This is a genomic window from Streptococcus suis, assembly GCF_016775005.1.
Lineage (GTDB): Bacteria > Bacillota > Bacilli > Lactobacillales > Streptococcaceae > Streptococcus > Streptococcus suivaginalis.
Genome location: NZ_JAEUXI010000005.1, coordinates 57312 through 114982, shown reverse-complemented (window position 1 = coordinate 114982; position 57671 = coordinate 57312). Strand labels below are relative to the sequence as shown.

At 44.7% G+C, this 57671-nt stretch carries 59 protein-coding genes (2 of these 59 cut by a window edge); 11 read left to right on the top strand and 48 right to left on the bottom strand.

What is annotated here, in order from left to right; all coding sequences use genetic code 11:
* The 17 genes from JNG37_RS06935 to JNG37_RS06855 form a co-directional block, all read right to left on the bottom strand.
* Nucleotides 1–444 carry the 5' portion of an ECF transporter S component gene (locus JNG37_RS06935; RefSeq protein WP_158456697.1) on the bottom strand. Its footprint begins 114 nt before the window's first position, so 444 of the gene's 558 nt are visible here — the first part of the coding sequence; its start codon is at nt 442–444; its stop codon lies beyond the left edge, outside the window.
* Between the two features lie 429 nt (nt 445–873).
* Complete coding sequence (locus tag JNG37_RS06930; protein WP_158456698.1) at nt 874–1416, bottom strand: tRNA (cytidine(34)-2'-O)-methyltransferase; 543 nt, start codon at nt 1414–1416, stop codon at nt 874–876.
* Nucleotides 1417–1651: 235 nt separating this feature from the next.
* On the bottom strand, nt 1652–1897 hold the full coding sequence (gene yidD, locus JNG37_RS06925) for a membrane protein insertion efficiency factor YidD (RefSeq protein ID WP_158456700.1): 246 nt from the start codon (nt 1895–1897) through the stop codon (nt 1652–1654).
* Complete coding sequence (locus tag JNG37_RS06920) at nt 1894–2637, bottom strand: pseudouridine synthase (protein WP_158456702.1); 744 nt, start codon at nt 2635–2637, stop codon at nt 1894–1896. Before JNG37_RS06920 ends, yidD begins: the two co-directional genes overlap by 4 nt.
* Nucleotides 2627–3196 carry an SMC-Scp complex subunit ScpB gene (gene scpB, locus JNG37_RS06915; protein ID WP_158456704.1) on the bottom strand — a complete coding sequence of 190 codons (570 nt, stop codon included), beginning with the start codon at nt 3194–3196 and terminating at the stop codon, nt 2627–2629. Before scpB ends, JNG37_RS06920 begins: the two co-directional genes overlap by 11 nt.
* On the bottom strand, nt 3180–3899 hold the full coding sequence (locus JNG37_RS06910) for a segregation/condensation protein A (RefSeq protein WP_158456706.1): 720 nt from the start codon (nt 3897–3899) through the stop codon (nt 3180–3182). Before JNG37_RS06910 ends, scpB begins: the two co-directional genes overlap by 17 nt.
* Nucleotides 3899–4618: a site-specific tyrosine recombinase XerD gene (gene xerD / locus JNG37_RS06905; RefSeq protein WP_158456905.1), complete on the bottom strand. Its 720-nt coding sequence runs from the start codon at nt 4616–4618 to the stop codon at nt 3899–3901. The genes JNG37_RS06910 and xerD overlap by 1 nt, the downstream gene beginning before the upstream one ends.
* Nucleotides 4619–4626: 8 nt before the next feature.
* Nucleotides 4627–5079, bottom strand: a complete 453-nt coding sequence (gene cbpB / locus JNG37_RS06900; RefSeq protein ID WP_158456708.1) for a cyclic-di-AMP-binding protein CbpB — start codon at nt 5077–5079, stop codon at nt 4627–4629.
* The gene (locus JNG37_RS06895; protein ID WP_158456710.1) at nt 5076–5603 is read right to left on the bottom strand and encodes a metallophosphoesterase; all 528 of its coding nucleotides are present in this window, start codon (nt 5601–5603) and stop codon (nt 5076–5078) included. The genes cbpB and JNG37_RS06895 overlap by 4 nt, the downstream gene beginning before the upstream one ends.
* Complete coding sequence (locus tag JNG37_RS06890; RefSeq protein WP_158456712.1) at nt 5579–6586, bottom strand: nucleoside-triphosphate diphosphatase; 1008 nt, start codon at nt 6584–6586, stop codon at nt 5579–5581. Before JNG37_RS06890 ends, JNG37_RS06895 begins: the two co-directional genes overlap by 25 nt.
* A gap of 60 nt (nt 6587–6646) precedes the next feature.
* Nucleotides 6647–7009 (bottom strand): hypothetical protein, encoded by a 363-nt coding sequence (locus JNG37_RS06885; RefSeq protein WP_158456713.1) that lies wholly within the window; start codon nt 7007–7009, stop codon nt 6647–6649.
* Entirely contained in the window at nt 7006–7800 is a 795-nt protein-coding gene (racE, locus tag JNG37_RS06880; RefSeq protein WP_158456715.1) for a glutamate racemase, read from the bottom strand. Before racE ends, JNG37_RS06885 begins: the two co-directional genes overlap by 4 nt.
* Nucleotides 7801–7878: 78 nt before the next feature.
* Complete coding sequence (locus JNG37_RS06875; RefSeq protein ID WP_158456717.1) at nt 7879–8121, bottom strand: YneF family protein; 243 nt, start codon at nt 8119–8121, stop codon at nt 7879–7881.
* Nucleotides 8122–8220: 99 nt separating this feature from the next.
* Nucleotides 8221–9468 carry a diaminopimelate decarboxylase gene (locus JNG37_RS06870; RefSeq protein ID WP_158456720.1) on the bottom strand — a complete coding sequence of 416 codons (1248 nt, stop codon included), beginning with the start codon at nt 9466–9468 and terminating at the stop codon, nt 8221–8223.
* Nucleotides 9469–9548: 80 nt separating this feature from the next.
* A complete protein-coding gene (locus tag JNG37_RS06865; protein WP_158456722.1) occupies nt 9549–10250 on the bottom strand; it encodes a Bax inhibitor-1/YccA family protein in 702 nt (233 codons plus the stop codon).
* A 20-nt stretch (nt 10251–10270) separates the two neighbouring features.
* Nucleotides 10271–10753 carry an HD domain-containing protein gene (locus JNG37_RS06860; protein ID WP_158456724.1) on the bottom strand — a complete coding sequence of 161 codons (483 nt, stop codon included), beginning with the start codon at nt 10751–10753 and terminating at the stop codon, nt 10271–10273.
* A gap of 46 nt (nt 10754–10799) precedes the next feature.
* Nucleotides 10800–11540: a TrmH family RNA methyltransferase gene (locus JNG37_RS06855; protein WP_158456726.1), complete on the bottom strand. Its 741-nt coding sequence runs from the start codon at nt 11538–11540 to the stop codon at nt 10800–10802.
* A 70-nt stretch (nt 11541–11610) separates the two neighbouring features.
* Here JNG37_RS06855 and JNG37_RS06850 point away from each other — a divergent pair, with 70 nt between their 5' ends.
* A complete protein-coding gene (locus JNG37_RS06850) occupies nt 11611–11892 on the top strand; it encodes an acylphosphatase (RefSeq protein ID WP_158456728.1) in 282 nt (93 codons plus the stop codon).
* A gap of 71 nt (nt 11893–11963) precedes the next feature.
* Nucleotides 11964–12866: a membrane protein insertase YidC gene (yidC, locus tag JNG37_RS06845; RefSeq protein ID WP_158456730.1), complete on the top strand. Its 903-nt coding sequence runs from the start codon at nt 11964–11966 to the stop codon at nt 12864–12866.
* Nucleotides 12867–12922: 56 nt separating this feature from the next.
* On the opposite strand, the gene JNG37_RS06840 is transcribed toward yidC, so the two are convergent.
* The 25 genes from JNG37_RS06840 to rsmH form a co-directional block, all read right to left on the bottom strand.
* Nucleotides 12923–19393, bottom strand: coding sequence for a ZmpA/ZmpB/ZmpC family metallo-endopeptidase (locus tag JNG37_RS06840; RefSeq protein ID WP_158456734.1), 6471 nt, complete (start codon nt 19391–19393; stop codon nt 12923–12925).
* A 142-nt stretch (nt 19394–19535) separates the two neighbouring features.
* A complete protein-coding gene (greA, locus tag JNG37_RS06835; protein WP_158456736.1) occupies nt 19536–20018 on the bottom strand; it encodes a transcription elongation factor GreA in 483 nt (160 codons plus the stop codon).
* Nucleotides 20019–20111: 93 nt separating this feature from the next.
* Nucleotides 20112–21893, bottom strand: a complete 1782-nt coding sequence (gene mltG / locus JNG37_RS06830; protein WP_158456738.1) for an endolytic transglycosylase MltG — start codon at nt 21891–21893, stop codon at nt 20112–20114.
* 75 nt (nt 21894–21968) lie between these two features.
* Nucleotides 21969–22448 carry a GNAT family N-acetyltransferase gene (locus tag JNG37_RS06825; protein ID WP_158456740.1) on the bottom strand — a complete coding sequence of 160 codons (480 nt, stop codon included), beginning with the start codon at nt 22446–22448 and terminating at the stop codon, nt 21969–21971.
* Nucleotides 22449–22505: 57 nt separating this feature from the next.
* The gene (gene murC, locus JNG37_RS06820; RefSeq protein WP_158456742.1) at nt 22506–23837 is read right to left on the bottom strand and encodes a UDP-N-acetylmuramate--L-alanine ligase; all 1332 of its coding nucleotides are present in this window, start codon (nt 23835–23837) and stop codon (nt 22506–22508) included.
* Complete coding sequence (locus JNG37_RS06815) at nt 23837–24517, bottom strand: hypothetical protein (RefSeq protein ID WP_158456744.1); 681 nt, start codon at nt 24515–24517, stop codon at nt 23837–23839. Before JNG37_RS06815 ends, murC begins: the two co-directional genes overlap by 1 nt.
* A 117-nt stretch (nt 24518–24634) precedes the next feature.
* Nucleotides 24635–27724 (bottom strand): DEAD/DEAH box helicase, encoded by a 3090-nt coding sequence (locus JNG37_RS06810; protein WP_158456746.1) that lies wholly within the window; start codon nt 27722–27724, stop codon nt 24635–24637.
* Between the two features lie 130 nt (nt 27725–27854).
* Nucleotides 27855–28121, bottom strand: a complete 267-nt coding sequence (locus JNG37_RS06805; RefSeq protein WP_238336283.1) for a hypothetical protein — start codon at nt 28119–28121, stop codon at nt 27855–27857.
* 55 nt (nt 28122–28176) lie between these two features.
* Entirely contained in the window at nt 28177–28527 is a 351-nt protein-coding gene (locus JNG37_RS06800) for an MFS transporter (RefSeq protein WP_238336282.1), read from the bottom strand.
* Nucleotides 28528–28583: 56 nt separating this feature from the next.
* Complete coding sequence (der, locus tag JNG37_RS06795; RefSeq protein WP_158456750.1) at nt 28584–29894, bottom strand: ribosome biogenesis GTPase Der; 1311 nt, start codon at nt 29892–29894, stop codon at nt 28584–28586.
* Between the two features lie 18 nt (nt 29895–29912).
* Nucleotides 29913–30626 carry an NADPH-dependent oxidoreductase gene (locus tag JNG37_RS06790; RefSeq protein WP_158456752.1) on the bottom strand — a complete coding sequence of 238 codons (714 nt, stop codon included), beginning with the start codon at nt 30624–30626 and terminating at the stop codon, nt 29913–29915.
* A complete protein-coding gene (dnaI, locus tag JNG37_RS06785) occupies nt 30623–31522 on the bottom strand; it encodes a primosomal protein DnaI (RefSeq protein WP_158456754.1) in 900 nt (299 codons plus the stop codon). Before dnaI ends, JNG37_RS06790 begins: the two co-directional genes overlap by 4 nt.
* On the bottom strand, nt 31519–32679 hold the full coding sequence (locus JNG37_RS06780) for a replication initiation and membrane attachment family protein (protein ID WP_158456909.1): 1161 nt from the start codon (nt 32677–32679) through the stop codon (nt 31519–31521). The genes dnaI and JNG37_RS06780 overlap by 4 nt, the downstream gene beginning before the upstream one ends.
* Before the next feature lie 6 nt (nt 32680–32685).
* Nucleotides 32686–33156, bottom strand: coding sequence for a transcriptional regulator NrdR (nrdR, locus tag JNG37_RS06775; RefSeq protein ID WP_158456756.1), 471 nt, complete (start codon nt 33154–33156; stop codon nt 32686–32688).
* Nucleotides 33157–33248: 92 nt separating this feature from the next.
* Nucleotides 33249–34373 (bottom strand): AI-2E family transporter, encoded by a 1125-nt coding sequence (locus JNG37_RS06770; RefSeq protein ID WP_158456758.1) that lies wholly within the window; start codon nt 34371–34373, stop codon nt 33249–33251.
* A 101-nt stretch (nt 34374–34474) separates the two neighbouring features.
* Complete coding sequence (locus JNG37_RS06765; RefSeq protein ID WP_158456760.1) at nt 34475–35164, bottom strand: response regulator transcription factor; 690 nt, start codon at nt 35162–35164, stop codon at nt 34475–34477.
* Between the two features lie 80 nt (nt 35165–35244).
* Nucleotides 35245–36672, bottom strand: coding sequence for an NADP-dependent phosphogluconate dehydrogenase (gene gndA / locus JNG37_RS06760; RefSeq protein WP_158456762.1), 1428 nt, complete (start codon nt 36670–36672; stop codon nt 35245–35247).
* An 89-nt stretch (nt 36673–36761) separates the two neighbouring features.
* Nucleotides 36762–37310: a YceD family protein gene (locus tag JNG37_RS06755; RefSeq protein ID WP_158456764.1), complete on the bottom strand. Its 549-nt coding sequence runs from the start codon at nt 37308–37310 to the stop codon at nt 36762–36764.
* 9 nt (nt 37311–37319) lie between these two features.
* A complete protein-coding gene (gene trxB / locus JNG37_RS06750) occupies nt 37320–38237 on the bottom strand; it encodes a thioredoxin-disulfide reductase (RefSeq protein WP_158456766.1) in 918 nt (305 codons plus the stop codon).
* Between the two features lie 12 nt (nt 38238–38249).
* Nucleotides 38250–38474 (bottom strand): DUF4059 family protein, encoded by a 225-nt coding sequence (locus JNG37_RS06745; RefSeq protein WP_449276438.1) that lies wholly within the window; start codon nt 38472–38474, stop codon nt 38250–38252.
* 18 nt (nt 38475–38492) lie between these two features.
* Nucleotides 38493–39836, bottom strand: coding sequence for a DEAD/DEAH box helicase (locus JNG37_RS06740; RefSeq protein WP_158456770.1), 1344 nt, complete (start codon nt 39834–39836; stop codon nt 38493–38495).
* A 67-nt stretch (nt 39837–39903) separates the two neighbouring features.
* The gene (mraY, locus tag JNG37_RS06735) at nt 39904–40905 is read right to left on the bottom strand and encodes a phospho-N-acetylmuramoyl-pentapeptide-transferase (protein WP_158456772.1); all 1002 of its coding nucleotides are present in this window, start codon (nt 40903–40905) and stop codon (nt 39904–39906) included.
* A 1-nt stretch (nt 40906) separates the two neighbouring features.
* Nucleotides 40907–43165, bottom strand: coding sequence for a penicillin-binding protein PBP2X (gene pbp2x, locus JNG37_RS06730; RefSeq protein WP_158456774.1), 2259 nt, complete (start codon nt 43163–43165; stop codon nt 40907–40909).
* Nucleotides 43165–43488, bottom strand: a complete 324-nt coding sequence (gene ftsL / locus JNG37_RS06725) for a cell division protein FtsL (protein ID WP_158456776.1) — start codon at nt 43486–43488, stop codon at nt 43165–43167. Before ftsL ends, pbp2x begins: the two co-directional genes overlap by 1 nt.
* A gap of 15 nt (nt 43489–43503) precedes the next feature.
* Nucleotides 43504–44454, bottom strand: coding sequence for a 16S rRNA (cytosine(1402)-N(4))-methyltransferase RsmH (rsmH, locus tag JNG37_RS06720; RefSeq protein ID WP_158456778.1), 951 nt, complete (start codon nt 44452–44454; stop codon nt 43504–43506).
* A 204-nt stretch (nt 44455–44658) separates the two neighbouring features.
* Here rsmH and JNG37_RS06715 point away from each other — a divergent pair, with 204 nt between their 5' ends.
* From JNG37_RS06715 to JNG37_RS06695, 5 genes are all read left to right on the top strand, one after another.
* On the top strand, nt 44659–44847 hold the full coding sequence (locus tag JNG37_RS06715) for a helix-turn-helix transcriptional regulator (RefSeq protein ID WP_158456780.1): 189 nt from the start codon (nt 44659–44661) through the stop codon (nt 44845–44847).
* A gap of 15 nt (nt 44848–44862) precedes the next feature.
* Nucleotides 44863–45063, top strand: coding sequence for a hypothetical protein (locus JNG37_RS06710; protein WP_158456782.1), 201 nt, complete (start codon nt 44863–44865; stop codon nt 45061–45063).
* 10 nt (nt 45064–45073) lie between these two features.
* Nucleotides 45074–46156 carry a DUF3278 domain-containing protein gene (locus JNG37_RS06705; protein WP_158456784.1) on the top strand — a complete coding sequence of 361 codons (1083 nt, stop codon included), beginning with the start codon at nt 45074–45076 and terminating at the stop codon, nt 46154–46156.
* Between the two features lie 10 nt (nt 46157–46166).
* On the top strand, nt 46167–46496 hold the full coding sequence (locus JNG37_RS06700; protein WP_158456786.1) for an MFS transporter: 330 nt from the start codon (nt 46167–46169) through the stop codon (nt 46494–46496).
* Nucleotides 46497–46887: 391 nt separating this feature from the next.
* Nucleotides 46888–47313 carry a NusG domain II-containing protein gene (locus JNG37_RS06695; RefSeq protein WP_158456788.1) on the top strand — a complete coding sequence of 142 codons (426 nt, stop codon included), beginning with the start codon at nt 46888–46890 and terminating at the stop codon, nt 47311–47313.
* Nucleotides 47314–47522: 209 nt separating this feature from the next.
* Here the strand turns inward: JNG37_RS06695 and menA are convergent, their stop codons facing one another.
* The 5 genes from menA to JNG37_RS06670 all read right to left on the bottom strand — a co-directional run bounded on the left by menA (nt 47523) and on the right by JNG37_RS06670 (nt 53156).
* Nucleotides 47523–48500, bottom strand: coding sequence for a 1,4-dihydroxy-2-naphthoate polyprenyltransferase (gene menA / locus JNG37_RS06690; protein ID WP_158456792.1), 978 nt, complete (start codon nt 48498–48500; stop codon nt 47523–47525).
* Complete coding sequence (locus JNG37_RS06685; RefSeq protein WP_158456794.1) at nt 48466–49533, bottom strand: FAD:protein FMN transferase; 1068 nt, start codon at nt 49531–49533, stop codon at nt 48466–48468. Before JNG37_RS06685 ends, menA begins: the two co-directional genes overlap by 35 nt.
* 108 nt (nt 49534–49641) lie before the next feature.
* Nucleotides 49642–50145 (bottom strand): FMN-binding protein, encoded by a 504-nt coding sequence (locus JNG37_RS06680; protein WP_158456796.1) that lies wholly within the window; start codon nt 50143–50145, stop codon nt 49642–49644.
* Between the two features lie 117 nt (nt 50146–50262).
* Entirely contained in the window at nt 50263–51252 is a 990-nt protein-coding gene (locus JNG37_RS06675; RefSeq protein WP_158456798.1) for a polyprenyl synthetase family protein, read from the bottom strand.
* Between the two features lie 20 nt (nt 51253–51272).
* Nucleotides 51273–53156 carry an NAD(P)/FAD-dependent oxidoreductase gene (locus JNG37_RS06670; protein ID WP_158456800.1) on the bottom strand — a complete coding sequence of 628 codons (1884 nt, stop codon included), beginning with the start codon at nt 53154–53156 and terminating at the stop codon, nt 51273–51275.
* A 201-nt stretch (nt 53157–53357) separates the two neighbouring features.
* Between JNG37_RS06670 and JNG37_RS06665 the strand changes: the two genes are divergently transcribed.
* Complete coding sequence (locus JNG37_RS06665; RefSeq protein ID WP_187321631.1) at nt 53358–53861, top strand: Gx transporter family protein; 504 nt, start codon at nt 53358–53360, stop codon at nt 53859–53861.
* Between the two features lie 28 nt (nt 53862–53889).
* Here JNG37_RS06665 and JNG37_RS06660 read toward each other — a convergent pair whose 3' ends face one another.
* The gene (locus JNG37_RS06660; protein WP_158456804.1) at nt 53890–54756 is read right to left on the bottom strand and encodes a DUF4300 family protein; all 867 of its coding nucleotides are present in this window, start codon (nt 54754–54756) and stop codon (nt 53890–53892) included.
* 165 nt (nt 54757–54921) lie between these two features.
* Between JNG37_RS06660 and JNG37_RS06655 the strand changes: the two genes are divergently transcribed.
* The 3 genes from JNG37_RS06655 to JNG37_RS06645 all read left to right on the top strand — a co-directional run.
* Entirely contained in the window at nt 54922–56271 is a 1350-nt protein-coding gene (locus tag JNG37_RS06655; protein WP_158456806.1) for a TrkH family potassium uptake protein, read from the top strand.
* A gap of 10 nt (nt 56272–56281) precedes the next feature.
* On the top strand, nt 56282–56953 hold the full coding sequence (locus tag JNG37_RS06650; RefSeq protein ID WP_158456808.1) for a potassium channel family protein: 672 nt from the start codon (nt 56282–56284) through the stop codon (nt 56951–56953).
* A 65-nt stretch (nt 56954–57018) separates the two neighbouring features.
* Nucleotides 57019–57671: the start of an MATE family efflux transporter gene (locus JNG37_RS06645; protein ID WP_158456810.1), read on the top strand. The gene runs 685 nt beyond the window's last position; only the first 653 of its 1338 coding nucleotides appear in the window; the start codon lies at nt 57019–57021; its stop codon lies beyond the right edge, outside the window.

Below are 57671 nucleotides of genomic sequence, written 5' to 3'. Positions count from 1 at the left end.
AGTCCCCAAAATAGCCTCGATATCAAAATTTGCAAAGGCTGCATAGACTGGAATGGCATAGAAATAATTCATCACCAACATCCCAAGAGTCAAGCCAACTGTACCAAGAACTGATGCCAAAAGGTAGTGCTTAACTGACGGATTCTTTTTCCAGATCATGGCCATAGCCAGCACAAAAATCCCCACTGCGATGATATTCATTGGCATTCCGATCAAGGTACTAGGTCCTGCATTGTTAAAAATGATTTTAAGGACCGAACGAATCAATAGAATCCCGAATGCTGATTTCAAATCCAAGACCACTAAGCCAAGCAAAATCGGAACAATTGAAAAATCAATTTCCAAGAAGCTAGCTGTTGGAATCAGCGGAAACTTAAGGTACATGAGCAGAAATGAAACTGCTGAAAGAATGGCGATGGTCGCCATTTTGCGTGTGTTTGTCATAGGTTCCTCCAATTTGTAACAAATTAGAGAAGCTTGAGGGACATCCCTCTCGTCTTCTCCCATCCAGACTTTACTGTCGGTTGTGGAATTGCACCACATCAGCTTTCGCTCGCAGACTGTCGCCGTCTTCATTTACTTCTATAGCTTCGTTCAGTCGGCTCGACATACCTCAGTATAGTCTTTGCCTCCTTGCCTAGCTCCAAAAGAAAAGAATAAGGCTTTTTTGGGAGTGTTGTCTTAGATTTTGATCTCGGTCTAGGCGACAAGGCGAAGGCATAACTGGAGTTAGGCAAGCCTGGTCAACTACGAATGAGAGCAACAGAAAGGCAACAATCCAAAAAATTCACTGCCGGTCGGGAATCTCACCCTGCCCTGAAGACTCTTTAATCATAACAAAAAAACCTTGCAATCGCAAGGCTTTGAATCGCTCTACTTTAGTTTGTCGGTTTCGTAGGTGTGGACCAACTCCAAACCAGCGAAATCTTGTTGCCTCAAAGCTTCATAAACAACCATGCAGACAGTATTGGAGACATTGAGGCTACGGACATGCTCATCATTCATAGGGATGCGAATGGCTTTTTCAGCATGGCGACGCATGAATTCTTCTGGCAGTCCAGTATCTTCTCGACCAAAGACAAAATAATGAGTCTGATCTGAGGAATAGGACTTATCCGAGTAGGTTTGGTCCGCAAACTTTGTCACCAAATGCACCTGTCCCTGCTCTGCTTTTTCCATAAACTCATCCAAACTATCGTAAAAACGCACATCCAGCTTGTCCCAGTAGTCCAAGCCCGCCCGCTTCATCTTGCGGTCGTCAATGGGAAATCCCATGGGCTTAATGATATGGAGGGGGCTGTTGGTTGCGACACAGGTTCGAGCAATGTTGCCTGTATTTTGGGGAATTTGGGGTTGGAAAAGAACCACATGGTTGCGGGCTGCTCCTTCTGTGTGAGCCAAGTCTTCGATGTTCATAGCTTCTCCTCATTCTGTTGGCAAAAAAAATGCCACACTGCCCGGAGTCATGCTCAGCAAACAGTATGGTGAATGGTGATTCATTCACTTAACTCACAACAGGTTTGAGGTAAATCAATGAAATCATGTAACCATTATATCACAAGACCATGACAAATCAAGTCAAAGGGCTCATTTTTCGAAATTTTTTGAATCTGATACTATCTCTTCGCCAACAAATCAAAAAACAGCCGTCCTAGGACTGCCGTTTTGAATTTCGCTTGAGACTAAAGGAGTCTGGTACAGGATCTTCCCCACCATCCACAAAGGGGTGACAGCGTCCTATACGGGCCAAGCCCATAAGAACTCCCTTAAGACCATGTTTATTAATTGCTTCAATCATGTAGTTGGAGCAGGTCGGATTGTAGCGACAAGTCGGTGGAAAAAGAGGCGAAATCAGCTTCTGGTAAAGACGGACCAGCCCAATCAACAGCCATTTCATCGTCTTTTCTTAGACGTTTGAGCTTTGGTAACTGCCAAGGTATGCAACTTGCTGATGTCTTTTTTGTTGAGCCTACGGGCTTCGCCAGGATGCAAACCAGTCAGGTCCAGATTTCCAAAACGAGTCCGTGACAGTTTATCTACCTGCAACCCAACCGCTTCAAACATCTTCTTGACCTGATGATTGCGACCTTCGTGGATAGTCAACTCCACCACCGAGCGATTTTTAACTGGATCCACTTTCAGAATCTCATAGACCGCAGGCTTGGTCTTTTTGCCGTCGATGACCACACCTCGTGTTAAAGGTCGTAGGACATCCTTGTTGGCAATCCCCTTGACCCGTGCCACATAAACCTTGTCAATCTCATTACGCGGGTGAATCATCTCATCCGTAAAGTCACCGTCATTGGTCAAAATCAAGACACCCGATGTATCCCAGTCTAGTCGACCCACTGGATAAATCCGTTCCTTGACTTGAGGTAAAAGGTCGATAACCGTTTTTCTTCCCTTATCATCTGACACGCTGGAAATCACACCTCGTGGCTTATGGAGTAAGTAGTAAACCTTTTCCTCGTTATAAATCGGCTGGCCTTCTACTTCCACCTTATCGCCTGACTTGATGGTCGTTCCCAATTCTCGAACAACCTGGCCATTGACTGTTACCAAGCCCTGCTTGATCAATTCTTCTGCCTTACGACGACTGGCTACACCAGCGTGGGCAATGTACTTATTAATTCTCATCTTCTATCTCATTTCTTTCTGTGAAGAGCTCGACCTCTTCTTCTACCAAGTCCAAGTTGGAGACATCTGGCAATTCTTCCAGACTGTTAATTCCCATGTAGTCCAAGAAATACTCGGTCGTCACATAGAGATTTGGACGGCCAATCACCTCTTTTTTCCCATTCTCCCGAATCAAGTCAAAGGCTTGGAGTTTACTAATAGCACCGCTAGAATTCACCCCACGGATGTCATCGACTTCTACACGGGTAATGGGCTGCTTGTAGGCCACAATAGACAGGGTTTCCAAGAGGGCTCGTGACATGGTCTGGTTGATCGGCGTCTTGGCATAAATCCGCAAGAGATCTGCGTATTCTTTTTTGGTCACCAACTTGTAGCGGTTGGAAGATTCCAAGAGCGCCAAGCCTGACTGACTATCAGACTGGTATTTTTCGGCTAATTTTTCCAACTGTTGCAAGACAGCAGAAGGCGTCAAATCTAGCATTTCAGCTAAATTGCGCACAGTCAAACCGTCTTCACCTGCTACAAAAAGCAGAACTTCAATCTCAGCTATTCGACTCATGATCCCTCCTCACTAGATAAATACTACCAAAGGTTTTCTCCTGCTCCACCTCGACCTCATGGACCTTGACCAACTCCAAGGTCGCAAGAAAAATGGTGATGACCTCGTTCATATCCTTGCTTTCTTTGAAAATCTGCCCCAACTCCAAGCGCTTGGTCTTTGATAACTGCGACCGTACATAGTCCATCATGTCTTCAATCTTGTACTCATCGCGGGCAATGGTGGTATGGGACTGGCGTAGGCTAGCTTGCTTTTCAGCCATGACCTTGGAAAAGGCTAGGAAAATATCAATGGTCGTCTTATCCTGTACCAAGGTCACATCTTCATAGACCAATTCCAACTTGGGTTTTGAGAAGAATTGTGCTCGTTCCTCGTGCTGTTCACCCAGTTTTTCACTGAGTAACTTGAACTTGCGGTATTCCTCCAACTGATCCAATAGGACCTGCTCTGGATCCTCTTCCGCCACTTCCTGCTCCACTACCTTGGGCAAGAGCCGGCGGCTTTTGATCAACATGAGCTGGCTGGCCATGACCATGTATTCACCCGCCACTTCCAAGCGCATGGCCTGCAAGGTGGCTATATAGGCCAGATACTGCTCAATAACCTCTGTAATCGGCACCTCGTAAATATCCATTTGATACTTGGAAACCAGATGCAGCAACAAGTCCAGCGGTCCCTGAAAATCCTTTAACTTTATATCCATTACTTGTATTTTTCCAAACTAATTGATGTTTTCAAGCCTAAGTCCTTTGCAACTTGCTCCAAGGACTGACCTGCTGCCAGGCGGCTCAGAATAAATTGCTCCCTCAAAAACTGAGCTGTCCATTCCCTATGACCAAGTGTACCAACATACGCTGACAGACGATTGAAAAACCATTGGCGAGAGTAAGGTTGCCCTTGTTTATCAAAAAGAAAGACCTGATCCCTTCGACTCTCTAAATAAGGTAGCAGAGTTTTGGGGATGCTTAGGATTCTCCGTTGCCCGCCCCTATCCAAATTCAGGATGTGAAATTCGAGGTCTAGCTGTTCCAACTTAAGCCCCATCAACTCACTCGGTGTCAATCCCAACTGGCTCATTAATAGAGCCATCAGTTGACCGTCTAGCAGTTCTGTTTCCAACCACAAGGCATCCAGGTGGACTGGGGCCTGTCGCTTTTTGGTCAGAACCGTACTAGAGACCGCTTCTAACTTATAAAAGCGTTCCACCTGCCCTCTTGTATAGAGAAAATAGATAAATTGGTTGACAGCAGATACCTTGCGTCTCTGGGCAGTCGGTTTGAGACCTTGTAAAAAGGCTTGGTACTGAAGCAATCCTGACTGGTCCAAGCGAGGACAAATCTCCAAAAACTGCCGGAGATCACCCTTGTAAGCTTGTTGCGACTGTACAGACAACTGTTTCTCTTGTAAAAAAGCTACAATCATGGCAGGTGTCATACTTTCTGTTCTCCAAATCCGTTGTGGTGCAAAAGTGCATTGACAGCCTTCAAAATTGATTTTCGTGTGATAATCCCTAAAAATTCACCCTGGTCTCCCACAACTGGAAGGAAGGGTTCGTCGATTAATTTTCGCATCACTTCTTCCAGATGATAATCTGGACCAATCCTTGCCACATCCCGCTTGGCAATAAGTGCTACATCCTGGTTCAATTGATCATCAGTCAATTCATGCTGAGCTTGATACTGAATAATTTCCCTGAGGCCAATGGTCCCAAAAAAGAGATTGTCTTCCGTCACAACAGGAACACGAGAGTAGGTCATATGACTGAGCAAGAGCTTGGCATGGTCCATATTATGACTATCAATAATAACCGCTAGCTTATCTGCTGGAGTTAGAAAGGTCTCTTCTTGTGCCAATAAAAATTCTTCAAATTCTGCTGCAATCATCGGCTAAATTCCTTTGTTAATAGTGGATAAGCTTGATGCTGTCTGGTGAAAAATTCGACACGATAGGAGTCTTCTGAGATGGTCACCATAGCATAAAGGCACTCTTGAACCAAACCACGTGGTTGACGGACTGAGCCTGGATTGATAAAAAGGGGCTTGCCACGTACCTCAGCATCTGGCACATGGAGATGACCATAGAGACAAATATCTGCCTCCACTTCCTGTGCCCAGTAATCCAAGCGTTGCCATCCGTAATTAATCCCATACAGATGACCGTGGGTCTGCGCAATGCGAACACCATCTAAATCGGTCACAAGATTATCTGGAAAGTTACCTCTGTAATCACAGTTGCCATTGACTACATGAACTCCATCCCACAGTTCATCCTGACTGTCGAGTTCGGAATCCCCATTATGAAAGAAGGCATCAACCTTTCCTAGGTAGTGCTGTTTGATTTCTTCAACGATGGCACGGTCTCCGTGCGAATCACTCATGACAATTATGCGTTTGCTTGCTCCTGCCATTTTGGAAATGCCTCCATTAATTTTTCTAGAGCCTTTGCACGATGGGAAATACTGTTTTTCTCATCGAGGGCTAGTTCTGCAGATGTTTTTCCTGTCTCTCCCACCAAGAATAGTGGATCATAACCAAAGCCATTTTCACCGCGCATGTCCATGCCAATATAGCCAGCCCAGTCCGCTTCTACGACCAAACTTTCCCGTTCAGGTGCAGCGATGACAAGTGTACAGTGAAATTGAGCCGAGCGATCCTGGATGTCAAAGACCATAGCTAGTTCATGTAGGAGCTTGGCATTATTTTGCTCATCTGTTGCATCTGCACCAGCAAATCGAGCTGACCATACCCCTGGTAAGCCACCTAGGGCATCTACTTTTAACCCTGAATCATCCGCTAAGACCATTTTCCCAGTCAATGCTGCAATTGTCTCAGCTTTCAAACGAGCATTTTCTTCAAAAGTCATGCCTGTTTCAGCCACATCTGGTAGGTCAGGATAGTGATTGAGGTTTTCTACTTGATAACCAAATCGCTCAAAAAATCGGCGAAATTCCTTTGTCTTCCCTTCGTTTTTTGTCGCAATCAAAATGGTATCACCAATGCCCGCAAATCCCTTTTCTTGTCCAAAAAAGCTTGCTGTTTCAAGTCCTTCACTTGGTAGGTGGGCAAGAAAGAGCTTGCTTCCTTCCGTCACCAGAATAGCCCCCTGATGTTGGAGAACCTTAAACTGGCGCTGGTTTAGTTCATTCAAAATATCACAGGCGAATTGAATGAGGGCAAAGTCGGATTGAATTGCAATGACTTCAATATTTGCACACTTGTTATGGTTTTCATCCGAATAATTGCTGGCAATCAAGCGATCCAGGAGGTAACCAAATAGAAAGAGATCCTGTTCTCTTCCAGTCTCTCCAAAACCAGAGATACAATTGGAAAAGCTAGCTTTCCCGATAAACCAATTGTTCTCGTCTTTGTATTCAAAAATTTTTTCTGTCATAGGCTTATATGCTCCACTTCCACTATACTTGAAGGTCAATCGACACTGAAAAAACGATCTTTACACCTCTGGTTGTTCAAAAAAATCAGCCGCCAAGACTCCTGCCTTGTCCAGATGCACATACAAGAGGCGGTCTTGTTCCATCACCAACTGTCCACCTTTGTGTTGGACCAACTGCAGACAACGATCTTGCTCTTGATTGATGGTCTCTACTAAAAACCGTAGAAAAGTCGCCATGGACTGCAGTTTCACTACATGTACCTGCAAGCCCTCCACTTGGAGGCCAGCAACCAATCGGTGAAAATCATCCTGTACAGTCTCATAGGCCTGGTCATCACCAAAACAAGTCAGGTAGTTAAACCCGTCCCATTTTCCAATAAACCAGTCCTGTTCATCCTTGTATTCGTAAATGCGTTCTGTCATAGGCTTACATGCTCCACTTCGATGGCCATTCCCAGCCAATTTTCTGCGATTTCGCGAAAGGCTAGCGGACTGGCAGTTGTATAGTAACGGTGCTGGGTCTTTTCCAAACTGCGGCTCCGGTTGATCTCAAAATAATTCAGTAGGACTGAAATGTCGCGCGCACATTCTGCTCCCGAATCAATCAGTTTGACATCCTGCCCCATAGCGTTTTGAATAATAGGACGCAAGAGGGGGTAATGGGTACAGCCCAAAACCAAGGTATCTACCTTCCCAACCAGGGGTCTTAGGGTCTCATAAACGACCTTCTTGGCCAGGCTGGACTGGTAGTTATTGGATTCTACCAGGGGAGCAAATTTTGGACAGGCTAGACTTTCTACCTGCATCTCTGGAGACAAGGCTTGGATTTTCGTTCTGTAAATGTCTGACTGAATGGTCATGGCAGTTCCTAACACACCGATTTTTCCAGTCTGACTAGCCTTTATTGCTGCAGATGCACCTGGCAAAATCACTCCCAAGACAGGAATGTCCAAGGCTTCTTTGACTTCCTCCCAAGCAACCGCTGTTGCGGTATTGCAGGCAAACACAATCATTTTGACATCCTTGGTCAATAGAAAACGGACCAATTGCCAGGTGTACTCTTTAATTTGCTCTGCCGGTCTTGGCCCATAAGGCGCTCGAGCAGAATCTCCAATATAGACGATTTCCTCATGTGGTAGCTGACGCATAAGCTCTCTTGCTACCGTCAATCCACCGACACCAGAATCTAAAAATCCAATAGGTCGATTATCCATATATCTCTTCCTTAGTTGCCAATTTCCAACTGGCTCTACTGAAAAGGGACTGGGATGAATCCCTAGTCCCATTTATTCTTATTTTTTCTTGCTTGCAACTTTTTGTTGGCTCTTGATTTGGCGTAGTACTTGTTGTACCTTTGCTTCGCTTGGCTTTTGACCCATTTGACTCATCATCAAACGAAGGGCATTTTCATCCAAAATCGGCTTATCAGCGATGAATTTTTCCACTTGTTTACGTGACAAGTAAATACCGAGGGCTACACCACCAGCAAGTGCTAAGACAACCAATAAAATAACAATTCCAATATGTACTGACATAATGTGTCAATCTCCTGACTTTTCTTTATACATTTCTGCTTAGCGAGAACCTGTCTCAACTGACACTATTATACCAAATTAAGACCGTTTTTCCAAGACTTACCTGTCAAATTCAAATCCATACAAGGTCGCAAAGTAGTCTTCTGGGGTTTCTGCCCGACGAATCATGCGCGCTCCGCCATTTTCCTCAAGAAGAATCTCCGCTGAACGCAGGCGGCCGTTGTAGTTGTAACCCATAGAGAAGCCGTGGGCTCCGCTGTCATGAATAACGAGGGTGTCCCCCACTTCTGCTCGTGGCAATTCACGGTTGACGGCAAACTTGTCGTTATTCTCGCAGAGGGAGCCAGCCACATCCACCACTTCGATTGGGGCGTCTGGGCGAGTGATGTTGGTGATGTGGTGGTAGGCCCCGTAAAAGGCTGGACGCATGAGATTGGCAGCCGACGCATCAACACCAATATAGGTCCGATAGGTTTCCTTGCGGTGGAGAACCTTGGTGATGAGGTGACCGTGGGGAGCCAGCATGAAGCGGCCCAATTCTGTAAAAATCTTGACCTCTCCCATACCAGCTGGCGTCAGGATTTCTTCATAAACCTTGCGTACCCCTTCACCAATGATAGCGATGTCATTTGGCTCCTGGTCTGGACGATAGTTGACCCCTATACCGCCAGACAGGTTGATAAAGTCAAGGGTCACCCCTGTTTCCTGACGAATCTCCAAGGCAAGTTCAAACAACTGACGAGCCAACTCTGGATAGTAATCATTGGTCACGGTATTGGAAGCTAGAAAGGCATGAAGCCCAAACTCCTTGACACCCAAGTCTTTCAACTCTTTATACCCCTGCATGAGCTGGTCCTTGGTCATGCCAAACTTGGACTCTTCTGGATGGTCCATGATGTCCGTTCCCAGAGAGAAGGTGCCACCTGGATTGTAGCGGAGGCAGACTGTTTCAGGAATGCCAGCCACTTCCTTCAAAAAGGCAATGTGTTCGTAGGCATCCAGGTTAATGGTCGCTCCAACTTCACGCGCATAAACGAATTCTTGAGCCTGAGTATCGTTAGAGGTGAACATGATGTCGGTGAAACCAAGTTTGGCACTCATAAGCACTTCCACGTCGGTAGCACAGTCAACACCACACCCCTCTTCCCGAAGAATGTTCAAAATGGCTGGCGTTGGCGTTGCCTTAACGGCAAAATATTCCTTGAAGCCTTTGTTCCAAGAAAAAGCCGCATTGAGGGCACGGGCCTTCTCCCGAATTCCTTTTTCATCGTACAAATGAAAAGGGGTTGGAAATTGACTCGTAATAGTTTCAAGAGCTTCTTTACTGATAAATGGTGTTTTTGTCATGGTCTCGTCCTATCTTATAAATTTCTAACTATTATAGCATAGAGACAAAGGAAAACCCACTCAAAAGGAGTGGGAATTGATTAATCGCGACTCAAGCTGCTGAAAATACGAAGCAGATTGAGGAAAAGGTTGATAAAGTCAAGATAAAGTTGCAAGGCCATTGAGACAACCCAGCCCTGACCAACATTGCCGCCAGTTTGCTCAAAGACATTGCGGATGCGTTGGTTGTCATAGGCAATCAAACCTGAGAAAACCAATACCGATACAATTGACATGACAAAGCTTAAGCCTGACGAACGGAAGAAAATATTGATAATACCTGCAATAAAAATTCCCCACAAGGCTGCTCGCAAGGCTTGTCCCATGGCAGATAAATCTTTCTTAGAGGTGGCCCCAATCACCGCCATCACGACAAACATCAAGGCAGTTGAAAGAAAAGCAGTCACGACAGTTGCACCAGTATAACGAAGCAAAATCAAACCGATGGTAAAACCATTCAAGGCAGAATAGCCAACAAACATGGGCAAGGCCAGTGGACTATTTTTAGCAGCCATGCTAGATGCAGCAAATACCAAGGCAATCTGTGCCAACATGATTACGATGAGAAAGACGCTGCCACCTGTCAAAAGGGTGCTTGTCAGCGGCCAAAATACCGTCAATGACAAGAAGGCAACTAGGGTTGAAATTCCGATTCCAATGGCAACCACACCGTAGATACGAGCGAAGAATCGGTTGAGAGCGGATTGTTCGACTTGATTGATAATAAATTGATTGTTATTCATATAAACTCCTTTGAGATGGTTTAGGTAAAACGTAAAATCTTTCGGTTCTTCCAGCGATGTTGTAGAGGAAGGGTGGCTTCACGGACTGCCCAATATTTGTCCACACAGGTCACAATCCAAGCTTCCTTATAACGAGGAGGTGCCAAGGTCGCCCCAAACATATGTTTGACGATGATATCTTCTTCAACCTTGCTCAACTTAGTCAACTTACGGGCATTTCGAACCGCAATCCGTGGATGGGTCCAAGCATGGCTACGTGTAAACTTGGTATCTCGCCAGTCATAGAAAAAGAGATCGTGCAGGAGACCGCCTCTAGCTGTCGCCCGAGCATCCCAGCCAAATTTCTTGGCAATTTTATAACTAGTGTAGGAGACATTGATCGAATGCTCCAAACGTGTTGAATGATAGTGATGGGTAATCTTCCCTAATTTCTGAACTTTGGGGCTATCAAGCAGTCGCCCTACATAATGCATGAATTCTTTATCGTTTTTATAAACTGTCATATCCAATCCTCGTTTCTAGATTATACCACAGTTTATCCTGCTTGACTTAAATAAAGCTAAAGACCAAAATACCAGCCGCAACAGCAACGTTTAGACTTTCCGCCTGTCCTGGCATAGAGATATGAACCAGCTGGTCTGCTGCAGTCACAACCTGCTCTGATATCCCCTGACCTTCATTTCCCATGACCAAGGCAAAGCTGCCCTGCGGTCGCACTTGTTTGTAGTCGACCGACTGACTCGAGAGGGTCGTTGCCAGAATCTCTACCTGATACTTACGGAGAAACTCTAAAATATCAGACACAGGTAGACGGTAAACTGGAAGGTGAAAATGACTTCCCTGCATCGAACGTAAGACCTTCATACTATAAATGTCTGCTGACTTGTCTGACATGAAGACCCCGTCATAGGCTGCAGCATCTGCTGTTCGAATCATGGTTCCGACATTTCCTGGATCTTGGACATCTTCCAATACTAAATAACGCCCCCTTAATTGCTCTGGCAAATCCAGAGTCGGAAGACCGATCTGGGCAACAACACCTTGGGGAGATGGGCTGTCTGCTAAATCCTGCAAGATTTCTGGACTCACGACTTTCACTTTTGGCAAATCTGCCACCCTATCAGCCCATTCTTCCACAACAAAAACTTGTTCAATCTTAGCTCCTGCTTTTTGCGCTTCTTCTAAAAGGTGCCAGCCTTCGATTAGATAGGAAGATGTTCGGTATTTTTTTTGCTGTAACTTTTTGGCTTCTTTGACACTTGTATTGGCCTTGGAACGGATAATTTCCATAGATTCCTCATTTCTTTCACTTTGCAATCATGATATAATAAAGTCAGGAACTTGTCAAAAGGAGAAACCTATGAGAAAGCTGAAATTAATTGTCTCTGGTCGAGTTCAGGGAGTTGGTTTTCGTTGGTCCGTTTATTATCTAGCCTTGGAAATTGGAGATATCTATGGACGAGTTTGGAACAATGAAGATGGCACTGTCACCATCCTTGTCCAGTCTGAAAATAGTGAGAAGCTCAGCCATTTTATCCATGAAATCCGAAAAGGCCCGTCCCGTATGTCCAAGGTCACTTACCTAGATGCAACCCTGGCTAATTTTTCTGACTATGACGATTTTCAGGTCAGCCATAGGTAAAACTTGTATATTTTTTTCAAAAAAAGTACAATAGACAGTATCATGACATTAAGAAAAGGAAAGTTTACAACGTGAAACAATCAAAACGTCTCTACTTGTCAGGGCTTAGCCTGGCAACACTTTTACTCCTATCAGGTTGTGTGAGCACTGACTCAAATGGTAACCCGACTGGTCTCGTTTGGAACCTGCTAGGTCAACCCATGTCCAACTTGATTACCTTCTTTGCCGAAAATCAAGGTTTGGGCTTTGGACTTGCGATTATCATCGTGACCATCTTGGTCCGTCTGGTTATTCTACCACTTGGTATCTACCAGTCCAAAAAAGCGGCTTATCAATCTGAAAAGATGAACTACCTCAAGCCAATCTTGGCTCCTATCCAAGAGCAGATGCGAAACGCTAGCTCACAAGAAGAGCAACTAGCTGCCCAACAAGAGCTCATGGCTACTCAAAAAGAGTACGGAGTCAGCATTCTTGGTGGTATGGGCTGCCTACCGCTTCTCATCCAAATGCCGTTCTTCTCTGCTATTTACTTTGCAGCTCGCCATACACCAGGTATCTCAGAAGCTAGCTTTCTGGGAATCGACCTAGGCTCATCTAGCTTAGTCTTGACAGCTGTCGCTGCAATTCTCTACTACTTCCAGTCCCTTCTGATGATGGTTGGTATGGATGAAGAGCAGAAAAAACAAATGCGTGCTATGATGTATATGAACCCATTGATGATTGGTTACTTCTCTATGGTTTCTCCTGCTGGTGTGACCCTTTACTGGGTAGTCGGAGGTATCTTCGGTCTCTTACAACAAGCCATCACCAACTTTATTATCAAACCAAAAATTCGTCAACAAGTGGAAGAGGAAATGAAAAACAAACCTCTCAAACCAGTTCAAGGCAAGGTCAAGGATGTTACCCCATCTGCTGCCCAAACGATTGAAAATAAAAAGCAAAACCGTAACGCTGGCAAGCAACGGTCACGCTAACAAGCAAAACCCTCCATTATAAAAATGGAGGGTTCTTTTTATCCTTTTTACAGCCATTACGGTCGATAAATGGACTGTTTAAAGTCTTCTGTCTCTAGCAAGAAGGCATTCAAAAGGGCTGCTTTCAGGCCATATACCTGCGATTTTTCCTTGCTAAAGTAATCATACTGACTGTAATATTGTTGCCAAGAGGCATCATGGTCCACTGCTTTTGCCATTAACTCTTTCAGTTCCTGCAAACTGCTAATCGTTCGGGTTGGTCCATGGAAATAACCGCCATCAGCCCGTCCTCGAATGGTAATTGGCTTCAATTGATTCAGTTTTTCTATGCGGCGTCTAAACATAGCCTTCCGAAAGGCTGCAGCAGAGTCGAACTCTCCTTCGCTCATCTTGGCAATGACCTGGCTATCAGCTGAACGGTAGCCCAACTCACTGCGGAATTTGTTGGAAGCATAAGCTACCAAACCATCTTCGTAACCATATTCTGCTAAAAATTCAAAAGCTAGCTTGCGGAAATGCATCTCATTTCGACTAGGTCCGTCATCGTTTAGAGCACCATACATCGGGTCTAAGGCAGAGATGCTATGGTACTGACTAGCTGGGTATTGGATACTATCTGACTTTCCTTCTGGGTCGTAGAATCGTCTGGAGACAAGGCCCTTGTCAATCAACTCTTCAAAGGAACTGATACTTGTTTCGTATGGCAACTTACGGATAAGAATGCCGTTATCATCAAGCGTCACCAATTGATTGAACCAATTTTGACGAACAAAGCTACTCTGTTTTAGAACTGCTTCTGCTTCTAAATAGTCCAGACTGTACAATACATCAAAGTAACCACGCAGATAGGTTTGCAAGTCTTCTGTGGACTGGAAGCGTTGCGGGCTCAGGTTGGTCAAGCGTTTGAAACTTTCCTTGTCACTATGGTCAAAGAGACTATTGATGGTCAAACGATCTTGGTCACTCCACGGATTTGATTGGAAGAGGCCTTCCGCAAAGACTTCGGGACTCATTCCATTGCGGCGCGAATGGCCGAGCAGGTAGACATCATCTTCCAAGACATGGGTTAGTTCATGGGTGTAGGTAGAAGCTGCTCGCTCACCCATCATATCCAAACAGTCAAAGACGTTGTCATACCCAAGTGAATAAGCAAAGGTTCCCTCATAGTGAGGATGGTCCTTACCAAGCGGACCAAAGAAATACCGCATACTTGGGGTTGGGTCTAAGAGGCTCAACCATCTTCCTTTCAAAAGACGGCTGTCCCAGTTAATAACATGGCTAAATACCTTGTCCTTGTGACTTTCTGGGAGGATATTATAGAGATAGTCTGAGTGAGCATTCCAATGCTTGGCAGCTGCTCGCACTCGTTCCTTGACCTTTTCATATTCTGCTGGCGTCCATTCTTTGACACTGTGTTCATACATCCCAAGGAAGAGGGAGGTCATGTTGCTGACGACAAAGATTCCTTCACCAGGCATGGTCAAGAGTATCAAGGCCATCTCTTTGAACCGCCATGGTCGGCTGCTGATTTTCTTATAGACTTCTACATGGTGGTAGGGACTGGTTGGGTTATCTTGTTTAGCACGTGCACTTGCAACTTCCGATTTGGTCTCTAGAATAAAGGCCTTACTGCTCTCAGTGAACCACTCACTCGTCGTTTTGTCTGGGGAAAAGACTTGGCGGAAGGCTTCCAGATAGCCAAACAAATCAGATTGCAGGCTAGGTCCTGCGACTAAACCACTACCGATTACATAGTTGTACTTAGGTTGTAGGGCTGCTTTTCCTAAATTACCCAACTGGATCAATCTATCAAGACTGTTCTGATTGCGCCCAAAGAAGTTGCCCTCTTTTATCATCAAGTCCTTCACCTGTCTTTCCCCAAAGGTAATCGCATACCAACGGTTCATATAGGCGAGCCCCAGCAAAAATGCTGCCTTATTGGTCCGGATTTCCTCCATTAGGCTGGCAAAACCTGCGCTGTTGGTATCCAAGAACAACCAGTTGCTGGAAAGTAGGTCTATCAGGTGTCTTTCCACATCTGATTTGACTTGGTTAAAGGATTCTTCTAAGAAGAGTTTGGCCAAGTCAAGGTTATTTTGAGTTTGAATTCCCAGCGCTTGTCGAATTTCTTGCGCATCAAATTGAACTGCTGTCAATTCTGCTATCAAACTGTTGACTGCTTGGCTTTGGCGAGGTGAAACTGCATAATTATCTGGTGTATAGCTGATGTTTCTATCCAGTAGGACATATTCTTGAATCGCTCCGCCATTGACCACCAAATCACTGCGCTTATTCAGATATACCTGCTCTGAACTACCATCCGCATAGTGTAGCAGCAAGCCTGTCACTGGTTTTTCTGTTGTTATATAGAAGACCAGTTCCTGGCCAGACAAGGCTTGAACATCTAGGAGTTGCTTGGTTACCAGGCTATCTCCATCCTCCAGTCGATTGGCCTGCTGGATGAGAACATCACGGGTGTAGAATGGAAGGAGTTTTTCCATGTTTCGATAAGCCTGCAAGCGAGATGGTCGATAATGAGCAAAGGCCTGATAAACTTCCTGGGAAGTAGCGGATGTCTGAATCCTTTCACGGAGCTGTGTCAAACCAAACTGTGCCAGCAGTTGCTCCACTTGTTCGGATTCAATTGCCTGGGCGTGCCGATCGCTATCCGGACTTTCCCCTTCTGGCAGGTAGTAGAGTTGACTCAGCTGGGACTGGTTATCCAAGGGGAAACCATACACAGGTTTACCTTCTGTTACTTGAACGGTCGATAGACCTTGACTGATCCGGCTAATCCGTCCTGCTGAAGATAAGATAGTGCCGACCAATCCGCCATTTTCCGTGTCTGCACTTGCCGAAGATGTAATCAAGCCGCTAGCAAAGACACGACGAATGTTAGAAGCTCCCTCCACTTGGCCGACAATGCCTCCAATCTTGCTACCTGATGAGATGGCCATCAGCTGGGCATCTGTTACTGCACCGTCAATCTGGCCACTTCCACCAAGCCATGCGGCAATACCTCCAAGGCGGTTATCTGTATTTGCAGTTGTCAGGCTACGGATGGAGCCTTTAAAACTAATATCCGCTAAGCGGCCTCCTGCAAAATGGCCCACAAGACCACCAATATTATCTGCCGCAGTCAACTGCCCTTGCACAGCTACATCGCTTACCTCTACATCTTGTGCATAGGATTCCTTAGCAAGGGCACCAACATGGCTAGCTTGTGGTTGGTGAATCGCAACCTCTTTTAGGTGTAGATCCTGAACACGAGCTCCCGCTCCCAATTTTTCAAGGAATGGGAGGGACAAATCGTAAATACTATAACCATTTCCGACGAGGCGACCTTTGAATTCACCCAATACATAAGCAGTTTGACCAACACTAGTTTGGAATCCGCTTGCCGTCATATCTCCAGCCAAATAGAATTCCCCTGTTAGATTTTGGTTCATAGCTTGTACCAATTGAGCAAAATCACGATAGCTGCCCGTACGAACAGGCGTATTTCTCGGAATATCAAAAGTCAAGTCACTTGAAAATTGCCCATTTGCTTGCTTATCTTCGACGAGATTGTCCAGTCTAGCCCTGACACGGAAATGAGCTGCATCCTGGGTCTGAATACTTGCCACCGGCAGAAGTACTTCCTTGGCCTCTTCAGAAACTAGCTTGATATAGTATGAACTGGTCTCTTGTGGAATCTCATTCAGCTGCAAAATACGGGTCGCCTGGCCATTGGTAAACTGCCATAACTCTGGCCGGTCCGTATGCTTAAACTGGATACGACGGGCTTCAAGGATTACACTTGCTTCGTCAGCAACTGAATCTATCAACTCTTGTTCACCTGCTCGGTAGGTAATTTCTGCCCGAACAGTGTAATCAATATTTTCTTGCAGTTGACTAAATGTTACTTGACGGAAGAGGCCTTGAACCTTCAACTCCTTGGTTTCCACGAGGGTATCACCAATATAGAGACTTGCTCGAGCCGATTGGAAGCGTTTGGCCTTGTCTTCTAATAGATAAGCTAGACTAACTGACTTGCCTTCCTTGTCCGTCTGGGTCAGACGAAGACTGAGTGTTGGTTTTGGTCCAAATTCTTCTAGTGCTGGACTAGGAGGTGTTGGGAGTTCGACGACCTTACTGCCTCGGTAGGTAATCTGGTCTCGCGCTTCACGAATCACCTCTCTCTTCACCAAATGGGATTGGTCGCCAATATCAAAATAGGTCAGGCGATTTTCCCCAGTCTGCCCTTCCTGCATCTCAATCCGTCCTTCTAGCCACTCTGGTCGCTCTTCCTCCCGGTGGCTAAAGGGGACCTGTTCGATCTGGTACCGGATTTTTGCAACAGGCTTGTCTGCTTGATACAAAGGAGCAACTAGCTTACCATCCTGACGGCTACCTCGGACAGTAACCTGATCCTGTGCTTCTTCCAAGACTCGACTGGTTAAGACAGTTCGCTGGTCGCTAATACGGGCATAGGTGACTTCCTTGAGGCCATTTCTACCCGGTAAGACAACAACCTCATCTTGACGCAAATCGGCATTGATTTCTTCCCTAAAGCCATGGGAAACAATTTCCTCTACTCGCTCAATCTGTGCGACTGACTTATCTGACTGGTATAAAGGGGCAACTAATTTTTCATCAATCCCTATCCCTTCAAAAATTTTCCGACTAATTGACGGAATTTCCTCTCGACTAGTTTCCTGGCTCGAAATGAGTTTCCCATCAACAAAGGTATCCTTGTATTGGATGATGTGCTTGCCTGCTCGCCCTTCTTCTACTCGAGTTTGACCCCGGGCTAGATCCTGCGTTGAAATCCGTTCCTCTGGGATTTCCAAGCTAATTTCCTCAGACCGGCTAAGCTCCTGAATCGGAAGACTTGGCAATGCAGGACGACTTGGAGCATAATCTGGGACTTGTACGATTGCCTCAGAGCTTACAATCTCCTCTGTTTCACCTATTCCAATATAGTGAATACTAGGACGTCCCGGAAACTCACGACGAGACAATTCATTGCTTGCTACAACTTGTCCTGCGACAACCACATCTTGGTAGTCAATTTCAATTCGCCCTGCCTGACCTTCTTCGATTTCTGTTTCACCGCTCGGCAGGCGGTCTGTTTCCACTCTCTCCACCACTATTGGTAGATCTTCTGAAGCAGTTCGATTGACCAATTCAAACTCTAGGGCAGCTGAAGGGATTTGTTGAGGGGCTTGGTCAGGAACCTGTGTGACCTCTTCTTGTAGCTGTTCTGGAAGAGCAGCCCCTTCCTCCCTAGTCCCAATATACAGAATGCTTGGTTTCCCAGCAATTTCTTGTCGCCCCAACTCCTTGCTGGCCACTACTTGACCAGCGACGACCACATCTTGATAGTCAATGATAAGCTGACCAGCCTGGCCTGGCTGTCGCTCTGTTTCTCCTACCAAAAGTCTATCTGTTCGAATCTCTACTTCTGCAATAGCTAGGTCTTGGCGTTCAGTCCGTTGCTGCAAATCAAAGGCCAACGGCACCACCTTGTGGTTCAAACTTTCTTCTCCAAGAGACCAACTTATTGCCTCAACTTGGTCCTGGTTTTCAACCGCCTTACTGCCCATATAGAGAATATGTGGACGGGCTGGGGTCTCCTGGACATCCATTAAGTCTGTTTGAACTAAGTGATTGTTTACCCAGGTTTCTTTGTAGTGATAGGTCCGTTGTCCATCCTGACCTTCTTCCATTCTGCTTTCTCCCACAACTAGATTGGGATCTTCTCTTTCTTCAACAGGCGCTGGCAGGACTTCAACCTCTTCACGGTAACGGATTTCTGGCAAGATGGCAGGCTGTGTAACCTGCTCTATTTCCTTTTCTTTCTGAAGAAACTCCTTCTCATTTTTTTGCGAAAGGCTTTCCTGCTCACCCTGACTAGCGGAATTTGTCCTGCCTCCTACCTCCGCTTTCTTCTGCGGAAGCTCTGCTTTTTCTCCATCCACCAAATAACCTAAAAAGCGGTGACCTGCAATCTGAATTTTTCCGTCTGGAAGTGACTCTCCAACTGCTAAGGTGATTGTTTGATTATGGGATGCTAAGACTGACGATTCTAGGGCAGCTAACTCTAAAACAGGAAAGACTGCTCCGCCGATTGTGACATAAAGCAAGCAGACGACACGTGCCTTTTTCGAACGACTTGCTGCCAATCCAACCAAGAGAAAGCCTCCAGCAAGCACCAAACCCAGCTGAGAAGCAATTTGCCCAGTGGCTGGCAAGATGGCAGGCCGCTCTACCTGATATACCAAATAGTAAGTCACATCCTGACTGACCTTGGCTGGTAAGACCTCAACCAATCTTTCAAGATCCTTACGATTCAGCTCACTATCTAAGACGTAGCGAAACTGAATCTGCTTTAGATCTCTTTCCGACTGAATCTCATTAGCTAAAACCTGCGGTGTAGCCAAAAGAGGTGCTAAAGCAAAGTTTGCAATGCAGAGAGATAAGACACCTACGGACAATTTCCGTATCGAAAATGCTTTTCGCTTTTCATAAAAAAACCGACTCATTTTTCCTCCTTTATTATTAAACGTATAATCCTATCCTTATTTTAGTACAAAACTTCCCAAAATGCACACAATATCATAGTAATATATAGTATATTTTAAATAAAAAAAGAGCCGGGCTCATGCCCAACTCCGCTTTAGCGACTTATACTGATTTTTCAACCTTCAAAATCTTAACCTGGTAGCTACCAACAGGGGTTTCAACAGTAGCTAGGTCACCTGTCTTTTTACCAATCAAGGCTTGTCCAATCGGACTTTCATTGGATACCTTGTTTGCAAAAGCATCTGCACCCGCAGCACCAACAATATGGTAAACTTCCTCATCTGATTCGCCGACTTCCTGAACCGTTACAGATTTACCGATAGCGACTTCATCCGCAGCAACCGCATCTGAGTTAACGATTTCAGCATAACGAATTTTCGTTTCAATCATTGAGATTTGACCCTCAACAAAAGCCTGCTCATCTTTGGCTGCCTCATATTCTGAGTTCTCTGAAAGGTCTCCATAAGAACGCGCAATTTTAATACGCTCAACGATTTCTGGACGACGAACCAATTTTAGTTCTTCTAATTCTTTTTCTAATTTTTCCTTCTCAAGAAGGGTCATAGGGTAGGTTTTTTCTGCCATGATAATTCCTTTTTGTATTGTTTTATTTTGATCATAAAATACGAAAACAAAATTATGTGGCAAAACCACATAATTTTGTTACGGGATAGACTCCTAATTGTTTAGCTTGCTGTTCACGTATGTTTCAACGTTCGCCAAGTGTTCTTCATAAGAGTTCGTGAAGTAAACAGTTCCTGTCGTTACATCTGCAACAAAATAGTAGTAGTCAGTTGTATTTGGATTTACTGTTGCTTCGATAGCTGATAGACTTGGGCTATCAACTGGACCAGGCATCAAGCCATAGTTGACATAGATGTTATATGGTGAATCGATTGCTGTATCGATAGCAGCATCTTGTGCCAAGGTTGTTTCTTGACCAAGCATGCCCATCGCATAAAGAATAGCAATGTTTGATTGAAGTGGAATACCAGCATTGATACGGTTGTAGAAGACGCTTGCGATATTACGACGATCTTCATCTGTTGAACCTTCTTTTTCGACCAATGAAGCCATGGTCAACACAGAATTAACATCCAAGCCTTTGGCTGCCAAGCTCTCATAGTAAGGTTTCAAGTTGGCATCCATTGCAGCAATCATTTGCTCAATCAAGCCTTCTACAGTTGTGTCTGCTGTATAATCATAGGTTGCTGGGAAGAGGTAGCCTTCCAATTGGTATTTAACACCTGAATCTGCTGCTGGCAAGCTGGCAAACAAGGTTGGGTAAGCTGCTACCATTCGCGCAATGAAATCTTGGTTTTGCACAGTTGCCATAAACTCTTCTGCAGTAAATGGCGTTGTGTCCGTTGTATCATCTGTATAGACATTATCTGTCACAGCCTTAGAGATTTGCTCCAAGGTGTAGCCTTCAACCACCAAGACTTTACCTGCGATTGGATCTTCCGCTACTGGCGTACCACCTTCTTGCAAGGCTTTTGCCAAGTCATCTACTGACATGCTTTGGCTCAAATTGTAGAAACCACTTTGGAAATTGTTGTAGCTCTTCAATTTGGCATAGTAGTTAAAGATCGTTGCATTTTTGATCAAGTTGTTATCTTGCAAAATTTCTGCAATCTCTTTAGTTGATGAACCTTCCGGAATTTCAACCTGCACTGTCTCGGTTGCGCTGGCATTGATTGGTTCCAAGCTCGATTTAACATAGAAATAACCAGAAACAGCTGTCAAAATCAGGGCCAACACGGTTACCAACATCACAACTGAAACAATGCGCTTAGCTGCCTTATCTTGTTTCTTACGTGCTTGCTTGGTGCTGCGGCGTCTTGGCGTTTCTAATCCAGCTTTTGCAACTGGTTTTTCCGCTTGATTTTCCTCAACTGGAACTGGGACTGGCGTCACAATTGTCTTATCCAACTCAACTTCGTCTTCAGCAAGTGGTGTTTCATCAAGGGATTCAACAACTGGCTCCTCAACTGGAATTGGAGTTGGAACGGAACGCTCAAAGTTTTCTGCCATTGAACGCAACTCAGAAATGTTTCGTTCAACTGTGTTTTCAAATTCAGAACCAGCATCAAAACTTGGTTGCTCAACTGGAGTGACTGGCACAACTGGTTCTGATTGTTTCACCACAACTGGAACTTCTTCTTCAAAATCAATCGCATCGATTTTAACAGTTGGTCGAACCAAATCCTCTGCTACGGCCGTCTCGGCTTGAGGCGTTGAAATAAGGACTTCCTCAATTGCAACTGGTTCCGGAACAACAATCTCCTCAACTGGAAGATGGTCTTCTACTAACGGTTCTGGCTGCAAATCGATGGATTCCGTTTGTTCCTGTCCCTGGGCCTCTCTTAATCTTTTTTGTTTTAACTCTTCCAAATCCCGTAAAATTTGTTCACGAAAATTAGAAGATTGTGTGTTCTTTTCTTTCGAATCGTTGCTCACAATTAAACTCCTTTCACACAATTACCTTTTATTATATCTTAAAAGCCTAACAAAATCAAGAACTTCCTTTATTTATCAAGCTTTCCACCGCATTTGGTACCAAGTTGAACCTCCAAATTGTGACAAACCGATTCCTAAATCTTCAAATCCGTTCATGCAATAGAATGAAAGCAATTCTTCATGGCAGGTCAAACTGATCCCTTCCCAGCCCTGATTGACAACTAAGTCCTTCAAACTGGCTAGTAAAAGGCTGCCCAAACCTTGCCCCTTATAGGCTTGAGCTACAGCTAAACTCGCAACAGCTAGACAACTTCCTGTTTCATCCACCTTTACCTCTTGGAAATAGACTTGGTCAGTCAGGTCCCAGCCAACAATCGGCCTGGTCAATAAAAAGGCACAAACCTGACCTTGGTCTTCTACCACTAAAGAAGTAGACGAGTGACTTGCAAATGACGCAAGGACCGCTGGTGAAATTCGTTCTTCCGCAACAAAACTGGCCTCTTCCAAAGCCAGAAGTGCCGCCTCATCTCCTTTTGTCACAAATCGTAGCTGCATGCAGTCTCCTTTCTAGCAAGCAAAGACAGAGGTCTGACCTCTGTCTTTGCTCTGTTCTTATTGAACATTATTAGATAGGTTGGACAGCAAGCGTTCGAAGGAATACTCATAGGATTGAATATCTCCTGCTCCCATGAAGACATAGACTGCATTGTCATGGTCAAGGAGCGGCGAAGTATTTTCTACTGTTACCAGTCCACCTTTTTTATTGATTTTGGCTGCCAAATCTTCCACTTTGACTTGTCCGTTATCTGTTTCTCGAGCAGATCCGTAGATTTGTGCCAAATAAACAGCATCGGCATCATTGAGAGCTTCTGCAAACTCATCCAATAGAGCAATGGTTCGTGTGAAGGTATGCGGTTGGAAAATGGCCACAATCTCTTTACTTGGGTATTTCTGACGTGCTGCATCAATGGTCGCAATAATTTCGGTTGGATGGTGGGCAAAATCATCGATAATGACCGTACCATTGACCACTTTCTCTGTGAAACGACGTTTGACACCACCGAAGGTTTTCAAATGTTCCGCTACCAAGTTCAAGTCAAATCCAGCCACATAGAGGTTAGCAATGACTGCGGTTGCATTCATGACATTGTGCTTACCAAAGGTCGGAATTTGGAACTGACCTAGCTCTTTTTCTCCGTGGCGCACCTTGAACTGGGAACCTGTTGTAGAAGGTTTCAAGTCATAAGCCACAAAGTCATTGTCCTCACCAAAACCGTAGTAGTAAATTGGTGCTTGAGCTGTAATCTGACGGAGTTGCTCATCTTCCCCATACAGAAAGAGCCCCTTTTTCACCTGTTTAGCATAATCATTGAAAGCATTAAAGACATCCTCCAAGCTAGTGAAATAGTCTGGGTGGTCAAAGTCAATGTTAGTAATGATGCTGTATTCAGGATAGTAAGGTTTAAAGTGACGCTCGTACTCATCAGACTCAAAGACGAAATACTGGGCATTGGCGGAGCCACGACCCGTACCATCTCCAATCAAAAAAGAGGTATCTGTAATGTTACGCATCACATGGGCCAAAAGACCTGTTGTTGAAGTTTTACCGTGGGCACCAGCGACACCGAGGCTAGTAAAGCCCTTCATAAATTCACCCAGGAATTCATGGTAGCGTTTGTAAGATAAGCCTTGAGCGTCGGCGTAGGCAATTTCTACGTTATTATCTGGGCGGAAGGCATTTCCAGCGATCAATTCGACATCAGCTGTGATGTTCTTTTCATCAAAGGGAAGAATAGCAATCCCTGCTTGCTCCAAACCACGCTGAGTAAAATAATATTTCTCAACATCGCTTCCTTGGACCTTGTGGCCCATCTGGTGCAACATAAGAGCTAGGGCACTCATCCCTGAACCCTTAATCCCGATAAAATGATAGGTTTTTGTCATTAGATTTCCTCTTCCATGTGTGTTAAATTCAATTCTTGGGCCATGCGGCGTTCTTTTTGAAATTTCCGCTCTGGGTAATTGTAAACCTGACTCTTCCTCAAGAAATCATAGGAATTTCGTGGTTTTTCCTTTTCTTGCTCTCGATCTTCTTTTTTCAAAGAGTAAACAGGTGGTAGGTCTGCCAAGATGTAATTTTCTTGACGTAGTCTGTTGGCTAAGTCAGCTAGTTCCTGACTCCCCTTTTGAGGCTGGACTACTGGTCGTTCTTTTTTGATGACCTTTGCAGGATGAGGCTTATCATTTTTCAAATAACTAGCTGATTTTTTCCGTTTGATATCTTCCCTGGCTTGCTCACGCGCCAATTGCCCCTGAGTTTTTGGTAAGGCTTCGCCACGTGCATCTGACTTGATCATCGGCTTGGCCAACCGTTCCTTACGAGAATACGGACTTGGCTTCACTTCAAACAAAGGAGGCAGCAAGTCCCTCTCTGACGGACCGTCCTGTACAGGATTGTCCTTTGTTGGAAGGTCCGTTGGCACAGGGACATCAAAAAAACGGTCCTGGTAGTTTCCTCGGATATTACTGATTAAGTCTGTCTCATCGTACAGATCCATTGCTGGTCGCATTTCGACGACACTTTCATGGTCTGCAATCACTGGAAAACGATTCTGGCTATTCATAGTCCTCTCATCCTTTCAAACAGATATTATACCACAGAAGCCGATTTTTGACCAAGTTTATCTTTCTGAAGCTGAATTATGAGCTAATTCCAAACTTCACTTCTATCAATCAATGGCTTATTGACCTGGGGGTAGGCCCAAGATATGACGGATATCATCCAGAGACAGGGAGGCACGATCCTCCGCCCCATCCAGTACGCTTGTTACCAGTTCTGCCTTGCTCGCTTGTAATTCTTGGATTTTCTCTTCGATGGTACCCTTGGTAATCAAGCGATAGCATTCCACTTTGGCTTCCTGCCCCATACGGTGCGCCCTACTGATGGCCTGAGCTTCTACCGCAGGATTCCACCATAAGTCCACCAAAATAACCGTGTCTGCCCCTGTCAAATTCAAACCGACTCCCCCTGCCTTCAAGGAAATCAAGAAAACATCCCGGCTCCCCTTGTTAAATGCCTGGGTCATTTCCTGCCGCTCTTTTGCAGGGGTTGATCCAGTCAAGAGATAGGAGGTCATCCCCAGATCATCCACCTCCTGGGCAATCAAGTCCAGCATCTGGCGAAATTGAGAGAAAATCAAGACACGGTGTTGCTCCGCCTTTAACCGTTCAAGCAAGTCCCTCAAGCTAGCTAGCTTTCCACTGTCTCCTTGATAGGAATCCATAAACAGTTTCGGCGTATCACAAATTTGCCGCAAGCGGGTAATGCCTGCCAAAATTTCAATTCGCCTCTTTTGCAAGGCCTCATCTCCACCATCTAACAAACCCGACCGAATTTGTTCCAACTGGGCCAAGTAAAGAGATTTTTGCTGATCTGTTAGTTCTGAAATAACCTTTGATTCAATCAAATCAGGCAATTCCACCAATACATCCTCTTTTCGCCTTCTAAGAACAAAGGGCTGAATCAGCTTGGAAACCGCAGAGGCAGTAAGCTTGGAGAATTCTTTCTTGTTCGGCAATAAACCGGGCAAAACAATTTGAAAAATGGACCACAACTCGGACAGTCGGTTTTCAATCGGTGTTCCTGATAGGGCAAAGACCCTCTCCACTTCAAAATTCCGCAAGAGCTGCGCTATCTTGGTCTGGGTATTTTTCATCACTTGGGCTTCATCCAGGAATAGGTAGCGGAAGGACTTGTTTTGGTACTCATCCACATCTTGACGAAAGGCAGTATAGCTGGTCACATAAACATGGTGTTCTTCCGATAGCAAGGAAACTCGCTGGTCCTTACTCCCATTGACCACCACCAGGTCCATCTGGGGAGCAAATTGATGAAATTCATCCTGCCAGTTATAGATCAAACTCGATGGTGCTAAGATCAACACCTTGCCATCTATTGACTTCTTGGTAGAAAGAAAGGCGATGGTCTGCAGGGTCTTTCCCAGCCCCATCTCATCGGCTAAGATCCCACCAAAACCAAAATAATCTAAGTTAGCAAGCCATTGAATACCTACTTTCTGGTAATCCCTTAACTGGCTCGTAATCTGAACATCTGGCATAGGGAAGCTCTCTGGCCGCGCTAGATAGCGTGCCATCTCTAGGAATTCCTTAGAAAAAGCTATTTCTCCCCTTCCTGCCAAGCTCTCAGCCAACTGGTGGGCTCTAAAAGAAGGCACAGACAGGCCACCCTTGCGCATGCGACCAATCCGCAACTCCTGCAAGGTTTGACTGATGGCGCGAGTCTCCTGATCAAAAACCAACAACTTCCCCTGCCTGGTTGAATAATAGGCCTCCTGACTAAACAAGGCCGACAGGGCTGCATCTACTTCTTCCTGGTCAATCCCATCAAAATCAAAGAGAACCTGCAACAAACCTTGACCCTTCTCAATCTGAATCTTAGGACTTGGGCTGACCTGAAGAGCCTTCAAGCTCGGACTCAAGTGAACCAAGCCCATCTTAGAAAACTGCTCCAGTTTTTGAGTAAAAAAACGATACAGATCTGCGCCTGACATTGGGGCATGTAGTGCCTGAAAATCTCCGACAAACCCAGCCTTATCTATCATATCCAAGACAGCATCCAAATGGTTCTTATGACTAGCAAAGGGTAGTTGGTCCAGTTCTTCTCGACTTGTTACTAAGACGCGGGAAAAGCGGAGCTGCAAGGCTAAGCTGATCTCACCAGACTCTGTTTGATCAAAGTGAAACTCTGGTTTAAAATCACGAATTTCAAATTGTTTGGGAGCTACAACAGGACCTAGCTGGGCTAAATCAAGCAAAATCAAGGCCAGCTGATCTTGATCTCTAAATTCCACACGTACCTGACCCTGACCAGATGAGAGGTCCAAATAGGAGAGTAAAACGGACCGAATCCGCTCCTGTTGTCGGCTGACCAGATAAAATTGATTGCCAACGAGCAAAAAGCGTCCCTTATATAGTTCCAAGACAGGCTTTTCTTCAAATACCACCAAAAAGTAGTTAGTTTCAACCTTGACCTGAAAACGATACAATTCCTGGTCAGCCTGCAAGTTTCCAATGGCAACCGCGTCATAGGCCTTTAGTTGGTGTTCAAATTGAAAATCAGCCAAGTCCTGCATTAGTTCTAGCCCTTCTTCAAAGGCGACTAGAGGCAAGCGCAGATGCCGCCCCATATTGACAAAAATCGGATCATCCAAGCGGACACGATGCGGCTGCAAGCGATCTAAAAAATCCAGAAAAAACTGACTTGCCTGATCAAAATCAGCATAGGTCAGCTGCTCAAAATAGTGCTTCCCAAATTGGTAATTTCCTTGGTTAGCTACTACTTTCAAAAAGGCTCCTATATCACGGACAACATACCATTTATCATCTGGATAGCGGGAAATTTTCAAGGTCCAATCAATGGTTTTCTCAAAGGCCATGACCTGCCCATGGACAGACAATCGATAGGTCCACCGTCCATCCTCATAGGGGCGTTTTAAGCTTTCAATAAAGGGATTCTCCTCTAGAATTTCCACCTGCAAAGCCACCTCCTCCTGATGGGCAAGTAGCTGCATCTTGCCTTCCGGATGATTGTTAAAATAGTATTCTACCGCTGCTTGGTGCAGGCAGTATTGCCGCAGACCATAATCTGCGCATTGACAAACCACCTCTTGTCCCCTCAAATCATACTCGACTTCAACACCCTGACAATCAAATAGAAATCGCTTGTCCTGAACAGTTTTCAACCGAAGATGCCCAGCCTCATAGAGATCAATTCCAGCTTGTCGAATCCGACCCGGCATTAATTTTCCCATCGCCTCTCCTTTTCTACTCCCAGCCAACAACTCGTCACATTACTAAATTGTATCTTTTCATTATAGCATATTTTCCAATAGAACTCTTGGACCAGGCATAGAAAAAACACCTGTTTTCCAACCGGTGTTCTTAAGAAAGCTGTTTATAATAGAGGGGCACCCGCCACATTTTTCTGATATGGCCCATGGTTTTCAAAAACCAAAATAACAGAAAGGGGGCCAAAAGAAGACCCAAAACAAGGAGAAGCCAGTCCCCTCCTTTCATAAAAACTAGGAAGAAAACGACCGTTACAAAGCCAAGAAAGCCAAGTAACAAAAGATTGGCCACCACTGCCAGCCAGCCTAGCCAGTAACGAAGGCCAAAGGGTGGGTGTTTTCTTTCGTCAAAATCTGCCAATCCAGTCAAAAACTCCACCAAGATTTCACCGATTATTTCCATATGGTCGGTCCCCCTATTTCATCTGCTGATAATACTTAGTCCGTCGAATTAAGGTTTTGATAGCCCTAGCCAGTAGAATCGTCAACACACTTGCTCCAAATACCAAGAAAAGAAAGATGCCAACCAAGAACCTGTCAAAATGGTTGAAAACCATGATGGATCCAACTGCGTAGGTTACAAAATAAACCAAAAGAGTCACTAAAAATACCAATATACACGCAAAGACTCCAAACCAGTAACGAAGACCAAAGGGCTTGTACTGCTTATCTTCATAGTCTACTAGTAGAAGAACAGGAACTGTTAGAAATGCAAACAACATTAGAATGACATTGCCCGTTATCATGGAATCACCTCTTTTTTTCATTGTAGCATTTTTTACATGGCATGCAAAGAAAAAAGAGGTTTCCCTCTTTTCATTTCTTACTTCCGTTTCCGTGCAATCAAGTGAATCGGTGTTCCTTCAAAGACAAAAGCCTTACGGATTTGATTTTCCAAGAAACGCATATAGGAGAAGTGCATGAGCTCTTCTTCGTTGACAAAGACCACAAAGGTCGGTGGCTTGGTCGCAACCTGAGTCGCATAGAAAATCTTGAGACGTTTCCCTTTATCAGTCGGTGTCGGGTTAATGGCAATGGCATCCATGATGACATCGTTAAGCACAGCCGACGGAATGCGGGTATTCTGACTTTCACTAATAGCCTTGATCATCTCAGGCAACTTGTGCAAGCGTTGCTTGGTCAGAGCCGATACAAAGATAATCGGTGCATATGACAAATACTGGAACTGGTCACGAATATCGTCTTCCCATTTCTTCATGGTGTGGTTGTCTTTTTCAAGTGTGTCCCACTTGTTAACGACAATAATCATCCCCTTACCAGCTTCATGGGCAAAGCCTGCGATGCGTTTGTCATACTCACGGATACCTTCTTCGGCATTGATAACCATCAATATGACATCCGAGCGTTCAATGGCACGCATGGCACGCATAACAGAGTATTTCTCGGTATTTTCATAGACCTTACCAGACTTGCGCATCCCTGCGGTGTCAATCATGGTAAATTCCTGACCTTCTGGGTCTGTAAAATGCGTATCAATAGCATCACGGGTCGTTCCCGCAACAGGCGATGCAATCACACGCTCTTCACCCAAAATGGCGTTAATCAAACTTGATTTACCAACGTTTGGACGACCAATCAGGCTGAACTTGATAATGTCTGGATTTTCCTCCGCTTCCACCGCTGGGAGATTATCGACAATAGCATCCAAGACATCCCCTGTTCCAATACCGTGAACAGAAGATACAGGATAGGGATCGCCAAGACCAAGTGAGTAGAAATCGTAGATGTCATTCCGCATTTCAGGATTGTCGACCTTGTTGACAACTAGAATAACAGGTTTGTTTGTCTTGTAAAGAATGCGTGATACATACTCATCCGCATCGGTCACACCTTCCTTGCCTGATACGACAAAGACGATAACATCCGCCTCATCCATGGCAATCTCAGCCTGGTGCTTGATTTGATCCATGAAAGGAGCATCCACATCATCGATACCACCTGTATCAATCAGGGAAAACTTGCGATTGAGCCACTCACCAGTAGCATAAATACGGTCACGAGTCACACCTTCCACATCCTCAACGATAGAAATGCGCTCTCCCGCAATACGGTTAAATAAGGTTGATTTACCAACATTGGGACGTCCAACGATGGCGATAGTTGGTAGAGCCATAGCTCCTCCTCTTCTAGTTTACAATAATTTATTTTTTTCTAATACAGCCCTGGTTTCAGGCTGTTCTGCCTGTCCGAACTGGGTCACCATACGCTCAGACCAGGTTTCTGTCTGGCGGACACCTGCATAGTCTGTCTGAACTTGGTCGTAGGCTTGGATTACTTCCACGCCTTGCTCCACATATTCTTCCTGAAAGACAATGGCTTTACTTGCTAGTCGTGGTTTGACAGGATTTTTTTCTGCAGGGTGCCCAAGGGCAATACAGAAAATCGGATAGGTATAGTCTGGCAAGTTGAACAGCTCTGCTATTGCCAAAGCCTTGTGGCGAATCATACCGATGAAGACACCACCATAGCCCAAGCTTTCAGCTGCTAAGAGGGTATTCTGCCCTGCCAGAGCCGCGTCAACGGAAGAAATCAAAAGATTCTCCGTCCCCTTGGCTTCAAAGTCCTTCTCATGAAGCTGGGCCGCCTTGCTGGCACGGTTGTGGTCGCCCACAAAAAGTAAAATGGCCTGGGCCTGCAAGATAGCTGGCTGAGGAACCAAATCGTAGAGGGCCTGTTTCTTGCTCTCTGACCGCACCACGATAATAGAGTAGGACTGGAAATTCTTCCAGCTAGATGCTGCTCGACCTGCTGTGATAATGGCCTCCAAATGCTCCGCCTCAATCGGCTCCTCCGTAAAACGACGGACAGAGCTGTGGCTTAACATCAAATCAATGGTTTTATTCATCGGCGATTGACCCCCTGCAAGTGCATCTCTTGGGCTAGGAAGCGAATGCGTTCCATGACCCGCTTGGCCTGCCAGGTCTCGTCTCCAGACTTCCCTGCTGAAAAATGCCGCTCCAAGTCTGCAAAGGAGAAGTTGGAGGTAAAGAAAGTCGGCAGATTTTCCTGCATCCGATACTGGAGGATAACCTGCAAGACATCGTCCCGAATCCACGAACTGTGCTGCTCCGCTCCGATATCGTCCAAAACCAAGACCTGAGCCGTCTTGACCTCGTCAATCCGCTCCTTAACCGACCCGTCCTTGATGGCATTCTTGATGTCCACCACAAAGGTCGGATAATGGAGCATGGTCGTTGACAGCAGGTGGGTCTTGGACAGGAGATTGGCCAAGTAAGCCATGAGGTAGCTTTTGCCAATACCAAAGGTCCCGTAGAGATAAATGCCCTTGTTGTCTTGGCCGACCCGCTTAACAAAGTCGGAAATCGCCAGCATAATCCCTACACGGTTTTCATCCTGACGGTCCAAGTCTGCAATGGTCACATTTTTCAGACTAGCCGGCATATTAATCAGCTGAATCCGATTTTTTATGGCTTCTAATTTCCGTAGTTCAACCAGCTCAGCCGTTTCTAGATAGGACACATCTGCATAGCCCTGGTTCATGACCAGAACTGGTTGGTAGCCCTTGGCCATATAAGTCTGATCATTGGCGAAAAACTTGTCCCGTTCATTGATAAATTCATAAAATTTGGAAATGGAGCGACCAATTTCATCTTGATTGAGTCCATGTTGACGAATAAACTCCGCCACATCCTTGTCTTGCATGATTTCTGCCACCAGCTGTTCATAGGACTGACGAACCGGAGACTGTTTGTGTTCTAGATTATCTTGAACTGATTTCATTGGCCACCTCCTTTATTTTCCATTTCTTCAAATTGACGATAGAGGTCGGCTAGCTGGGCTTGACCTTCTATTGTTTGTTCTGTTTTCACTTCTTGCTTGCTCCATTCTGGAACATTTGAAGTTGAACTCGTTTTTGTCCGTGCTTGTGTCCTTGTTCTGGTAGATTGTTGATTCTCCCTCAAAAAAAGAATCGCTGCCTTTGCCGAATGGATGCCCTTGTAGGAAAATTCATTGACTAACTTGACCAAATACTTGGTATTGAGATTGGCAGAATCAATCTTATTAAAGGTGTATAGGACAGCCACATTGATAACCTCATCCAAGTGACCTTCCTTGGCAAGACTAGCTAGACAAGACCGCTCAGCATCAAGTAGCCCCGCCTTGCGACTAGCTTTCAAAAGACGGAGAAATTCGAGACTGGATTTTGATTTTGCCTCCGCCAAAATAGCCTCTTCCTGGCGGCTCAGCTGTCCTGACTCTCCACCTTGTTGGAGTCTGCTTTGTAGCCTGCCCAGAGAAATCTGGTGCTGGACAGCCGTTTCCTTGGCCAACTGATAGAGTTCTAACCAGGATAGGCCTAGACTGTCGGCCAAATGGGTCAGGGCGATGACGTCTTCCGCCTCATCTTGAAAGGCTAATTTATCCCGACGCATCAGATTTCGGAAGGCATCCCAGTCAAAGCCCTTACGAGCTTGAACAAGCTCTTTGACCTGACCAATTTCTGAAAAGACATCCGAAAATTTCTTCGACACTTTTTGCCAAGAGCTATCAGGACTTTGCTGACCTGTCGCCATAGCAAAATCCCCAATTTTTTTGCGCAAGAGTTGCTTCAGCAGGGGTTTGCCCATAAAAGCCACCTCAGCTAAAGGAGCCTTTAATTCCAAAAGAAAGACTTCTTGTTTGTTGTACACATCCAACAAATCAAGGGCGGTCAAGACATCCAGTGCCTGCTCCAAGCGATTCATCCCCAAGTCTAGATGGTTGAGAATTCTTGAAAAAGGCTGATTGCTAAGCCCTTGCTCATAACTTGCTAGAAGAAAATGATAAACCAAGAAAGCATCCGCCCCCATAATGGGCTGATAAAGAAGGCTTAAACTACTATAATCTGCAAGAAAAGCCTGGCGCTTGAGTAGGCTAAACTGGTCATTTGGCTTCATCACGCACTAATTTCCCTTCTGCTTGTGTCCTTTGGTAATTTGTTTCAAGAGATTTTCCAGTTCTCCCACATCTTTGAAAGAACGATAGACAGAGGCGAAACGAACATAGGTGATTTCGTCCAACTCAACCAATTCTTCCATTACAAGATTTCCAATGACATCACTTTCCACTTCGGTATCACTTTGGGCACGAACCTTCTGCTCGATCCTGTTCACCACCTCATCAATCTCATGACTGGATACAGGACGTTTTTGCGCAGAACGAATAATCCCGTTGAAGATCTTTTCCCGTGAAAACTGTTCTCTTGTTCCGTCTTTTTTTACAACCACAAGGGTTTTTTCTTCAATTCGTTCGTAGGTTGTGAAGCGATGTTCACAGGATTCACATTCGCGACGGCGACGAATGGTGTTGCCATCTTCTGCTTGACGACTATCTACAACGCTAGATTTAATACTGTTACATTTTGGACACCGCATCTACTTTCTCCCATTCTGACGTTATCATCTCATTGTACCATATTTTATGGGATTTCTCTAGATAAAAAGAGGCTGGCCAAGGGCCAGCTCTTTTAGTTGATTATTTGAATCTTTTTCTTTTCCAAACGGTAGTACACCCACTCTTTTACCAAACGATAGATCACGGCAAAGATCGGGGTAAAGAAGACCATCCCCAACAGACCAAACAAGTTTCCACCAATCAAGGCAGCAGCAAGCGTAAAGAGGGTCGGTAGTCCCACAGACTGGCCAACAACACGTGGGTAAATCACATTTCCTTCAATCAGCTGTAAAATCTGGAACAAAACGATGGACCAGAGCGCCAAGAGCGGATTTTGCACAGCGACAAAGAGAGCACTGATGAGACAGGCTGAAAATGGTCCGATATAAGGAACAAAGGACAGGACACCTGCCAAAATCCCTGCCATGCTTGCATAAGGAATCCCTGACAAGGAATAGCTAACAAAGACTAAAGTCCCGATAATGACTGCCTCCACAATCTGACTCATCAAAAACTTATCATAGGTATCGATGATCACCTCACCAATGTAGCTGATAATCTTCACCCATTTCTCCGGCATAATAGCATAGAGGAACTTAGTCGTCATAGACTGCAAATGCTCCTTGTTCCCCAGAATCGCCAAGGTAAAGAAGAAGGCCATCACCAGGGTCATGGTATTGGAGAAAATACCAGAAACATTATTGACTAGACCGGATAAAACTGGCGTGACAAATTGTGACACAGCTGATAGATTTTTCAGTTGTGATAGAAAATCATTGATTTGTTCACCGATGGTCCCTGACAAAAGATTATAACTTTCTAAAAAGGCAATCAAGCTATTGACCGACTTTGGAATAGCGGTTGTACTCACCGTTACCAACTGAGACACAGTCGTCACAAGGGTCGGCAAGACAATCAAGACCAAACCTGTCACAATCAGCAAAAAGCCTATCAAGACTCCAACAATGGCCAAGCTCCGCTTTGATTTTTCCAAAAAAGAGACCTTAGCAATCAACCCCTCCAACTTTTTCATTGGAACGTTTAAGATAAAGGCAATAATGGCGCCCACTAAGAGGGAGTTCATACTGGCTAAAACAGTCTCAAAAAGTCCGAAAATGTCCGAGAAATGCAAGACAGCTAGCAAGACGGCTGCTGCAAATGAAATGAGAAATATTTTTTCCTTAAACTGATGAAACATAGGCTTCCTTTTCAATTGTTGTATTTTGTTCATTATACTGTATTGTGAAAAAAAAGTCACTCTTGAATCACCGAAAAACCGACAGGCATAGCCTATCGGTTTTATTCTCTCATAGCATAGCCAACACCACGAACGGTCTTGATATAGGAGTCCTGTCCCGGAACATCCAATTTCCCTCTCAAATATCGGATATAGACATCTACCACATTCGTTTCTACGGCGGTGTCATATTTCCAAACCCGTTCCAAGAGTTGCTCACGGCTGAGAATCTCTGGACTATACATAAGGGTTGCCAGAAGGTCGTATTCTCTTCTGGTTAGATTGACCAGCTCGCCAGCCCGTGTGACTGTTCGATTTTGAAAATCGATCTTCAAGTCACGATAGGCAGCATGTAGCTTGATTTGACGGCAGTTTTCATCAATGAAGTCACGCCCCTTAAAGATTGCTGTCACCTGTTCTACCAAGTCGCTGATTACAAAGGGTTTGACAACATAAGAAACTGCGTAGGTCAAAATATCCTGTCCATGCTGAGCGACTTCTGAACTATCGACTGCAACGATGATGACAGAGGCAGGTTTTGACCGCAAGAGTTCCAAGGAAAGTTCCCGGCTCCCCATGTCTGCCAACTGAAAACTCATCAAAATCAAATCAAAATCAGTTTCATGGGCCAGCTGCAAGGCCTCCTTACCTGTCGAAGCGTAATCCACCAAATAATCTTGTTTCTGCAATTCCATGGAAACAAAGTGGGATAGATTGCGCTCACGACCTGCAATCAAAATTTTCTTTGCCATATTCTCTTTCATCGTTCTCTCTATCAGTCGGGATTGGCAGCGGCAAATTAGAAAGAAGGGCGCTTGCACGCCCATTCTGTTTATTTTGATTCGCTATACCAATCGTAGTGGAAGACACCTTCTTTGTCTTTACGGTTATATGTGTGAGCACCGAAGTAGTCACGTTGTGCTTGGATTAAGTTAGCTGGTAAGTTTTCTGCACGGTAGCTATCAAAGTAGGTAATCGCTGCAGAGAAGGTTGGGACAGGCACACCTGCCTGAACAGCTAGGGTTACGACATCACGAACAGCTTGTTGGTATTTTGCAGTGATATCAAGGAAGTATTCATCCAAGAGCAAGTTTGCCAAGTCTTCATCACGTCCGTAGGCATCTGTAATTTTTTGCAAGAAGCGAGCGCGGATGATACAACCTGCACGCCAGATTTTTGCGATTTCACCGAATGGCAAGTTCCAGTTGTTTTCTTTAGAAGCAACACGCAATTGTGCAAAACCTTGTGCGTAAGACATGATTTTTGAGAAGTACAATGCTTGACGAATTTTTTCAACCAATTCAGCCTTGTCGCCTTCGTATGCAAACGGAGCTGGTTTTGGAAGGACCTTGCTTGCTGCCACACGCTCATCTTTGTAGGTTGAGATATAGCGAGCAAATACAGATTCTGTAATCAGTGACAATGGCACACCTAAGTCAAGAGATGATTGGCTAGTCCATTTACCAGTGCCCTTGTTACCAGCAGCATCCATGATGTAGTCAACAACTGGACCATCTTGACCTTGGTCGTCCTTGCGTTTCAAAATGTCAGCTGTGATTTCAATCAAGTAGCTATCCAATTCACCCTTGTTCCACTCAGTGAAGATGTCAGCCATTTCATCTACTGACAAACCGAGTAAGTGTTGCATGAGGTCATATGACTCTGCAATCAATTGCATGTCGCCATACTCGATACCGTTGTGGACCATTTTTACGTAGTGACCAGCTCCATCTGGACCGATATAAGTCACACATGGTGCTCCATCTTCTGGAGCTTTAGCTGAGATTTCTTCCAAGACATCAGCTACCAATTCATAGGCTTCTTTTTGTCCACCTGGCATGATAGACGGGCCTTCAAGGGCACCTTTTTCACCACCTGATACACCTGTACCGATGAAGTTGATGCCTGAGTCTGCCAGCTCTGCTGAACGGCGAATGGTATCTTCGTAGAAGGTATTTCCACCGTCAATCAAGATATCACCCTTGTCCAAGTGTGGCAAGAGGGCTTGAATGGTTGCATCAGTACCAGGACCAGCCTGCACCATAAGCATGATACGGCGTGGGGTTTCAATTGATTTTACAAAGCTTTCAACATCGTAGCTTGGAACCAAGTTTTTACCTGGGTTGCTGGCTACTACATCTTCCGTTTTATCTGCTGAACGGTTGTAAATCGCTACTGTATAGCCACGAGATTCTACGTTGAGGGCCAAGTTCCGGCCCATTACAGCCATCCCTACAACACCAAAGTTTGCTTTTGTCATGAAGTTTACTCCTATTCGTTTGTATCTCTTTTATTATACACCTGTTTGCATGAATTGACAAGAATTTTCAGATAATTTAATCACCCAAACTATTCTGTCTCTTCCCCATCTGCAAACAAGCCTTGTAATTGTGCAAAGGGGCTATTGGCCTCTTTCTTTTCTTGCACTTCTTGTTTGAAATCATCCTCTGTCAAGACTGACCAGTTGGCACCTGATGGCATATCACTTCCTGCAGCTTCTTCTGGGGTCAGGACCTTGATCGGAATGTTGAGTAAGATGTTATCCGCAACGCTTTCTTCCAAAACAATCTGATCATCCTCAATGACCAAGACCATATCTTCATCGATTAAGTCCTGCTCCTTTAGAGCCGCTTCGCTGGCTACAAAGAGTTCGTTGACAGGATAGGATTCTTCCAAAACAACTGGCTCCATGGAACGGCTTGACGCCAAGGTAATGGTATAGGTCATCTGGTAATCCAAAAAGTAAAAACCGGACTCAAAGCGGACATTTCCTTCAACTTGGACAGGCGAGAGACCCAAGACCTCTCGGTTACGAGTCTGAATCTCATCTTGGAGAACCAGAGTTTTCTGAAATGAAATGCCGTCTGGATTTTTTTGAATATCATAAATATGAAACATGATTATCTCCTAGTTTGCATGTTCTGTCAGGTAGTTGTATACCCCTTGGCCTGCTTGAGCACCCTCACCAACCGCTGTCGTTATCTGGCGCAGTTGTTTCTGACGTACATCACCGATTGCAAACACACCTGGGATCGTCGTCTCCATATCTTGGTCTGTGATAATCCAACCTGCTTCATCTGTAATGCCCAAATCAGTTACCGATTCTGTCATAGCATCTAAACCAACATAGATAAAGACACCACCGAAAGCCTGTTGACTGACTTCACCAGTTTTGACATTCTTGATGACCACTTCTTGTACTCGAAGGTCATCCCCTTGGATCTCTTCTACCACGCTGTCCCAGATAAACTTGATTTTCTCATTGGCAAAAGCGCGGTCCTGAATGACTTTTTGTGCACGCAATTGGTCACGACGGTGAACAATGGTCACAGTTTCCGCAAACTGAGTCAAAAAGAGTGCCTCTTCGACTGCTGAGTCTCCTCCACCGACCACCAAGAGGTTTTGCCCGCGGAAAAAGGCGCCGTCGCAGACTGCACAGTAAGATACACCACGGCTATTGTAGGTATCTTCTCCTGGAATGCCCAATAATCTGTGCTTGGCTCCCATAGCCAGAATCACTGTCTTGGCTTCAAGAATGCCATCTTCTGTGTGAATTTTTTTGATTGGTCCATCAAGCTCCAACTTGGTCATGGTACCAAATAAGTGCTCCACACCAAATTTTTCCAGGGGTTCAAACATTTTTTCCGCCAATGCTGGACCGGAAATATGTTCGTAACCTGGATAATTTTCAATTTCAGCTGTATTGTTCATTTGGCCGCCGTAAATGCCGCGTTCCAAAAGGGCAACCTTGAGGTTGCTTCGTCCTGCGTAGAGCGCTGCTGTCATTCCAGCAGGTCCTGCTCCAACCACTATCGTATCGTACATAGAATTTCCTCTCTAAGCTTTTAGCATCAATAATACACCCAGTACCCCAAAGGAAAGGATGGGGATGGTCATGACATTGATCATCATCAAATCATAGAGGGCATCTTGGCGTTCCTGAACGGTCTTGTCTGCCCTTCGAATCATGCGTCCCAGAAACCAAAAGCCACTCACCACAACCATAAAGACAATCGTCAGTAATAAACTCTGAAGATAAAGTCCCAAAATGGATTCAAATATCATCCCCTACTAAGCCTCCTAAAAGGTCTGGCGCTTAGCCTTACGCTCTGCCCGTCCCTTGGCACGAGCCTCCACACGTTTGGTCTTTCTGCGCTTCTCATCAACAGCCCACTTGATTTTTTTCTTGTAGCCCGGCTTGATTTTTTTCTTTTTCTTTTTAACGAGACCGATCATCTCTATGTCCAGCTGTTCCGTTTTCTTCTCACGATTGACCCGACGATCACGGTCATAGCTGTCCTTAAATTCGCCATCTCTCATCTCTTTTGGAAGAAACTTGATATTGATTTTTTCCAATTCACGAATATCAGCATCATCACTTGGTTGATAGAAGGTAATGGCAATCCCTGACAAGCCATTGCGGCCAGTCCGACCTACTCGGTGAACAAAGAAGGAAAGATCTTGCGGAATCGCATCATTGATAACATGACTCACCCCTTCGATATCAATCCCACGCGCCGCCAAATCCGTTGCGACAATGTACTGATAATCCAGATTTTTCACCTGATTCATGATCCGTTTGCGCTCGCGTGGAGGAATATCTCCGTGAATCTTGGCAACCCGTAAGCCGTTGGCAGTCAGATAGCTGTGCAATTCATCTGCCCGTGTTTTGGTATTGACAAAAATCATCACCAGATAGGGCTGCATGAGTCGAGTCGCTTCCAAAATTTGCGCATTACGATCACGACCCTTGGTCGAAATCAACCAGTTTTCAATCGTATCTGAAATAACCGTCTTGGTCTTAATTTGTTCCAATACAGGGTTGGACAGATATTTTTTCAAAAATGGTTGCAATTTTTGCGGAATGGTCGCTGAAAAGACCAAAAATTGAAGGTTTTTTGGCAGGCTGCCTGCAATCTTGTCAACTGTTTCCAAAAAGCCCATGTCGAGGGTCATATCCGCTTCATCAACCACAAAGGTCTTTGCCTTGTGGATGGCTAAATCACCTGATTTAACCAAATCGTAAATGCGGCCAGGTGTTCCAATGACAATGTGGGGTTGACCTGCTTGTAGCTTGTCAATTTGACGGTTTTTATCTGTCCCACCAACATAGTTGACCACCCGCACTTCTGTCTCAGAATGACTGGCCAATTGGCGCGCTGCTTGGTAAATCTGCGTCGCCAACTCACGAGATGGTGCTGTGATAACTGCCTGAACCTGATCCAAATCTTCCTGAAGTTGCTGGAAAATAGGCAACAAAAATGTATGGGTTTTTCCAGATCCAGTTTTAGATTCCCCAATCAAGTCGCGACCAGACAGGACAACAGGAATCAATTTTTCCTGAACTTCTGTCGCCGTTACAAATTTAATGTCTGCTAAGGCCTCTTGAATATAAGGCTTCAATGGTAGTTCTGTAAATTTCATAAGTCCCTCTTTTTCTACTTCTTTTCATTATAACACAAAAACAGCAGAGACTGCTGTTTCTACATTCCTATAAATAGAGAATGGCTAAGGTCAGAAGGCTCATCGCCAACCCCAGACCCCAAAGAAAGAAGTCCACTTGCCACTCACTCCATTTTTCACCCTTACCTGTTAGACCACCTAGTTCCAAGTGATGATGGAAAGGGGTCATTCGGAAAATCCGACGCCCTTCGCCAAAACGCTTTTTAGTGTATTTGAAATACGATACTTGAAGCATAACAGAAGAGGTTTCCAAGACATAGACCAATCCGACTAACAAAAGGGTCCATTCCACACGAAGAGCAATGGAAATGGTTGCTAACATGCCACCAAGAGCAAGACTCCCCACATCTCCCATGAAGATTTTAGCAGGTTTGCGGTTGAAGACAAAGAACCCAAGCAAACCACCAATCATGGTCAAGCATACCAACAAGATATCAAACTTGTGATCGTGATAGGCAATGACCGAGTAGGTAGCTAAGCTAATCACAACGGAGATGGAAGCAAGTCCATCAATCCCATCCGTCAAATTGACCGCATTGGAAAAACCAACCAACCAAAACAGAACAAATGGAAAATAGAGAGGCCCCAATTGCAAGAAGTGCCCAAAGACATTGAGTTCTCCAGAGATTCCCGCTGCTTGAATATGAACCATATAAAAGACGATACCACCCAAAATCTGCAGAGCCAGCTTTTGTTTGGGATTCAATCCTTCATTGATTTTTCGGAAAATTTTCAAAAAATCATCCAAGAAACCAACCAAACCATATAGAGCCAAGATGAAGAGAATAGCCAATACGCCACCCGTCAACATGCGTGACTGCCAAGCAAAAACCAGGCTCACAAGAATTGCCACTACTAGGAAAACAGTCCCTCCCATAGTCGGTGTGCCCGCCTTGAATTGGTGTTGCTTCACATCTTCATGCATCTGCTGCCCTTCAATTCGCTTGCGTTGATAAAAAGTAATGAATTGCGGAATCAGTAGCACAGTCATGAGAAAGGCTACTAGACCCGCAAAGAGTCCGTTTAACATCTTATTCTCCTAAAGTAATGGTAATTTTTTTGATCGAATCCAGCTTCTTGCCGATTTCCACACTTTGCTTTGCGACCTTGCTGCCCGACCCTTTGTAAACAATTTCAATTCCCGTCCACTTGGCAAAAACATCCACATTTTCCTGGGTCCAGCCATAGAGATCTGGTAGGGTGGTGAAATTGTCTGTCAAAAGCAAAATTTGCTGATTGGCCGCAAGATTACTACCGGTCTTAACAGAAACCTTGGTGATTTCAGAGCCATTCCCCAAAATAATCGGTTGCACCAACTGACGACGCAATTCTTCTGCTGTAGCACCAGGTGAATGCCCGATGATATCTTCCAAGACATATTCTGTTTCTTGACCAATGCTTGTCAACTGGACAGCTGGTTCAGTCAAACTCAAACTATCTTTCAGTAGCATGGCTTCTTTCAAAGACGGAGTCACAATATCCCGCCAGTGAATTCCATTAAAAGTTTGGGGTTGTTGAACTGTAACATACATAATAAATTCAGGATCCTCCGCCGGAATCATGGCAACAATCGAATTTATTGTATCGTGACTGCCACTCATATATCCAGTTCCATCATCTTTGGCAATTTGAGCGGTACCGGATTTAACAGCAATGTTATATCCATCAACATTAATAACAGGTTGAGCTAAGCTCGGAGCATACAGGGTTCCAAAATAAGGATCTGTTCCCACTGTCACCATGTGATTCAAGGTCTGATCCGCAGCTTCTTCCGAAACTGGTTTCCCCATTTCTTCTGGCTCACCAACCCGCACAGAAGCTGTGTTGGGATCATAAACCGCAGAGATATACTTGGGTTGAATCATAACTCCATTGTTTGCGATGGCCGAAAAAGCCCGCAACATCTGTGTTTGCGTCACAGAAATCCCCTGTCCAAAAGAGGACATCGCTATAGTAACAATGTTATCGCCTGGCAAAAGTCCACCTGTCTCATCCCCCATCCCAAAACGAGTGGGGAAACCAAAGCGGAACTTATTGAGGTAATTCAACCAGGTTTCATCCCCCATCTGCTGCTCTAACATAGTCATCCCAATGTTACTCGAGAAGGCAAAACCTTGAGCCATGGTCATAATCTTTGCACTACCCCCCGCGTTGACTTCCCAGTCCTTGATGGTTGCATCGGCAATGACATACTGGTCATTGTAGTAGGTTTGATTGGGGTCAAAAGTTCCATTGTCAATCGCAGAAGCCAGAGTCATGACTTTCATAGTTGAACCTGGCTCAAAGTTGGCTTGGTAAAGAAGAGAATAGTTGAGCAAGTCTTCATTGTCCATGCCTTCTTTAGTATCTGGATTATAACTTGGACGTTGAGTTGTTGCCAAAATCTCACCTGTTTTAGCTGCTACTAAAGTCGCACTAGCATACTTACCACTGGTTTCTTCAAAGAAGACATCCATGTTTGTTTCTAGGGAGCGTTGGAGGTCTGCAGAAATGGTTGTATAAACATCTTTTCCATCCACCGCCTTCACTTGGACATTTTCTGTTCCAGGATAGATGCGGCCAGCACTATCTTTTTCATAGATAATCTTTCCATCTTGCCCAGAGAGAATATCATTGAGATAGTACTCCATCCCCATAGCTCCACTCAAACTATAACTGCCATCTTTGTTTTCAACAGGGTTGGCTAGGCCGATAAAATTGGAAGCAAAATCCCCTTCAGGATAAAGACGACCTGGACTTGCTGAGAAGGAAATCCCCTTGATACCAGCCGTTTCCATCTCTTCTTGGATTGTGGTCATGGTACTGTAAGAAATATTTTTTCCCAAAGTTCCAAAATAGACCTGCTTCAAATTGTTCATATTCAATTGTTGCAGTACATAGTCCTTTTCCATCCCAAGATTTTTCTCAAAAATCTCAGCGACCTTACTGAACTGACTAGCTTGCACATAGAGGACCTCTTTCAAAGCAGACACATAGCTGGTATCAATGATGGCATAGACAGTATAGGTTGTCGAGTCCTCCGCAATTGGCTTACCCGTCCGATCATATATGGTCCCACGTTTTGCCTGGACAGTTACCTCCGTTTGGTGCACTTTTTTGGCAGCTTCTGACAAATCAACACCAAATTTACTATCTGTCCCAATAATTACAGCAAAGTTAACCAAAAAGAGGCAAAATACGAAGACCGTCAAAAGGATGAGAGTCTGCCCCACCCTCCGACGGTTTTTTGATGGAATAAAGCGTTTCCGCAAAATATATGTTAAGAGACGATTCTTCTTTTTTCTTGCCATTAATTTGCAACCCCGATATTGTCATTATTATAAGACAAGCCTTCCTTCTCTGCGATTTCCAACAATCGAGCAGAACGGGTCAACTCATTGACAGCTTGTTTGGCATCGTCAATCTCGACCTGCTTAGCAGAAATTTCTTGATTGATTCGAGCCATATCCGACTGGACCTGTAACAAACGGGTCTGCATAAAGACGATTCCGATGGCCAAGACCAAGCCTGTCACCACGATACTTCCATAGAATGCTTTTTCAACACGACTAAAGGTCTTGATTTTATTTCCAATCACCTTCATAGTCGCTTCCCGACGATTATCTTGTAACATGTCGCTTCACTTTCTTTACTGATGCACTTTTTTGGCTACACGCAATTTAGCTGAATGTGCCCGGTTATTGGCTTCCAATTCTTCCTGACTTGGCAAAATCGGCTTGCGGTTGACCAACTCTAGCGGCGCCTTTAAGTCTTCTGGAATAAAAGGCAAGCCTTTGGGCACATCAATAGTACTGGCTTCCTTAAAGAGTTGTTTGGTCAGACGATCTTCCAAGGAATGGAAGGTAATGACAGAGATACGTCCATCCAAAGCCAAGAGATCAATTGCCTGCTGGATAGACTCATCCGCCGCACCTAATTCATCATTGACTTCAATCCGAATGGCTTGAAAAATCTGCTTGGCAGGATGGCCCTTCTTCTTGAGTTCCTTGGCTGGCTTAGCAGACTTGATTAGTTCTGCCAACTCAGTTGTCGTTTCAATAGGTTTGATGGCACGTGCCTGTTCGATTTTACGAGCAATCTGTTTGGAAAATTTATCCTCACCATACTTGAAAAAAATCCGTACCAAATCATGGTAGTCATAGTTGTTGACCACATCATAGGCCGTCAACAGACCATCACGGTCCATTCGCATATCAAGCGGAGCATCTTGTTTGTAAGAAAAACCACGCTCCCGCTCATCCAACTGCGGACTAGATACACCAAGATCATAACAAATTCCATCAATCTCTGTCACCCCAAGCTCTGCCAAGCGGGCCTTGAGATTGCGGAAATTGTCCTGGATAAAGGTCACCTGCCCCTTTTCAATGTAGGTTGCTAAGCGGATTTGGGCATGGTCGATGGCCGTCTGATCCTGGTCAAAGGCATAGAGATGCCCTCCATCCGTCAGCTTACTCAAAAGGTACTCACTATGACCTGCCCCACCCAAGGTAGCATCTACATAAATTCCATTTGGTTTGATGTCTAACATATCTACTGTTTCGTGCAAAAGCACAGTAGTGTGATTAAATTCCTTGCTCATATCTTATCTATTGTACCACAAATTGATTCAAAAAGAAGTCGAAAACTGTTGCAAGAAATTTGTCAAATATAGTTGACACCGTTTATAAAATTGTATATACTAATATCACAAGATATGTCGTATATAATTGACAATCAAATGGGAGACGTCCCACATTTTTTTACACTAGTGTGTCAGATATAATTGACATAGAAAGGAAGGCATATGAATCGTGTCAAAGACTATCGTCTCTTGCAAGGTATTTCCCAGCTGGATTTGGCCAAGGCCATCGGCGTATCCAGGCAGACCATCAACATGATTGAAAACAACAAGTACAATCCCTCACTGGATCTCTGCATCAACCTTGCCAAGGCTTTAGAAACCGACCTCAATAGCCTCTTTTGGAACAATTAGAAAGGAAGAAACCCAATGAAAAAGAATGTACGTCAAGCTCTTATCTCTACCCTTATTTTTATCCCGCTATTTGTCCTCTTTCAGCTTTGGGGCAATAGCGGAGCAGACATCATGCATATCATCAGCCAAGCAAAATTTTGGCTACAATTGCTGATTACTGGGACCATCTACTTCTTAGGCTTTGTTTACATCTTACCATTGATCGATCAAAAATAAGGAGTTGCTTATGAAAAAGGAAACCTTTCAAGATAAATTGATCAAACGTTTTTACGGTATCACAGGACCTCTGGATGAATTTCGCAAAAAAGAAGCCTTCCGACTGGGAAATACCTGCTTCATCCCCCTCTTTTGGGGTATCCTTTTTGTCACTCTACTGGCAGTCGCCTTAGCCAAGCGGTATCCAGAATTTGTGGCCTTTGGCTACCCTATCTTCATTCTTTTTGCTACTCTCGGACTTGTCCATTTCTTAGCCTATCAGCTCTCTCGCAAACAACTGGACAACCTAGATATGGAAGAACTGACTGCCAAGGAGCAGAAAAAACTCAAAGGCTCCAGTATCAAATTTGTCCTCTACTTTACCACTTTTATGTACCTGTGGAATGTCCTGTTTGATAGCTGGATGGAGGGAACAAGCTTTTTTGACCAACTAGTTGATCCACGAAAAATCCTAGAAGCTGCTATTTCAGGGATTCTTATCGGAATCGCTCTTGAAATCATGTTACGTAAACGTATCAAAAAAGCGGAGTTACTAACTGTCAGCTCTGCTATTTCCAAAGAAGAACCTAGGTGGGTTCAAAACATGATACGGCACTTCTATGGTATCCGTGGACCCTTGGATGAATACCGGCGCAGCCAAGCAGATGCTATCGGCGGGCAAGCCTTTATCTACTTCTTCTACTTCCTCTTGATTGGAAATGCTATAGCTTACTTTCTGGCTATCCGCTATCCTGTTGCGGTTGCCACCTACTATCCGACTGTCGTTGGTCTCTTTAGTTTTATCTTGCTCGGTGTAGTCAATATGCAAACCCTTCATGCTGATCTTCCCCAATATGACATAGACGAACTCAGCCCTGAGGAAAGAAAGGGGCGGACCCTCAATCCACTAATTTGGGGACTAGGAGTCACCCTGCTTTCGACAGTTTTTGCTGGACTGGCTGACCTCTTCAACCTAAACTTGCCCCTACTGGCCTCAATCATCCATATCAAATCTCTTCTCTTTGGTAGTATGATGGGCCTATTTGCTAGTATAGTCCTGTCAGCCTTTGCCTATCTGCAAAAACTGGAGGCAGACACGACTAAGAAAAAATAAGGAGTAACCCATGAACACCCCCTTTTCCCATAAACAATCCTTTCAATTCTTTGTTCTATTTTATAGTCTGTTCTCTGCCTTTCTGATCTATTCCTACATCGTCAAGGAGCCCTTTCACGATAGCTTCCTGTTCGTTCTTCCCATCGTCCAGATGCTCAAACCCTTTAAATCAGCAGAAGAAAGGCATTACTTTATTCTCTCAAGTGTCTTTACAGTTATTGTCATGACCCTGACCTACGGCATAGGCATTTGGCTGGGACAGATCAAACCACTTATCCTCATATTACCTACTGGATTTGCCATCGCCATCTTCTATCGACTGTTTTACAAAAAGAACTAGGCTAATCACCCCACACACAATTCTTTCCCTCCTACCCTATCCTATTTGAACTTCTGCGCATATTTAGCCATCGTTTTCTTATAGGAAAGAACTTCTCAATCATTATCTTACCCTTTCTTGTTCTTCCTATTTTTCAGTCACAACCATGGCTCCTAGCCCAGATGCCCCTGTCAGGCAGCACGTTTTCTTCCAAGTCAGAAAACCATTGCTCTGGATGATGACTGGCGGCATACTCCTTATCCTTTTCATCGGCCTTTTTACGGGACAGGTCAACATCCTGCAATTTCTAATGGTTCTCTGCTTATTCAGTTTTTTCGCCCTTCCCACTTGAAAAAAATAGCATCCAACCACGATTTACAAAGTCGTATTTTTTCTATACAATAGAGGATATATGACAGTCAAATCAATTCTTAAACAACTCAAACCCTTTGATTACGTGTTTATCGGACTCGCCCTACTGCTATCGATTCTGCCAGCTATTTTGACCTACTCACACCTAGCTGCAAAAACGGACCAAGCAAGTATTATTGCCTATGTCCGTATCAATGGCCAGGTGGTTGACCAGTTCGAATTATCAAAAGATACTCCCCACCAGGAAGTCACCTACTACCCCAATGACGGACAGTACAATATCATCGAAGTGGATGGTGAACGCATCCGAGTTAAGGAAGATAATAGCCCCGACCAAATCGCGGTTCGAACCAGCTGGATCAGTCAACCTGGAGAACTCTCTGTCTGCCTACCTCACAATCTCATGATTGAAATACAATCTCAATCACCAAATGAGGAAGAAGATCAGCTAATTTTACCCCTTTAAAACACGGCTTCCCAAAGCTGTCTCAACCAACAAAAAACGCATAAAATCCTGCTTCAATCAGCTTGATTTTATGCGTTTTACTTTATACTAAATCATTTCGTTTTTTATACTCAATGAAAATCAAAAACAGACTAGGCGACGCAGATGCAGATAGAACTGAAGTTCATCAAATCAAGTCAACAACGACTGATTTTGATTTTCGAAGAGTATTATTTTACAAAGATTGCCACCAGTAATACCAAGAGATAAACCAAGGAATAGAGAACGAAACTTTTCACAGCTTCAATAAACGTTTGGCTCTTAACTGGTTTCTTTAAAAAGCGTTTCAAAAATTGAAACGAAGGTACTAGGGCGACCAGTCCTAGCAAGGCCCAGACCGGAAGCAAACCTATCCCTACAAAGAGTAACCACAGCATCCAGGACAAGAGCCAGAGGAAAAAGTAAAGTCTCAAGCTGACACCCTTCCCCAGATAATAAACCAAAGTATAGCGATGGTTACGAATGTCTGTCTCCAAATCGCAGATATTATTCGCCAACATGATATTGGCAATCAAGCAAACCAAAGGTAGACTCATAAAGATGAGCTCCAAGACCTTAAACCAAGAAAACTGCAAGGTCATCCATTGGCCGAGAAAATGACTAACCACCAATTGGCTGGGATTTTGAACAAAAACGGCTAGAAAAAAGATGCCAAATCCCATGGTCACTCCAGAAAATACTTCGCCCAAAGGCATCCGTGATAATGGAATGGGACCAAATGTGTAAAAAATGCCAATCAGAAAACACAGGACCCCCATTGGCAACAAGAGCCAGTTGGTCTGCCAGACTAAAATGAGAGAAAAGAGGATGGACCAAAAGAGCAAGAAAAAGATAATCTGCACCATCAGGCCAAAATCCAATTCATGTTTGCCGATAACATTTTCCTCTGTCTGGTAGTTTTTATCCTTAGCCTTATAAAAATCCATGGTATTGTTGATGGCTGTCGTGCACATGTCAAAGGTCAACACAGCCAATACGAACAGGGCAGTGGTCAGCCAATTAAAGGTTTGGTAACGATAGACAGACCAAAGAATTCCCAGCACCATGGGAAAGACACTGGCAACCTTGGTTTTAATTTCGACAAATTCTAAAAATTGTGGAAGGCTGAGCCTTCTATTTTGCTTCTTCAACAAGATGATACTCCTCATTGCTTAAAACGAAGCGATCGGTCAAGCCATCGCTTAGGTAAACACCATGTTCCTTGTCGATAAAAACAGCCTCGACACCATCTAGAGCATTGACAAAGGCCAAGCCCTCTTCAATCCCCATCAAGAAGAGACTGGTCGATAAGGCATCTCCTTCAACCGAAGTCTCAGAAAAAACGGTCACTCCTGAAATGGAGTTTTCTACTGGGTAGCCCGTTTGGGGATTAAGGATGTGATGGTAACGTACACCATCTACTTCCAAGTAGCGTTCGTAAATCCCAGAGGTCACCACAGAGCCATCTGTCACACGAACAGAACCGACCGTTGCTCCTCTGATTTCATCTGGATCCTGAACCCCAACATTCCAGCCTTGGTCACTATTTGGAGAGGTCCCCATAACTACCACGTTGCCACCGAGGTTGATGACAGCTGTTGTAATCCCCTTGCTGGCAAACAATTCCTGAACCTGATCCGCAATATAGCCCTTTGAAATCGCCCCTAGCTCCAAGGCCATACCCTCTTCAAGGAAAACGGTCTGTTTCTCCTTATCAAGCTGGATGGCTGTGTAATCAATATGGGTTAAGGCCACATCAATTTCTGCTTGCTCAGGTTTTCGTGCCTGGTCCGAACCAATCTGCCAGAGATTGCTGACCGCACCGATGGAAATATCAAACAACCCCTGACTTGCTCGGCTCATCTCAACAGCCTTTTCTATAATTTCAAAGGTCCGCTCATCCACTTGGACAGCTTCTTTACCAGCTGCCTGATTGATCCTGTAAATATCCGACCCTTCTATGTTTGTCGACAATAACTCTTCCATCTCTTTTATGTAAGTGATGGCCTGATCCATAGTTTCTTCTTGACCAGAATGGTAAATACTCAACTGGACCACTGTGTGCAAAAGACTTTCACTCCGTGTCAGAGGAGTCTTTTCTACGGCTAACTGGCTGCTTGATTGGGCTTGTCCACATGCTGTCAAGAGGAGGCCAAAACCGACCAAACAAACCAATAAGGCAAATCTCCAATATTTTTTCATCTAAACTACCGTCCTTTTGTCTATCTTAACATATTTTTCTGGAAATCTCTGCCTTAAAAAAGAAAGCACAGTAGCCTTGACTACCGTGCCTTATCTGACTTCAACAGATTAGTCTAACTGAATCGTTTCTGTTTTTCCTTCTGCCGCTGCTGCGAGGAGAGCTGTTGTGCTCTTCACAAAATCTTCAGAGGTATGGGTTGCACCAGAAACCACTTCAACGTCAGCAGACTGGGTTTCAACCAAGGCTGCGTTCAATTTTTCAAGAGCTTCAGCAGCTGAAACGCCTGATTTTTCTTTCATTTTTGTATTATATTCTTCATTTTCAGACTTCAAGCTACCATCTTCTGCTTGGTAGTCAAAGTTTGATTCTGTAATTTTACCATCTTTGATGGTAATGGTGTGAACGATTTTATAACCATAGTCATCTGCTGCAGATTCAGCTGTATAGGTACCATCTTTCCATGCTGCTGTCTCAGTTGTGGAAGAAGATGCAGTTGTCGCTGCTTCTGAGCTTGATGCAGTTGTTTCTTCAGTTGTTGAACCGCAAGCGGCAAGAGCTAAGGTTGCTGCGAAAAGTGCCAACCCTTTTAAGATTGTTTTTCCTGTTTTCATAACAAAGGACTCCTTTTTATTTTTTGTTGATTTATGTTATAATGATATACTTTTTTAGATGAATTGTCCATCTTTTTTATAAAATCTTTGACTATTCAAACATGGATTGACTTGGTTTTACCCCTTGAAAATCGTCTCAAGGATGCCTTCTAAATGGGTTCGATTAGTGGAGGGAGGAAAATGTTCCAACTCCTTTTTGGCTTTTTTTTCATATGCCTTCATTAACTGCGCAGCTTTTTCCAAACCCGAACTTGCCAAGACCTTTTGATAAATCAACTGAATCAAGTCAGTATTTTCAGGTTCTTGAGCAAGTAAGAGTAGGTCCGTACGCAGACTGGAATCTTCCTGCAAGGCAAAGAGCAAGGGAGCTGTGTAGATACCATTTGCGATATCTTGTAGCCCTGGCTTGCCTGAATTCCGACCATCCTTCTGGTAGTCAATCCTGTCATCACGAATCTGAAACCCCATCCCAAGGGATCTGCCAAATCGGAAGGCTGCTCGGTACTTGCCTGCTGGCTGGTCCTTTTGATAGGCCCCCAGTTGACAAGCTAGCCCAAACAAGAGGGCAGTTTTCCCTTGGATTTGTTTGAGATAGGCCTTGAGGGTCATGTGCGTATTGTATTGATTCATCAGCTGAGCCAATTCTCCCCGCAAGAGGTATTCCAAAAGGCGATCGTTTACCTTTTCTTTGTCTTTCTCCTGCAGACCTAACTCTTCTAGCCCCTTGACCAAGAGCCGCCCTGAAAATGCCAAGAGGTAATCTCCAGTATAGATGGCAATCCGATTGGAAAAGGTCTGGTGGGCAGTAAGAATACCGCGGCGTTTTTCTGCCCCATCAATGACATCATCATGCATCAGGGTTGCCAGATGCAAGGTCTCTATATGGGCAGCAAAATACAGTTTTGCTGGGCTGATAGCACCATCCACTAGTCGAGCAAAGTGCAGACACAAGCCTGCCCTCAAGTATTTCCCAGGTGCTTGAACGTATTCGTGAATCTTTTTGTCAATGGCTGGGTGAAGGTGTAGCTGTTCTGTCAAGATGATAGCTTTCACCTTCTCTAGTGCCAGTTTCATTTCTAGATCTGCGTCCCAAATCTGATGAACCACTCGTTTCCTCACTTACTCTTTTATTGTTTTAGTCGGTAGAGATGCTTTGGCCTACCGTATATTCGTTTGTCAATAAAGCGACCCAACCACGGCATAATCCAATAATCCAAACCGAAGGAACGTCCTGCTCCATTCATCAGCGCCACGGCTACTGGAATGAACCAAATGTTGACCCAGTAAAACATGCCGGACAAACTGAACATTACCACCAAGGCTGCTGTTGCTGCCGATACAATCCAAACAAAAGCTCCCGCAATCAAGGCCAAGCCAATGGCAATCTCTGCTAGGGTCATGAATTTCTGCATAAAGAGGGCAACTTCTTGATTGGGCATCATAAATTCCATAATGGAAGCAAACCAGTCTGGCATGGAGTCAAGGACGGTCATTGGGGTCTCTCCGTAAGCATAGCTCAATCCAAAGATTGGCTCTGCCACTTCGGCCACCGCCTGAGAAGCTCCCGATGTCGCTTCGGCCGCTGATGCACCTGACACAGGATCAGCCAACCACGGAAATGGGAAGACAACCTGGTCTCCCATCCAGGAGGTTGTCCCAAATAGACCAAAGGCTTTTTTCACCCCTTCATAGAGCCAGACCGAGCCGTAAAAAACTCGGAGCGGAACAGACCAGAGCAGGTTCCCCTTGCTTGAAGTATGCCCTCCAAAGATATTGCGTTTATTTTTAATTTCGAAGAATTCATGGCGAATATAGGCTCCCATGTAGAAGAAACTTCGGATGGTAAAGAAGTACAAGAGGTTGACCATATGCTTCATAGCCATGGCAAAGAAGCCTGACATATGGTATTTGTCCATGAGGAAGGCAACGCCATAGCGAGCACCGATGGAAACCATGAAACCGTCGTATTTCCCTTTGTAGCTGTGTTTTTTTCCGCCTTGAATGGCTGCGATGATATTGCTGGCTGCTGTATGACCTGTTTGCTCTGCAGCTTGGACAATCTGCGGTGTTGGTTTACCTTCTTGGTTAGGATCCTCATAGTAAACCAAATCCCCAGCTACATAGACATGTTCCTTACCCTTGGCTTCCATGTACTGATTGGCAATCAAGCGGCCTGCTCTGCCTTTTTCAATACCGAAATCACTGGCATCTGTATTGGCCTGAACACCTGCTGTCCAAATGGATGTATGGGTTGGAATCTGGCGACCTGAGGCTAGGGTCAGGCTATCCTTCTCCACACTTGCAACTCCGTCACCCAGCACCAGTTCAACGCCTTTTTTCTCCAAGTATTTCTTGGCCTTGACCTGCTCTTTTTCTGTCACCATAGCCAAGATCTTTGGCGTGGCTTCCACGACCTTGAGGGAGAATTCTTTTGGATCCAGTTTAAACTCGCGCGCCAAGACAGGCACCCAGTCAATCAGTTCTCCAATCATCTCAATCCCTGTAAAGCCAGCACCGATGACGGTAAAGGTTAAAAGAGCCCGGCGTCTTGCCTCATCGTGCTCCCGCATAGCCTGATAACAGGCATCGATGATGTGGTCGTGTAGGCGTTCTGCCGCCTCGATGGACCAAAGGGTAAAACCATTTTCTTTGACACCCTTAACACCAAAGTCATTGGCCTCGCCTCCCATGGCAAGCAGGAGGTAATCAAATGAGATGGTTTGGTGCTCCGCGACAACTTCTTTCTTGTCGTAGTCAATCTCTACAACCTTGTCAGTAACCAACTCTACCTTTGGATATTTCTTGAAAATCCGCTGCAAATCATACTTGATAGCATTGGCCTCCACACGCCCTGCTGCCACCTCATGCAGCTCCGTCATGTAGGTATGGAAGGAATTTTTGTCAATCAAGATAACTCGAATATCCGAGTTCTTCTTGAAGGTCTTCCCTAGCAATCGGGCGGCAGCGATTCCGGCATATCCAGCCCCAACAATTACAATGTTTTTTGTCACGATCCTTTCCTCCTTGTGAATCTTTCAACGTATTCCATGATGTTATTATACTCTTTTAGTTCTTGTTTAACAAGTCTTTTTTTCAATAACTAGTAATAGTTCCCTCTTGAAAACCAATTCTAAAATCAGTAAAATAGAACTAAGATTTGCAAAAGGAGGCTACACTTGGACAATAAGCAACAACGTTTAATTTTTATCACCATGCTGGCTGCCCAAGCTGTGGTCATATCATTTATAGAGCGGTTTATCCCAACACCTTTTTCTTTTGCACCTGGTGCCAAGCTCGGTCTAGGAAACCTCATTAGTTTGATTGCAATTTTTACATTACCAGCCAAGGATAGTATCAAAGTGGTCTTTCTTCGGCTCCTCATTTCGACCTTTTTAGGCGGGACTTTTTCAACCTTTCTCTACGGTTTGTCTGGGACTTGCTTGAGTTACCTTGCTATGTTGTCCGCTAAACAGCTGGGACCTAAGCGTGTCAGTCCGATTGGTATTTCTATTCTAGGTGGTATGTTGCACAACTTTGGCCAGCTCTTGGTCTTTGCATTTTTTGCCCGTTCTTTGCTGGTCCTAAACTATCTCCCTCTCCTGGCTGTGACAGGAATCTTATCTGGTTTTTTAGTTGGGCTGGCTGCGACCTATCTTTTGGAAAAAGTGCCTCCGCTCCGCCATTACCATCAACAAATTCTAAAAACATGGAAATAAGCACCCCTAACGCAAGAGGTGCTTATTTTTATTGTGCTGACTGAACAAACTGATCATTTTCCATAATAAAAGCAGGTGCTGTTTCCTGACCATAGTCAAGTGCATACTTTTTCAACAAGTAGTCGTACACTTGGTCTTTCGTTGAAAAATAAATAGCTTGATAGGGTTCTTGAAAGGATAGTTTTTCTACAAATAGTACTCCACTTGAGCTTTCCAGCATAACCCCAACATGTCCAATAAAAAGGCCATGACCATCTAAGTCATCATGATAAACAACTGAAAGCATCTTTGCAGCGCTCGAGAAGGTGATTGTTGAAAGATGTTCTTTCATTTTTGCAGCATGTACAGCCACATCTTTGGTCGCCTCTGTTTCAATTCGTCCAAATAGATAGACAAATCGTTTCCGCTCCTCCTCCGTCATCAATTGCCCTGTTTCGATAGCTTCTAAATCTAAAAACAGGAGCGACTCATCGCCTTCAGAATCTGGGATTTGTAATTGATCTTTTAGCAAGGTAAAAGTATTGATACGGCAGTTTGTCCCAATAAAATCTCCCTTGGCAGCTTGCCACAGCTCATCAATCTTTACGAGGTCATATTGAGGTAGGCTTGTCTGTGAAAACTCCGCCAATAGGCTAGTTTGTTGGATAGTCTGGTTGTAGTCATTAACAGCCTGAAAGAATTGGTTAACATTGCTGTGAGACAGAGCTGATTCCAAATCTGTTTTGACGGTTTGTTGATCTGTCTGCCCGACTAGGTTGGATAGATAGTAATTATCAGACAGGACTGTTGAGGAGGCTTGAGTCGTCGCACCATCCTGACTGGTGTTATCTGGAAGGTTCTGACAGCCTGTTAGCAAAATCAACATACTAAGTAAGACACTAAAAACTGGTTTCATAGGATCACGCTCTCTTTCTCATTCTAGCTTATCCCAAAACAACTCAGAATGCAAGTGCCCCTGAATACGTTTTTTTCATTAAAAACCTCCTTATTCCTTTCTTTTTTTCAATTTTGTGCTACAATGTTGTCATATTTTTATTTTTGATGAAAAAGAAGGGGACTTATGTCTTTTTTTAGGATAAAACTTTCGTCTGGTCAACGGATCGTCACGAGCTTTTTCATGGTCATCTTGACAGGCTCTCTTTTATTGCACTTGCCGTTCTCGCAGCTGCCAACTTCATCAGCCACATACTGGGACAATCTCTTTACTGCTGTGTCCATGGTCTGTGTGACAGGACTCTTCACCGTCCCTGTCTCTGAAACCTATTCGACCTTTGGTCAGATTATCTGCATGTTGCTGATTCAAATCGGTGGACTGAGTTTGATTGGTTTTATCGGACTCTTTGCTTTGAGGGGCGGTCGCAAACTCAGCTTCATCAATATGGCAACCTTGCAGGAGGCTCTCACTCGGTCGGATACCAAGCATTTCAGGAGTTTCATCAAGTCCGCCTTTGGCTTTACCCTAGCGGTGGAAGCCTTGGGAGCCCTGCTCTTGTCTTTCCAATTCGTACCCGAATTCGGCTGGGAAAAGGGACTCTTCTCGGCAGCCTTTGTGGCGGTATCTGCCTTTTGTAATGCTGGTTTTGACAACTTCGGTGCGACCAGTCTTGTCAATTATGTTGAAAATCCCTTGGTCAATTTGACCATCGCTGCCCTGATTATTATGGGCGGTCTTGGTTTTTCTGTCTGGTTTGATTTTCAGACGCAGATTGGCCAGCGTCGGAGCCTTCGGAAACTGCGTTTTCATACAAAGGTTGTACTGAGTTTGACAGCTATCATTTTAGCAAGTGGTACTCTCTTGACTCTGTTGACAGAGTGGAACAATCCTAGTACAATCGGCCACCTCCCTCTTGGTAGCAAGGTCTTGGCTAGCTTTTTCCAGACGGTTACCATGAGAACCGCAGGTTTTGCCAGCATCGACTATACCAAGGCAGAGCCTGTCACTCTCTTGCTCTACATCTTTCAAATGATGCTGGGTGGTGCCCCTGGTGGTACAGCTGGCGGGATTAAGATTACTGCCTTTTTGACCCTAGTTCTCTATGCACGGAGCGAAATTATGGGCTTGCCACACACCAACTTCAAAGATCATACTATCGATGCCCTGACTATCCGCAAGGCTTTTGCTACTTTTAGTGTCTTTATTATGGTCTTTCTAGCTGGACTGGTGGCCACCACGATCACTGACCCACGCCAGCCTTTGCTCTTTCTCATGTTTGAAGTCATGTCAGCTCTTGCAACTGTTGGGGTCACTGCCAACTTGACCCCCTATCTGACCCAGGCTAGTCAGTTGATTCTTATGGCTCTTATGTTCTTCGGCCGTATCGGTCCAATGTCCATCCTAATCAGCCTATCCACCCGCAAACCTTCTAAGAAGGAGAGCCTACACTACGCTAAATCATCTATGATTGTCTAAAGGAGAAATCATGCCAACACAAACGATTGGAATTCTTGGTCTAGGTGTTTTTGGAACTACAATCGCTAAAACCCTTCACCATTATGACTGTAATATCATCGCCGTGGACAACCATGAGCAACGCATCAACCAGCTGGAGTCCATCCTAACCCGCGGCATCGTCGGCGACATCACAGACCGCACACTCTTGCGGGCTGCAGGCATTGACAACTGTGATACGGTTGTCGTTGCAACGGGAAACAATTTGGAATCGAGTGTCCTAGCTGTTTTGCACTGCAAATCACTTGGCGTGCCAAAGGTCATTGCCAAGGTGAAGAGCAAAACAACCAAAGAAGTACTTTTAAAAATCGGGGCCGACAAGGTGATTTCACCTGAGCGTGAAACAGGGATCTCCCTTGCCAAACATTTGCTCCATCAGGGCACAACTGATTTGATTGAACTGGATGACAAAGTGACAATCGTCGAATTTCCACCTCCTGCCAAATGGATTGGAAAAACCTTGGCCCAGTTGAAGCTCCGTCAAAACTACAAGATGAACATCATCGGCTACCGCAGTAGATTTACAAAAGAATTGAATATCCAGTTGACACCAGATTATACCTTTAACGAGGACGAATTGATCATGGCTGTAACGGATAATAATACCGTTGATCATTTTGAAGAATACACTAATAAAATGTAAGATTTGGCCTATCTGCTCTGAGTAGATGGGCTGTCTTTGTGAGATGATGAAAAGGAAACCATAACATGAACGATTTATCCAAGGGCAACCCCATACGAGTCATACTCCAGTTTGCCATTCCCCTCTTAATCGGAAGTTTTTTTCAGCTAGCCTATAACTTTGCTGATTCCATGATTGTCGGCCACACCTTGGGTAAGGATGCTTTTGCCAGTGTCGGATCCACAGCTAGCTTGATTTTTTTAATTATCGGTTTTGCCCAAGGGGTGACCAACGGCTTAACAATTGTAACAGCCCAACGATATGGAGCTGGCGACTGGAAAGGAGTTAAAAAATCCTTCCTGCACGGTCTCTTCTTTGCCGCTTGTGTCAGCATCTTATTGACCAGCCTCTCGTTAACTTTCTTGGATCCAATCTTGCACCTGATGCAGGTTCCAGTTTCTATTTTCCCACATTCCAAGGCCTTTTTAATGGCTATGTTTGGTGGTTTAACCTTCACCGTTTTCTATAACTATCTCTCTAGTGCCATTCGCAGTCTTGGAAATTCCAGGACTCCTTTGGTGGCCTTGATCATTGCTTCTTTCATCAACATTGGACTGGATTTCTTCTTTATTCTTATCATGAAATGGGGCGTCTTCGGAGCTGGCTTTGCGACCATAACTGCTCAGGCATTTTCTGTTTTCTACCTCCTGGCTTATATTTATCGCAAGGTACCACACTT

What these genes read in the sequence shown, in the direction of transcription:
- JNG37_RS06930 (WP_158456698.1), bottom strand. Translation starts at nt 1,416, where the DNA reads ATGAACATCGAAGACTTGGCTCACACAGAAGGAGCAGCCCGCAACCAT.
- yidD (WP_158456700.1), bottom strand. Translation starts at nt 1,897, where the DNA reads ATGAAATGGCTGTTGATTGGGCTGGTCCGTCTTTACCAGAAGCTGATT.
- JNG37_RS06920 (WP_158456702.1), bottom strand. Translation starts at nt 2,637, where the DNA reads ATGAGAATTAATAAGTACATTGCCCACGCTGGTGTAGCCAGTCGTCGT.
- scpB (WP_158456704.1), bottom strand. Translation starts at nt 3,196, where the DNA reads ATGAGTCGAATAGCTGAGATTGAAGTTCTGCTTTTTGTAGCAGGTGAA.
- JNG37_RS06910 (WP_158456706.1), bottom strand. Translation starts at nt 3,899, where the DNA reads ATGGATATAAAGTTAAAGGATTTTCAGGGACCGCTGGACTTGTTGCTG.
- xerD (WP_158456905.1), bottom strand. Translation starts at nt 4,618, where the DNA reads ATGATTGTAGCTTTTTTACAAGAGAAACAGTTGTCTGTACAGTCGCAA.
- cbpB (WP_158456708.1), bottom strand. Translation starts at nt 5,079, where the DNA reads ATGATTGCAGCAGAATTTGAAGAATTTTTATTGGCACAAGAAGAGACC.
- JNG37_RS06895 (WP_158456710.1), bottom strand. Translation starts at nt 5,603, where the DNA reads ATGGCAGGAGCAAGCAAACGCATAATTGTCATGAGTGATTCGCACGGA.
- JNG37_RS06890 (WP_158456712.1), bottom strand. Translation starts at nt 6,586, where the DNA reads ATGACAGAAAAAATTTTTGAATACAAAGACGAGAACAATTGGTTTATC.
- JNG37_RS06885 (WP_158456713.1), bottom strand. Translation starts at nt 7,009, where the DNA reads ATGACAGAACGCATTTACGAATACAAGGATGAACAGGACTGGTTTATT.
- racE (WP_158456715.1), bottom strand. Translation starts at nt 7,800, where the DNA reads ATGGATAATCGACCTATTGGATTTTTAGATTCTGGTGTCGGTGGATTG.
- JNG37_RS06875 (WP_158456717.1), bottom strand. Translation starts at nt 8,121, where the DNA reads ATGTCAGTACATATTGGAATTGTTATTTTATTGGTTGTCTTAGCACTT.
- JNG37_RS06870 (WP_158456720.1), bottom strand. Translation starts at nt 9,468, where the DNA reads ATGACAAAAACACCATTTATCAGTAAAGAAGCTCTTGAAACTATTACG.
- JNG37_RS06865 (WP_158456722.1), bottom strand. Translation starts at nt 10,250, where the DNA reads ATGAATAACAATCAATTTATTATCAATCAAGTCGAACAATCCGCTCTC.
- JNG37_RS06860 (WP_158456724.1), bottom strand. Translation starts at nt 10,753, where the DNA reads ATGACAGTTTATAAAAACGATAAAGAATTCATGCATTATGTAGGGCGA.
- JNG37_RS06855 (WP_158456726.1), bottom strand. Translation starts at nt 11,540, where the DNA reads ATGGAAATTATCCGTTCCAAGGCCAATACAAGTGTCAAAGAAGCCAAA.
- JNG37_RS06850 (WP_158456728.1), top strand. Translation starts at nt 11,611, where the DNA reads ATGAGAAAGCTGAAATTAATTGTCTCTGGTCGAGTTCAGGGAGTTGGT.
- JNG37_RS06840 (WP_158456734.1), bottom strand. Translation starts at nt 19,393, where the DNA reads ATGAGTCGGTTTTTTTATGAAAAGCGAAAAGCATTTTCGATACGGAAA.
- greA (WP_158456736.1), bottom strand. Translation starts at nt 20,018, where the DNA reads ATGGCAGAAAAAACCTACCCTATGACCCTTCTTGAGAAGGAAAAATTA.
- JNG37_RS06825 (WP_158456740.1), bottom strand. Translation starts at nt 22,448, where the DNA reads ATGCAGCTACGATTTGTGACAAAAGGAGATGAGGCGGCACTTCTGGCT.
- murC (WP_158456742.1), bottom strand. Translation starts at nt 23,837, where the DNA reads ATGACAAAAACCTATCATTTTATCGGGATTAAGGGTTCAGGGATGAGT.
- JNG37_RS06815 (WP_158456744.1), bottom strand. Translation starts at nt 24,517, where the DNA reads ATGAATAGCCAGAATCGTTTTCCAGTGATTGCAGACCATGAAAGTGTC.
- JNG37_RS06810 (WP_158456746.1), bottom strand. Translation starts at nt 27,724, where the DNA reads ATGGGAAAATTAATGCCGGGTCGGATTCGACAAGCTGGAATTGATCTC.
- JNG37_RS06800 (WP_238336282.1), bottom strand. Translation starts at nt 28,527, where the DNA reads ATGAAAAAAAGAGGTGATTCCATGATAACGGGCAATGTCATTCTAATG.
- der (WP_158456750.1), bottom strand. Translation starts at nt 29,894, where the DNA reads ATGGCTCTACCAACTATCGCCATCGTTGGACGTCCCAATGTTGGTAAA.
- JNG37_RS06790 (WP_158456752.1), bottom strand. Translation starts at nt 30,626, where the DNA reads ATGAATAAAACCATTGATTTGATGTTAAGCCACAGCTCTGTCCGTCGT.
- dnaI (WP_158456754.1), bottom strand. Translation starts at nt 31,522, where the DNA reads ATGAAATCAGTTCAAGATAATCTAGAACACAAACAGTCTCCGGTTCGT.
- JNG37_RS06780 (WP_158456909.1), bottom strand. Translation starts at nt 32,679, where the DNA reads ATGAAGCCAAATGACCAGTTTAGCCTACTCAAGCGCCAGGCTTTTCTT.
- nrdR (WP_158456756.1), bottom strand. Translation starts at nt 33,156, where the DNA reads ATGCGGTGTCCAAAATGTAACAGTATTAAATCTAGCGTTGTAGATAGT.
- JNG37_RS06770 (WP_158456758.1), bottom strand. Translation starts at nt 34,373, where the DNA reads ATGTTTCATCAGTTTAAGGAAAAAATATTTCTCATTTCATTTGCAGCA.
- JNG37_RS06765 (WP_158456760.1), bottom strand. Translation starts at nt 35,164, where the DNA reads ATGGCAAAGAAAATTTTGATTGCAGGTCGTGAGCGCAATCTATCCCAC.
- gndA (WP_158456762.1), bottom strand. Translation starts at nt 36,672, where the DNA reads ATGACAAAAGCAAACTTTGGTGTTGTAGGGATGGCTGTAATGGGCCGG.
- JNG37_RS06755 (WP_158456764.1), bottom strand. Translation starts at nt 37,310, where the DNA reads ATGTTTCATATTTATGATATTCAAAAAAATCCAGACGGCATTTCATTT.
- trxB (WP_158456766.1), bottom strand. Translation starts at nt 38,237, where the DNA reads ATGTACGATACGATAGTGGTTGGAGCAGGACCTGCTGGAATGACAGCA.
- JNG37_RS06740 (WP_158456770.1), bottom strand. Translation starts at nt 39,836, where the DNA reads ATGAAATTTACAGAACTACCATTGAAGCCTTATATTCAAGAGGCCTTA.
- mraY (WP_158456772.1), bottom strand. Translation starts at nt 40,905, where the DNA reads ATGTTAAACGGACTCTTTGCGGGTCTAGTAGCCTTTCTCATGACTGTG.
- pbp2x (WP_158456774.1), bottom strand. Translation starts at nt 43,165, where the DNA reads ATGGCAAGAAAAAAGAAGAATCGTCTCTTAACATATATTTTGCGGAAA.
- ftsL (WP_158456776.1), bottom strand. Translation starts at nt 43,488, where the DNA reads ATGTTACAAGATAATCGTCGGGAAGCGACTATGAAGGTGATTGGAAAT.
- rsmH (WP_158456778.1), bottom strand. Translation starts at nt 44,454, where the DNA reads ATGAGCAAGGAATTTAATCACACTACTGTGCTTTTGCACGAAACAGTA.
- JNG37_RS06715 (WP_158456780.1), top strand. Translation starts at nt 44,659, where the DNA reads ATGAATCGTGTCAAAGACTATCGTCTCTTGCAAGGTATTTCCCAGCTG.
- JNG37_RS06710 (WP_158456782.1), top strand. Translation starts at nt 44,863, where the DNA reads ATGAAAAAGAATGTACGTCAAGCTCTTATCTCTACCCTTATTTTTATC.
- JNG37_RS06705 (WP_158456784.1), top strand. Translation starts at nt 45,074, where the DNA reads ATGAAAAAGGAAACCTTTCAAGATAAATTGATCAAACGTTTTTACGGT.
- JNG37_RS06700 (WP_158456786.1), top strand. Translation starts at nt 46,167, where the DNA reads ATGAACACCCCCTTTTCCCATAAACAATCCTTTCAATTCTTTGTTCTA.
- JNG37_RS06695 (WP_158456788.1), top strand. Translation starts at nt 46,888, where the DNA reads ATGACAGTCAAATCAATTCTTAAACAACTCAAACCCTTTGATTACGTG.
- menA (WP_158456792.1), bottom strand. Translation starts at nt 48,500, where the DNA reads ATGAGGAGTATCATCTTGTTGAAGAAGCAAAATAGAAGGCTCAGCCTT.
- JNG37_RS06685 (WP_158456794.1), bottom strand. Translation starts at nt 49,533, where the DNA reads ATGAAAAAATATTGGAGATTTGCCTTATTGGTTTGTTTGGTCGGTTTT.
- JNG37_RS06680 (WP_158456796.1), bottom strand. Translation starts at nt 50,145, where the DNA reads ATGAAAACAGGAAAAACAATCTTAAAAGGGTTGGCACTTTTCGCAGCA.
- JNG37_RS06665 (WP_187321631.1), top strand. Translation starts at nt 53,358, where the DNA reads ATGCTGGCTGCCCAAGCTGTGGTCATATCATTTATAGAGCGGTTTATC.
- JNG37_RS06660 (WP_158456804.1), bottom strand. Translation starts at nt 54,756, where the DNA reads ATGAAACCAGTTTTTAGTGTCTTACTTAGTATGTTGATTTTGCTAACA.
- JNG37_RS06655 (WP_158456806.1), top strand. Translation starts at nt 54,922, where the DNA reads ATGTCTTTTTTTAGGATAAAACTTTCGTCTGGTCAACGGATCGTCACG.
- JNG37_RS06650 (WP_158456808.1), top strand. Translation starts at nt 56,282, where the DNA reads ATGCCAACACAAACGATTGGAATTCTTGGTCTAGGTGTTTTTGGAACT.